At 61.5% G+C, this 56,398-nt stretch carries 52 protein-coding genes (2 of these 52 running past the window's edge); 32 read left to right on the forward strand and 20 right to left on the reverse strand.

Annotated features, from left to right (window positions below):
• Both garD and LHAB_RS08215 read left to right on the forward strand, forming a co-directional pair.
• Window positions 1-1,055: the 3' portion of a galactarate dehydratase gene (garD, locus tag LHAB_RS08210; RefSeq protein ID WP_090045299.1), read on the forward strand. Its footprint begins 520 nt before the window's first position; 1,055 of the gene's 1,575 nt are visible here — the last part of the coding sequence; the start codon falls outside the window, past its left edge; its stop codon occupies window positions 1,053-1,055.
• Window positions 1,056-1,083: 28 nt separating this feature from the next.
• On the forward strand, window positions 1,084-2,079 hold the full coding sequence (locus tag LHAB_RS08215; protein WP_090045301.1) for a Bug family tripartite tricarboxylate transporter substrate binding protein: 996 nt from the start codon (window positions 1,084-1,086) through the stop codon (window positions 2,077-2,079).
• Window positions 2,080-2,134: 55 nt separating this feature from the next.
• Here LHAB_RS08215 and LHAB_RS08220 read toward each other — a convergent pair whose 3' ends face one another.
• Together LHAB_RS08220 and LHAB_RS08225 are read right to left on the reverse strand one after the other, a co-directional pair.
• Window positions 2,135-2,635, reverse strand: a complete 501-nt coding sequence (locus LHAB_RS08220) for a bacteriohemerythrin (protein ID WP_090045302.1) — start codon at window positions 2,633-2,635, stop codon at window positions 2,135-2,137.
• Window positions 2,636-2,733: 98 nt separating this feature from the next.
• Window positions 2,734-3,576: a class I SAM-dependent methyltransferase gene (locus tag LHAB_RS08225; protein ID WP_090045304.1), complete on the reverse strand. Its 843-nt coding sequence runs from the start codon at window positions 3,574-3,576 to the stop codon at window positions 2,734-2,736.
• Window positions 3,577-3,772: 196 nt separating this feature from the next.
• Between LHAB_RS08225 and LHAB_RS08230 the strand changes: the two genes are divergently transcribed.
• Window positions 3,773-4,795, forward strand: coding sequence for a metal-dependent hydrolase (locus LHAB_RS08230; protein WP_090047810.1), 1,023 nt, complete (start codon window positions 3,773-3,775; stop codon window positions 4,793-4,795).
• A 27-nt stretch (window positions 4,796-4,822) separates the two neighbouring features.
• Here the strand turns inward: LHAB_RS08230 and argH are convergent, their stop codons facing one another.
• Window positions 4,823-6,271: an argininosuccinate lyase gene (argH, locus tag LHAB_RS08235; RefSeq protein WP_090045305.1), complete on the reverse strand. Its 1,449-nt coding sequence runs from the start codon at window positions 6,269-6,271 to the stop codon at window positions 4,823-4,825.
• Window positions 6,272-6,318: 47 nt separating this feature from the next.
• The gene (gene ppc, locus LHAB_RS08240) at window positions 6,319-9,126 is read right to left on the reverse strand and encodes a phosphoenolpyruvate carboxylase (RefSeq protein WP_090047812.1); all 2,808 of its coding nucleotides are present in this window, start codon (window positions 9,124-9,126) and stop codon (window positions 6,319-6,321) included.
• A gap of 180 nt (window positions 9,127-9,306) precedes the next feature.
• Here ppc and hemC point away from each other — a divergent pair, with 180 nt between their 5' ends.
• The 4 genes from hemC to LHAB_RS08260 are packed head-to-tail and all read left to right on the forward strand — an operon-like array spanning window position 9,307 to window position 13,387.
• Window positions 9,307-10,224, forward strand: a complete 918-nt coding sequence (gene hemC, locus LHAB_RS08245) for a hydroxymethylbilane synthase (RefSeq protein WP_090045307.1) — start codon at window positions 9,307-9,309, stop codon at window positions 10,222-10,224.
• Window positions 10,225-10,238: 14 nt separating this feature from the next.
• Window positions 10,239-11,063: a uroporphyrinogen-III synthase gene (locus LHAB_RS08250; RefSeq protein ID WP_090045308.1), complete on the forward strand. Its 825-nt coding sequence runs from the start codon at window positions 10,239-10,241 to the stop codon at window positions 11,061-11,063.
• Window positions 11,060-12,085, forward strand: coding sequence for a uroporphyrinogen-III C-methyltransferase (locus LHAB_RS08255; RefSeq protein ID WP_194943131.1), 1,026 nt, complete (start codon window positions 11,060-11,062; stop codon window positions 12,083-12,085). The genes LHAB_RS08250 and LHAB_RS08255 overlap by 4 nt, the downstream gene beginning before the upstream one ends.
• A 6-nt stretch (window positions 12,086-12,091) precedes the next feature.
• On the forward strand, window positions 12,092-13,387 hold the full coding sequence (locus LHAB_RS08260) for a heme biosynthesis protein HemY (RefSeq protein WP_090045310.1): 1,296 nt from the start codon (window positions 12,092-12,094) through the stop codon (window positions 13,385-13,387).
• Between the two features lie 238 nt (window positions 13,388-13,625).
• On the opposite strand, the gene LHAB_RS08265 is transcribed toward LHAB_RS08260, so the two are convergent.
• Window positions 13,626-16,601, reverse strand: coding sequence for an Rne/Rng family ribonuclease (locus tag LHAB_RS08265; protein WP_090045312.1), 2,976 nt, complete (start codon window positions 16,599-16,601; stop codon window positions 13,626-13,628).
• Between the two features lie 593 nt (window positions 16,602-17,194).
• On the opposite strand from LHAB_RS08265, the gene LHAB_RS08270 reads away from it, so the two are divergent.
• From LHAB_RS08270 to LHAB_RS08285, 4 genes are read left to right on the forward strand one after another with little or no spacing between them, the layout of a single operon-like run.
• Window positions 17,195-18,211: an RluA family pseudouridine synthase gene (locus tag LHAB_RS08270; protein WP_194943132.1), complete on the forward strand. Its 1,017-nt coding sequence runs from the start codon at window positions 17,195-17,197 to the stop codon at window positions 18,209-18,211.
• Complete coding sequence (locus LHAB_RS08275) at window positions 18,183-18,851, forward strand: HAD family hydrolase (RefSeq protein ID WP_090045313.1); 669 nt, start codon at window positions 18,183-18,185, stop codon at window positions 18,849-18,851. Before LHAB_RS08270 ends, LHAB_RS08275 begins: the two co-directional genes overlap by 29 nt.
• Window positions 18,852-18,865: 14 nt before the next feature.
• The gene (locus LHAB_RS08280) at window positions 18,866-19,231 is read left to right on the forward strand and encodes a Rieske (2Fe-2S) protein (RefSeq protein WP_090045315.1); all 366 of its coding nucleotides are present in this window, start codon (window positions 18,866-18,868) and stop codon (window positions 19,229-19,231) included.
• A gap of 2 nt (window positions 19,232-19,233) precedes the next feature.
• Window positions 19,234-20,229, forward strand: coding sequence for a S49 family peptidase (locus LHAB_RS08285; RefSeq protein ID WP_090045316.1), 996 nt, complete (start codon window positions 19,234-19,236; stop codon window positions 20,227-20,229).
• Window positions 20,230-20,249: 20 nt separating this feature from the next.
• Here the strand turns inward: LHAB_RS08285 and LHAB_RS08290 are convergent, their stop codons facing one another.
• Together LHAB_RS08290 and LHAB_RS08295 are read right to left on the reverse strand one after the other, a co-directional pair.
• Window positions 20,250-21,023, reverse strand: a complete 774-nt coding sequence (locus tag LHAB_RS08290; RefSeq protein ID WP_090045318.1) for an SAM-dependent methyltransferase — start codon at window positions 21,021-21,023, stop codon at window positions 20,250-20,252.
• Window positions 21,020-21,631, reverse strand: a complete 612-nt coding sequence (locus LHAB_RS08295) for a Maf family nucleotide pyrophosphatase (protein ID WP_255349691.1) — start codon at window positions 21,629-21,631, stop codon at window positions 21,020-21,022. The genes LHAB_RS08290 and LHAB_RS08295 overlap by 4 nt, the downstream gene beginning before the upstream one ends.
• A 49-nt stretch (window positions 21,632-21,680) precedes the next feature.
• On the opposite strand from LHAB_RS08295, the gene LHAB_RS08300 reads away from it, so the two are divergent.
• The 18 genes from LHAB_RS08300 to LHAB_RS08390 all read left to right on the forward strand — a co-directional run bounded on the left by LHAB_RS08300 (window position 21,681) and on the right by LHAB_RS08390 (window position 38,504).
• The gene (locus LHAB_RS08300; RefSeq protein WP_090045319.1) at window positions 21,681-22,229 is read left to right on the forward strand and encodes a YceD family protein; all 549 of its coding nucleotides are present in this window, start codon (window positions 21,681-21,683) and stop codon (window positions 22,227-22,229) included.
• 136 nt (window positions 22,230-22,365) lie between these two features.
• On the forward strand, window positions 22,366-22,548 hold the full coding sequence (rpmF, locus tag LHAB_RS08305; RefSeq protein ID WP_005794249.1) for a 50S ribosomal protein L32: 183 nt from the start codon (window positions 22,366-22,368) through the stop codon (window positions 22,546-22,548).
• Between the two features lie 108 nt (window positions 22,549-22,656).
• Complete coding sequence (gene plsX, locus LHAB_RS08310) at window positions 22,657-23,721, forward strand: phosphate acyltransferase PlsX (RefSeq protein ID WP_090045321.1); 1,065 nt, start codon at window positions 22,657-22,659, stop codon at window positions 23,719-23,721.
• Window positions 23,718-24,695, forward strand: a complete 978-nt coding sequence (locus LHAB_RS08315; protein ID WP_090045322.1) for a beta-ketoacyl-ACP synthase III — start codon at window positions 23,718-23,720, stop codon at window positions 24,693-24,695. The genes plsX and LHAB_RS08315 overlap by 4 nt, the downstream gene beginning before the upstream one ends.
• Window positions 24,696-24,774: 79 nt before the next feature.
• The gene (gene fabD / locus LHAB_RS08320; RefSeq protein WP_090045324.1) at window positions 24,775-25,725 is read left to right on the forward strand and encodes an ACP S-malonyltransferase; all 951 of its coding nucleotides are present in this window, start codon (window positions 24,775-24,777) and stop codon (window positions 25,723-25,725) included.
• A complete protein-coding gene (gene fabG / locus LHAB_RS08325; RefSeq protein ID WP_090045326.1) occupies window positions 25,722-26,465 on the forward strand; it encodes a 3-oxoacyl-ACP reductase FabG in 744 nt (247 codons plus the stop codon). Before fabD ends, fabG begins: the two co-directional genes overlap by 4 nt.
• A gap of 62 nt (window positions 26,466-26,527) precedes the next feature.
• Window positions 26,528-26,764 (forward strand): acyl carrier protein, encoded by a 237-nt coding sequence (acpP, locus tag LHAB_RS08330; protein ID WP_019427049.1) that lies wholly within the window; start codon window positions 26,528-26,530, stop codon window positions 26,762-26,764.
• A gap of 6 nt (window positions 26,765-26,770) precedes the next feature.
• Window positions 26,771-28,015, forward strand: a complete 1,245-nt coding sequence (fabF, locus tag LHAB_RS08335; RefSeq protein WP_090045327.1) for a beta-ketoacyl-ACP synthase II — start codon at window positions 26,771-26,773, stop codon at window positions 28,013-28,015.
• A 614-nt stretch (window positions 28,016-28,629) separates the two neighbouring features.
• A complete protein-coding gene (locus LHAB_RS08345; RefSeq protein WP_090047816.1) occupies window positions 28,630-30,054 on the forward strand; it encodes a DegQ family serine endoprotease in 1,425 nt (474 codons plus the stop codon).
• A 499-nt stretch (window positions 30,055-30,553) separates the two neighbouring features.
• A complete protein-coding gene (lepA, locus tag LHAB_RS08350; RefSeq protein WP_090045330.1) occupies window positions 30,554-32,362 on the forward strand; it encodes a translation elongation factor 4 in 1,809 nt (602 codons plus the stop codon).
• Window positions 32,362-33,327 (forward strand): signal peptidase I, encoded by a 966-nt coding sequence (gene lepB / locus LHAB_RS08355; protein ID WP_090045331.1) that lies wholly within the window; start codon window positions 32,362-32,364, stop codon window positions 33,325-33,327. The genes lepA and lepB overlap by 1 nt, the downstream gene beginning before the upstream one ends.
• A 7-nt stretch (window positions 33,328-33,334) precedes the next feature.
• The gene (gene rnc / locus LHAB_RS08360; RefSeq protein WP_369814108.1) at window positions 33,335-34,027 is read left to right on the forward strand and encodes a ribonuclease III; all 693 of its coding nucleotides are present in this window, start codon (window positions 33,335-33,337) and stop codon (window positions 34,025-34,027) included.
• Window positions 34,024-35,079, forward strand: coding sequence for a GTPase Era (gene era, locus LHAB_RS08365; RefSeq protein WP_194943133.1), 1,056 nt, complete (start codon window positions 34,024-34,026; stop codon window positions 35,077-35,079). Before rnc ends, era begins: the two co-directional genes overlap by 4 nt.
• An 11-nt stretch (window positions 35,080-35,090) precedes the next feature.
• Window positions 35,091-35,840 carry a DNA repair protein RecO gene (recO, locus tag LHAB_RS08370; protein WP_090045333.1) on the forward strand — a complete coding sequence of 250 codons (750 nt, stop codon included), beginning with the start codon at window positions 35,091-35,093 and terminating at the stop codon, window positions 35,838-35,840.
• The gene (locus LHAB_RS08375; protein ID WP_090045335.1) at window positions 35,837-36,586 is read left to right on the forward strand and encodes a pyridoxine 5'-phosphate synthase; all 750 of its coding nucleotides are present in this window, start codon (window positions 35,837-35,839) and stop codon (window positions 36,584-36,586) included. Before recO ends, LHAB_RS08375 begins: the two co-directional genes overlap by 4 nt.
• The gene (gene acpS, locus LHAB_RS08380) at window positions 36,583-37,026 is read left to right on the forward strand and encodes a holo-ACP synthase (RefSeq protein WP_090045337.1); all 444 of its coding nucleotides are present in this window, start codon (window positions 36,583-36,585) and stop codon (window positions 37,024-37,026) included. Before LHAB_RS08375 ends, acpS begins: the two co-directional genes overlap by 4 nt.
• 47 nt (window positions 37,027-37,073) lie before the next feature.
• Window positions 37,074-38,159 carry a beta-N-acetylhexosaminidase gene (gene nagZ, locus LHAB_RS08385; protein ID WP_090045338.1) on the forward strand — a complete coding sequence of 362 codons (1,086 nt, stop codon included), beginning with the start codon at window positions 37,074-37,076 and terminating at the stop codon, window positions 38,157-38,159.
• An 18-nt stretch (window positions 38,160-38,177) separates the two neighbouring features.
• Window positions 38,178-38,504 carry a hypothetical protein gene (locus LHAB_RS08390; protein ID WP_090045339.1) on the forward strand — a complete coding sequence of 109 codons (327 nt, stop codon included), beginning with the start codon at window positions 38,178-38,180 and terminating at the stop codon, window positions 38,502-38,504.
• 61 nt (window positions 38,505-38,565) lie between these two features.
• Here LHAB_RS08390 and lysS read toward each other — a convergent pair whose 3' ends face one another.
• Both lysS and LHAB_RS08400 read right to left on the reverse strand, forming a co-directional pair.
• Window positions 38,566-40,128, reverse strand: a complete 1,563-nt coding sequence (gene lysS / locus LHAB_RS08395; RefSeq protein ID WP_090045340.1) for a lysine--tRNA ligase — start codon at window positions 40,126-40,128, stop codon at window positions 38,566-38,568.
• A gap of 83 nt (window positions 40,129-40,211) precedes the next feature.
• Complete coding sequence (locus LHAB_RS08400; protein WP_090045341.1) at window positions 40,212-40,889, reverse strand: LON peptidase substrate-binding domain-containing protein; 678 nt, start codon at window positions 40,887-40,889, stop codon at window positions 40,212-40,214.
• A 32-nt stretch (window positions 40,890-40,921) separates the two neighbouring features.
• Between LHAB_RS08400 and LHAB_RS08405 the strand changes: the two genes are divergently transcribed.
• Window positions 40,922-41,470, forward strand: a complete 549-nt coding sequence (locus tag LHAB_RS08405) for a YggT family protein (protein ID WP_090045343.1) — start codon at window positions 40,922-40,924, stop codon at window positions 41,468-41,470.
• A 70-nt stretch (window positions 41,471-41,540) separates the two neighbouring features.
• Here LHAB_RS08405 and accD read toward each other — a convergent pair whose 3' ends face one another.
• From accD to asd, 7 genes are all read right to left on the reverse strand, one after another.
• Window positions 41,541-42,413 carry an acetyl-CoA carboxylase, carboxyltransferase subunit beta gene (gene accD / locus LHAB_RS08410; RefSeq protein WP_090045344.1) on the reverse strand — a complete coding sequence of 291 codons (873 nt, stop codon included), beginning with the start codon at window positions 42,411-42,413 and terminating at the stop codon, window positions 41,541-41,543.
• A gap of 51 nt (window positions 42,414-42,464) precedes the next feature.
• Entirely contained in the window at window positions 42,465-43,274 is an 810-nt protein-coding gene (gene trpA, locus LHAB_RS08415; RefSeq protein WP_090045346.1) for a tryptophan synthase subunit alpha, read from the reverse strand.
• A gap of 10 nt (window positions 43,275-43,284) precedes the next feature.
• Window positions 43,285-44,568, reverse strand: a complete 1,284-nt coding sequence (gene trpB, locus LHAB_RS08420; protein ID WP_090045347.1) for a tryptophan synthase subunit beta — start codon at window positions 44,566-44,568, stop codon at window positions 43,285-43,287.
• A gap of 85 nt (window positions 44,569-44,653) precedes the next feature.
• The gene (locus LHAB_RS08425; RefSeq protein ID WP_090045349.1) at window positions 44,654-45,361 is read right to left on the reverse strand and encodes a phosphoribosylanthranilate isomerase; all 708 of its coding nucleotides are present in this window, start codon (window positions 45,359-45,361) and stop codon (window positions 44,654-44,656) included.
• Window positions 45,358-46,143 (reverse strand): tRNA pseudouridine(38-40) synthase TruA, encoded by a 786-nt coding sequence (gene truA, locus LHAB_RS08430; RefSeq protein WP_090045350.1) that lies wholly within the window; start codon window positions 46,141-46,143, stop codon window positions 45,358-45,360. Before truA ends, LHAB_RS08425 begins: the two co-directional genes overlap by 4 nt.
• Entirely contained in the window at window positions 46,140-47,579 is a 1,440-nt protein-coding gene (locus LHAB_RS08435; protein WP_090045352.1) for a type IV pilus assembly protein FimV, read from the reverse strand. The genes truA and LHAB_RS08435 overlap by 4 nt, the downstream gene beginning before the upstream one ends.
• Window positions 47,580-47,609: 30 nt before the next feature.
• The gene (gene asd, locus LHAB_RS08440) at window positions 47,610-48,767 is read right to left on the reverse strand and encodes an aspartate-semialdehyde dehydrogenase (protein ID WP_090045353.1); all 1,158 of its coding nucleotides are present in this window, start codon (window positions 48,765-48,767) and stop codon (window positions 47,610-47,612) included.
• A 311-nt stretch (window positions 48,768-49,078) separates the two neighbouring features.
• On the opposite strand from asd, the gene LHAB_RS08445 reads away from it, so the two are divergent.
• On the forward strand, window positions 49,079-49,942 hold the full coding sequence (locus tag LHAB_RS08445) for a bile acid:sodium symporter family protein (protein ID WP_090045355.1): 864 nt from the start codon (window positions 49,079-49,081) through the stop codon (window positions 49,940-49,942).
• Complete coding sequence (locus tag LHAB_RS08450) at window positions 49,935-51,701, forward strand: N-acyl-D-amino-acid deacylase family protein (RefSeq protein ID WP_090045356.1); 1,767 nt, start codon at window positions 49,935-49,937, stop codon at window positions 51,699-51,701. The genes LHAB_RS08445 and LHAB_RS08450 overlap by 8 nt, the downstream gene beginning before the upstream one ends.
• A 75-nt stretch (window positions 51,702-51,776) precedes the next feature.
• Here LHAB_RS08450 and leuB read toward each other — a convergent pair whose 3' ends face one another.
• From leuB to gltA, 4 genes are all read right to left on the reverse strand, one after another.
• Window positions 51,777-52,862, reverse strand: a complete 1,086-nt coding sequence (leuB, locus tag LHAB_RS08455; protein WP_090045358.1) for a 3-isopropylmalate dehydrogenase — start codon at window positions 52,860-52,862, stop codon at window positions 51,777-51,779.
• A gap of 18 nt (window positions 52,863-52,880) precedes the next feature.
• Window positions 52,881-53,534, reverse strand: a complete 654-nt coding sequence (leuD, locus tag LHAB_RS08460; RefSeq protein WP_090045360.1) for a 3-isopropylmalate dehydratase small subunit — start codon at window positions 53,532-53,534, stop codon at window positions 52,881-52,883.
• Between the two features lie 20 nt (window positions 53,535-53,554).
• On the reverse strand, window positions 53,555-55,006 hold the full coding sequence (gene leuC, locus LHAB_RS08465; RefSeq protein WP_090045362.1) for a 3-isopropylmalate dehydratase large subunit: 1,452 nt from the start codon (window positions 55,004-55,006) through the stop codon (window positions 53,555-53,557).
• A gap of 326 nt (window positions 55,007-55,332) precedes the next feature.
• A protein-coding gene (gene gltA / locus LHAB_RS08470; protein WP_090045364.1) for a citrate synthase crosses the window boundary here: on the reverse strand, window positions 55,333-56,398 show its 3' portion. It continues 233 nt past the right edge of the window; the window shows 1,066 of its 1,299 coding nt (coding positions 234-1,299); its start codon lies off the right edge, out of view; it ends in the stop codon at window positions 55,333-55,335.

Consider the following 56,398-nt stretch of genomic DNA (forward strand, 5'->3'; position numbering starts at 1 on the left):
ACGGTTGCGGCGTGGCCATCGACGCGCCTGGCGCAGAGATCCCGATTCGGACCTTGCGCCACATCAGCCTGAACCCCAACTTTGGCGGCGAGGTCATGGTGGTGAGTCTGGGCTGCGAAAAGCTGCAGCCTGAACGCTTGCTGCCACCGGGCAGTTTCCCAATCCAGGATGTCCGCGATGCCGGGCAGGGGCCCGATCTGGTTTGCTTGCAAGACGATGCGCATGTGGGCTTCATGTCCATGGTCGATCACATCGTGCAAAGCGCACGGCCGCACCTAGAGCGCCTCAACGCCCGGCGACGTCAAACGGTGCCGGCCAGTGCCTTGGTGGTGGGCGTGCAGTGCGGCGGCAGCGATGCCTTCTCGGGTGTGACGGCCAACCCGGCGGTGGGCCACATGGCCGACCTGATTGTGCGTGCCGGTGGCACTGTGATGTTTTCCGAGAACACCGAAGTGCGCGATGCGGTGGAGCAACTCACCAGCCGCGCCGCCACGCACCAAGTGGCCGAGGAGATCGTGCGCGAACTCGGCTGGTATGACCAGTACCTCGACCGCGGCCGTGTGGACCGCACCGCCAACACCACGCCCGGCAACAAAGCTGGCGGCTTGTCCAACATCGCCGAAAAAGCCATGGGCTCCATCATCAAGAGCGGCAGCTCGGCGATTGCGAGTGTGCTGGCCCCGGGCGACAAACTCCAGCCCGACCAAAAGGGCTTGGTCTTTGCCGCCACGCCCGCCAGCGATTTCATTTGCGGCACCTTGCAGCTGGCCGCCGGCATGAATGTGCATGTGTTCACCACCGGACGCGGCACACCCTATGGCCTGCAGGCTTGCCCCGTGGTCAAAGTGGCCACACGCAGCGATCTGGCACGCCGCTGGCATGACCTGATGGACATGAACGCTGGGCGCATCGCCGATGGTGAGATCACCATTGAGCAAGCCGGTTGGGAGCTCTTTCGCCTGCTGCTGGACGTGGCCAGTGGCCGCAAAACTTGGGCCGAGCACTGGAAACTGCACAATGCGCTGGTCCTGTTCAACCCCGCACCGATCACCTGACAACTTCAACCTCAAAAGGAGACATTCCATGACACAGCGCCGACTTTTCATTCAATCAGCCGTGGCCAGTGCCGCTGCTGTGCTGGCCCCGACAGCCTTCAGCCAGGCAGCCCCTTGGCCTGCCAAACCGATCAATTACCTGGTGGCTTTCCCACCAGGCGGCACCACCGATATCCTGGCCCGCGTGATCTCGCAAAAGTTGGGTGCCGCACTGGGCGCCACCTTGGTGATTGAAAACAAAGGTGGCGCGGGGGGCAGCGTGGGCTCTGAGATCGCGGCCCGAGCGCCAGCCGATGGCTACAACCTGCTGGGCGGCACCATCAGCTCGCACGCCATCAACGTGAGCCTGTACCCCAAGTTGGGCTATGACCCGGTCAAATCGTTCACGCCGGTTTACCTGTACGGCACCAACCCGGTGGTGCTGGTGGTGGCGGCCAACAGCCCCCACAAAACGCTCAAAGACCTGCTGACCGCGGCGAAAGCCAACCCCGGCAAGTTGTCGGGCGCGTCGGCAGGCAACGGCACATCGCAGCACTTGGCGCAAGAGTTGCTGGCCTTCAAGGCGGGCGTCAAATTCACCCATGTGCCCTACAAGGGCAGCGCACCCGCCATTCAAGACGTGATGAGCGGACAGGTGGATTTCATGTTCGACACCACGGTGGTGGCCGGTGCCCACATCCAAAGTGGCAAATTGCGCGCGCTGGCGGTCACCTCGTCCAAGCGCTTGACCGACGCCTTGACCGATGTGCCCACCGTGGCTGAATCGGGCTGGCCGGGCACCGCTGGTTTTGAAGTGGTGTCCTGGCAAGCCCTGTTTGCGCCCGCAGGCACACCCAAGCCCATCGTGGACAAATTGCATGCCGAGATTTTGAAAATCATCCAGACGCCCGAGATGCAAGAGCGCATCAAGGGCCTGGGCATGCAGCCCTCGACCCTGACGCCAGAGCAGGTGCAGGCTTTTCAGAAAGCCGAAATTGAGAAGTGGGCCCAGGTCATCAAGGCGGCCAATATCAAACTCGAGTGAAGCCCCAGCGGACACACCCAAGGCCCCCCAGGTTGGAGGGGCCAATGAACAGGGCTTAGCTGCAGCTGACGCTGCCGCAACCGGACATGGTCACATTCTTGATGGCCAAAGGGTCGGCCAGGGTTTCGGTCACGCTGTCAAAACCCACCGATTTCAGGTGGGCAGCCAAGCCTGCGTCCATGCTGTTGGCGTGGCCGGGAAACCACTCTGCCAGCGCTTCGGCCATGCGGGTGATGATGGTGGTGTCGCTGTCCAGGTAGTGGGCTTCGACCACGCGCATGGTCTCCAATATCGTGGCGTGGTGTTCCGCGTGGCAGTTGTCGGCTGAAAACCCTGTGGCCAGCATCCAGCGCTCTTCTTGCGCGAAGTGCTCGACCGTGTGGTCCAAAAACGCCTTGTAGACCGGGAGCTGCTGGTCTTCTGGGGTGGCCAGAATCTGGTTGATCATGTCCACAAATTCTTGGTGTGTTTCGTCCATGCGGGTGTCCCCCGTGTGGAGCGCGTCGGTCCAAGGCATCAGGGTGGGCGCGGTGGCCATTGTGGCGGTGGTGGTCATGGCGTTGGGCTGAACAAGGTGGCAAAAAATAAGGCCCAATTATCACGCCAAGCCTGCGACCTGCCGCACGGGGGGCGATTCAGGACGATGGCCTGGTTTCAGGGCTCGGTGATTTGCAAGTGGGCCAGGCCGTACAGCGGCCCGCCTGTCCAAGGGCTCAGGCACATCTCGGCCAAGCAGCCCGCGGGGCCATAGGCTTCGGCCACCGTGTGCTGCGCCAGCAACTCCAGGCGAGGGTGCTGCCGAGCCAATTCCAGACCGTTGTGGGCACCCCATAAAAACTGGGCCCCTGTGCCCGACACGCTGGGGGCCAAGCGGGCCTGGCCAATGCCCAAGGGCGTCATGAAGTCACACACCAGCTGCGAGCTTTCGTGCGCGTTGTCGCCAATCTCTTGCAGCACGGCCTTGACCTGGGTGGGTGAGAGGTACATCAGCACCCCTTCGCAGACCAGCAGCAGTGGCGCGTTCGCCTCGCGCACATGTCGGGGTAAGCGCTGCCACCAGCCCGGTTGGCTCAGGTCGATGTGGCCGTTGTGCGCCGTGTCCGAGTTCGGGCTCAGCAGCGCATGCCGCAGGGTCACCACGGGCTCCAGATCGACATCGAGCCAGTGGTTGTGTCCGTTGTTCAGCCACTGGAAATAATCGGACAAACCTGCGCCCAGGTTGATGCCCACAGACTGCGGGTGTTGCCGGAAGAACGCATCGCCAATTTGCTTGATCAAGCGGGTGCGCCACAACACGTTGAGCACCGAGGCACGGTCTTGCAGCAAAGGATCCACCGCCGGGTGGCTGTTTTGCAGCACTTGCTGCGCCCGTGCATCGTGCGGGTCCAGCCACGGAAAAATCGAGGCCCCACGCGCCCTGGCCACCAGGGGCACCAGCAAGGTGCTGGGAACCGCGTCCAGCGTCGGCATGCTGTGGGTCGGGCGCGCTTGTCTCATGGCCTGTCTCCTTGTACTGTGAACCTTTCCTTTTAAAAGTGGGCAGCACCCGCGTGTCTGATGCAGGTCAAAGACTTGGCCATCTGGCGCAGGTGTAGATCGTTTTGGCCATGGGCCAACGGCCCAATGCCTTTGGGGGCATGCAAAAGCCGTTATGGTGTTGACCTTCGTCAAGTCAATCGACTCAAAACTCACCATGGATTCCGTCACACAAGTACTTTTGGGCGCCTCGGTCGGTGTGGCCGTGATGGGGCGGCGCACCGCGCTGTGGAAGTCCGTCTTGTGGGGCGGCGTGGCCGGCCTGCTGCCCGATCTGGATGTGCTGCTCGACCACGGCGACCCGATCCTGAACATGATCCGGCACCGAGCAGAATCCCATGCCTTGCTTTTGCTCACGCTCTTGGCGTTCCCGATGGCCTGGGGGGTGAGTCGTCTGCACCGTCAGCCTCAGCTGTATGGCCGTTGGTGGTGGGCGCTCATGCTGGCGCTGGTCACGCACCCCTTGCTGGACTTGATGACGATTTATGGCACCCAGGTGTTCCAGCCCTTCACCGACGAAGCCTATGGCCTCGGCAGCATGTTCATCGTCGACCCGGTGTATTCGCTGCCCTTGCTGGCGGGTGTGGTGGCGGCGCTGCGCGTCAAAACAGTGGGTCGGGCCTTGACGATCAACGGCTGGGCACTGGCTTTCAGCACCGCTTATCTGGCCTGGAGCGCCTTGGGTCAGGCTTGGGTCACGCAACACGCTCGCCAGTCCTTGCAATCACAAGGCCTGCCCAGCCAGCACTTGATGGTCACCCCCGCGCCTTTGAGCACGCTGGTGTGGCGTGTGGTGGCGCTCGATGGTGAGCGCTTTCACGAAGGCTTTTACGCGCTCATGGATGGCGGCCGGCCCATGGGCTTTGTGGCCCACGAGCGAGGTGGGGCGCTGGCTGCGCAACACGCCGCCCACCCGCAGCTGCAGCGCTTGGCGCGGTTTACGGACGGGTTTTTCAAGATGGAGCGCCAAGGCGAGAACCTGGTCGTGACCGATCTGCGCATGGGGCAAGAGCCGGACTATGTGTTTTCTTTCGACATCGGTGCGCCCTTGTCACCGGGCCAGGCCCACCCTGTGGCCGAGCAACGCAGCCGCCGCATGAACGTGAGCGAGGGTCTGCGATGGTTGGGGCAGCGCATGCTGGGGCGCGATGTGCCGCCCCCGGGCTCGGCAGGCGCTTGATGCACGTTGAGTGCAGCAGCTGGCCGTTCAGGCCCAGCGCGCGCGGTGACGTGCGATCTGCAAACGCACTTGCGCGGGTGCTGTGCCGCCCAAAGTGTTGCGGGCGTTCAGCGAGCCTTGCAGGCTGAGCGGGCCGAACACATCGGCTTCGATGCGGCTGTCGAACTTTTGCAGGGTCTCCAGTGGCAGCTCAGACAAATCCACACCCAGGCCTTGGGCGGTTTTGACGGCGTGGGCCACGACTTCGTGCGCGTCGCGGAAGGGCAGGCCCTTTTTGACCAAATAGTCGGCCAAGTCGGTGGCCGTGGCGTAGCCTTTTTTCACGGCCGCTTCCATGGCCGCCGCGTTGACGGTGATGCCGCCTTCTTTTTGACCGGTGGCGGGGTTGACTTGGCCGCCCACCATTTCGCTGAAGATGCGCAGGGTGTCTTTGAGCGTGTCCACCGTGTCGAACAGCGGCTCTTTGTCTTCCTGGTTGTCCTTGTTGTAGGCCAGGGGCTGGCCCTTCATCAGGGTGATCAGGCCCATCAGGTGGCCGACCACACGGCCGGTTTTGCCGCGAGCCAGCTCGGGCACGTCGGGGTTTTTCTTCTGCGGCATGATGCTCGAGCCGGTGGTGAAGCGGTCTGCAATGCGCACAAAGCCGAAGTTCTGGCTCATCCACAAAATCAACTCTTCCGAGAAGCGGCTGATGTGCACCATGCACAGGCTGGCCGCAGCGGTGAATTCGATGGCAAAGTCGCGGTCGCTCACGCCGTCCAGGCTGTTTTGGCAGACCTGCGGGTGGCCCGCTTCATCGACCATGCCCAAGGTGAGGGCCACGCGTTCGCGGTCCAGCGGGTAGGTGGTGCCGGCCAATGCAGCGCTGCCCAGCGGCAGGCGGTTGGTGCGGCGGCGCACATCGCCCATGCGCTCGGCGTCCCGACTGAACATTTCCACATAGGCCAGCAAGTGGTGCGCAAAGCTCACCGGTTGGGCCACTTGCAGGTGGGTGAAGCCGGGCAGGATGATTTCGACGTTTTGCTCGGCCACATCGACCAGTGACTTTTGCAGGTCGACCAGCAGGTCGATGATCAGGTCCATCTCGCTGCGCAGCCACAGGCGCACATCGGTGGCCACTTGGTCGTTGCGGCTTCGGCCGGTGTGCAGGCGCTTGCCCGCGTCGCCCACCAGCTGGGTCAGGCGCGCTTCGATGTTCAGGTGCACGTCTTCCAGGTCGAGCTTCCACTCAAAGGCGCCGGACGCGATCTCTTGGGTGATTTGCGCCATGCCGCGCTGGATGTCGGCCAGGTCTTGTGCGCCAATGATTTTTTGCGCCGCCAGCATCTCGGCGTGGGCCAGCGAGCCCTGGATGTCGGCTTGCCACAGGCGTTTGTCAAAGAACACACTGGCGGTGTAGCGCTTGACCAACTCGCTCATGGGTTCAGAAAAGAGCGCCGACCAGGCTTGGGATTTTTTGTCGAGTTGGTTTGTCATAGGTGGGGGATTTTATCGGGCGGCAAGCCGCCGCCCGAAATCAGGGCTCAACCCGTATTCCGCAGCCCCGCTGCGATCCCGTTGATCGAGATGTGGATGCCGCGCTGCACGCGCTCGTCGGCCAGGCCAGCGCGGTATCGACGGATCAGCTCGACTTGCAGGTGGTGCAGTGGGTCGATGTAGGGGAAGCGGTGGCGGATCGACCGGTCAAGCGCCGGGTTGCTGGCCAGGCGGTTCTTTTCACCCGTGATGTGCGTGAGCGCGTCGGCCGTGCGGTGCCATTCGGCTTCGATGGCGGTGAAGATTTTTTTGCGCAGGCGGGCATCGCCCACCAGTTCGGCGTATCTGGAGGCCAGGGCCAAGTCGCTCTTGGCCAGCACCATGTCCATGTTGGACAGCAGGGTGCGGAAGAATGGCCACTGGCGGTACATCTTTTGCAGCAAGGCCAGTGCAGCTTTGCGTTCGGTGGCATCGGGCTTGTCCAGGAAAGCGGCCACGGCCGAACCAAAGCCGAGCCAGCCTGGCAAAGTCAGGCGGCACTGTCCCCAACTGAAGCCCCAGGGAATGGCCCGAAGGTCTTCGATCTTGTCCAGCGCCTTGCGCGAGGCGGGGCGCGAGCCGATGTTCAGTTGGGTCAGCTCCTTGAGCGGGGTGGCCCCAAACAAATAGTCTGTGAAGCCAGGGGTATCGTAGACCAGCGCGCGGTAAGCGCCCATACTGGCCTCTGACAACTCGGCCGCTGCGTCCAGAAAGGCCCGGGTAGCGGGTTTGGTGGGCTGCAGCAGCGTGGCTTCCAGCGTGGCGGCCACCAAGGTTTCGAGGTTGCGGCGACCGATCTCGGGGTTGGCGTATTTGGAGCCAATCACCTCGCCTTGCTCGGTCAGGCGGATCTGTCCGCGCACGGTGCCCGGGGGTTGGGCCAAGATGGCCTGGTAGCTCGGGCCGCCGCCCCGGCCCACGGTGCCGCCTCGTCCATGGAACATGCGCAAGGTGATGCCGTGGCTGCTTTTGAGCTGGTCAAACAATTCCACCAAGGCGATTTCGGCGCGGTACAGCTCCCAGTTGCTGGTGAAGATGCCGCCGTCTTTGTTGCTGTCGGAGTAGCCCAGCATGATGTCTTGCTCGCCACCCGAGCGCTGGATCAGCGCAGCCACGCCGGGCAGGGCATACAAGTCGCGCATGATGGGCGCGGCGTTGCGCAGGTCTTCGATGGTTTCGAACAGGGGCACCACGATCAGGTCGTTGTGCGCTTTCGCGTCCAGTGTGCCACGCAGCAGACCTGCTTCTTTTTGCAGCAGCAGCACTTCCAGCAAGTCGCTCACGCTTTCGGTGTGGCTGATGATGTAGTGGCGAATGGCCTGCCGACCAAAGCTCGAGAGCATGCGTTGAGCGGTCTCGAAAATCGCCATTTCGGACACGGTGTGGGCGCTGTATTCGGCGCCGGGCACCCGCAGCGGGCGGGCATCGTTCAAAAGGTTCAGCAGCAGGGCTTGCTTGGCGTGCTCGTCAAGTTGGCGGTAGTTTTTCTCCAAGCGTGCGGTGGTCAGCAATTCGCTCACCACGGTTTCGTGTTGGTCCGAGCTTTGGCGCAGGTCCACCGTGGCCAGGTGAAAGCCAAACACCTCCACCGCGCGGATCAGCGGGTGCAGGCGTTGGGCGGCCAGGGCCTCGGCATGGTGGCTGCACAAAGACGCTTCGATCACCCGCAGATCGGACAAAAACGCCTCGGCGCTGGCGTAGGGGTTTTGCGGGGCCACGGCGTGGCGGGCGGCGTCACCGCCTGTGAGTTTTTTCAGGGTGGCGGCCAGGCGGGCGTACATGCCGGTGAGGGCCCGGCGGTAAGGCTCGTCCTGGCGGTGTTCGTTGGCGTCGGGTGAGCGCTCGGCCAGGGCCAGCATCTCGGGGCCGAAGGGCACCAGCATGGCCGACAGCGACAACTCGCTGCCCAAAAAATGCACCTCGGTCAGGTAATGGCGCAGGGCCACATCGCATTGGCGGGTCAGGGCGTGTTCCAGCGTGGGGGCCGTCACGTTGGGGTTGCCGTCTCGGTCGCCGCCAATCCATTGGCCCATGCGCAAGAAGCTGGCAATCGGTTGGCCGGGCAGGGCCTGTTCGAGCTCGGCATAGAGCTTGGGGATTTCGCGCAAAAACGTGGCTTCGTAATAACTCAGCGCGTTTTCGATCTCGTCGGCCACGGTGAGTTTGGTCAAGCGGAGCAGTCGGGTTTGCCACAGCTGCATCACCCGGGCGCGCATGTGCAGCTCGTTGGCGGCCAGCTCTTTGGGGCTGAGCGCGTCTTTGGCGGCGTTCACGGCGGCGGCGCGGGCCTTGATGGCATCGCGCTCGGTCAGCAAGTGAGCGATGTCGCGCTCGGCGTCCAGAATGCTTTGGCGTTGAACCTCGGTGGGGTGGGCTGTGAGCACGGGCGCAACGTAGCTGGTGGCCAGCATGTCCGAGATGGTGCGCGGTGTGATGCCCGCCCAGCGCAGGCGCTGCAGGGCCACGTCGATGCTGCCTTCTTGGGTGTGGCCAGCCCGCTCGTGGAGGGCGCGGCGGCGGATGTGGTGCCGGTCTTCGGCCAGGTTGGCCAAGTGGCTGAAATAAGTGAAGGCGCGGATCACGCTCACGGCGCGGTCACCCGGCAGGCTTTTGAGCAGTTTTTTCAGGGCCTTGTCGGCTTCGTGATCCGCGTCGCGCCGGAAAGCGACAGAGAGTTTGCGGATTTGTTCGACCAGCTCGTAAGCCTCGGGGCCTTCTTGCACCCGGATCACATCGCCCAATATGCGGCCCAGCAAGCGGATGTCCTCGACCAGGGGGCGCTCACTGTCGCGTTTTTCGCGCGTTGTGCTGCGCATTGGGGCGGGGTCGGGCAAGGCGGTGACTGGGGCAGCCTGTTTCATCGTGTGCTCGGGGATATGGATTGGGGTATTGCAGGGTGTCAATTTCCCTTGACATCATGCTAGCATCGCCTGAGGAGACAAATGACCCATTGATTTCATTTTGATGGGATCAAAATTTTTTTCAGGAACCCCGCCGTGACCGAGTCCAACCAACCCGCCATCGTCATCGCCACCCGTGAGAGCCGTTTGGCTTTGTGGCAAGCTGAACATGTCAAATCCTTGTTGGAGGGACTCGGCTGCTCGGTCAAGTTGCTGGGCATGACAACCCAGGGCGACCAGATCCTCGACCGCAGCCTGTCCAAGGTTGGCGGCAAGGGCTTGTTCGTCAAGGAGCTGGAGGTGGCGCTGCAAGAGGGCCACGCCGACATCGCGGTGCACTCGCTCAAGGACGTGCCCATGGACATGCCCGATGGCTTTGAGTTGGCCTGCGTGATGGAGCGTGAAGACCCCCGCGACGCTTGGGTTTCGTCACAGTACGCCCGCTTGGAAGATTTGCCGCAAGGCGCTGTGGTGGGCACATCCAGCCTGCGCCGCACCGTGTTGTTGCGGGCTCTGCGCCCCGATTTGAAGATCGAGCCTCTGCGTGGCAACCTGGACACGCGCCTGCGCAAACTCGATGAAGGCCAGTATGCGGGCATTGTGCTGGCGGCGGCGGGCCTCAAGCGTCTGGGTCTGTCCGAGCGGATTCGCCATATTTTCGAAACCGATCAAATGCTGCCCGCCGCAGGGCAGGGCGCTTTGGGCATTGAAATTCGCAGCGACCGGGCCGATTTGCGCGCCTTGCTGGCGCAGCTGGCCGATGCGCCTTCTTGGCGGCGCGTGGCGGCCGAGCGGGCGGTGAGCCGGGCCATGGGCGGCAGCTGCTCCATGCCTTTGGCCGCGCACGCGACCATCGAGGGGGGGGTGCTCAAGCTGCAAGCGGCTTGGGGCGACCCGGACGGCGCTGCCACCTTGGTCACGGCCGATGCGCAAGCCAGCACCGATGGCCTGCAAGCCGCCGAGGTGCTGGGCCTGAGCGTGGCGCAAGCTTTGCGCGACGGCGGAGCGCATTGAGGTCTGGCGCTGACATGGCGCTGGCGTCTGCAAGTTCTTTGGCCCCAGCCCCTTGGCGGGTGATCGTGACCCGACCCGGGCGCGAGGCCGTGGTCTGGGCCGAGGCCTTGCAGGCGCGCGGTGTCCCTTGCGAGACCTTGCCCCTGATCGAAATCGCTGCCTTGCCCGAGCCCGAGGCTTTGGCGCAAGACTGGCAAGCGGTGCCCGGCCATTTGGCGGTCATGTTTGTCAGCGCCAACGCGGTGCGTTTTTTCATGGCAGCCCGCCCTGCGGGCCTGCCAATGCCCAGCTGCCGTGCTTGGTCGACTGGCCCTGGCACCCGTGCTGCCTTGTTGGCGGCGGGCTGGCCTGAGGGCCTGATCGATTCACCCGATGAGCACGCGCCCCAGTTCGATTCGGAAGCCCTGTGGGCCTTGGTCGCACAGCGGGTGCAGGCGGCCGTGGCCGGTGGCCCATCCCAGCCTTCGGTGCTGATCGTGCGCGGTGCCGATCCCCGGGGTCAGTTGGCCGGGCGCGACTGGCTGTCACTTCAGCTGGAAAGTGCGGGCCTGAAGGTGTTGCAAGCTGTGGCCTATGTGCGCCAGGCGCCCGCGTTGACGCCCGCGCAGCAAATTCTGGTACGGCAGGCCGTGGTTGATGGCAGCGCTTGGCTGTTCAGCAGTTCCGAGGCGGCGCAACACCTCTTGCAGGCCTGCCCCGATCTGCCTTTGGCACAGGCATGGGCGCTGGCCACGCACCCGCGCATTGCGTTGCGGCTGCAGCAGTCGGGCTGGGGGCGGGTGGATCTGGTGCCTGCGGGCTTGGCTGCCCAAGCCGAGTCTATAAAATCACTGGCATGACTTCCACTCCCGATACCCACGCCACTTCCGCCAAACTCAGGTCGGTACAGCTCGCATGGGTCCGTTGGTTGCCCATCGCACTGGCCGCTCTGGCGATGCTGGCGTCTGTTTTGCTGTGGCAAAAACTGTCACGCATCCAAGAGCAACTGGCGCGTCAAAGCGCCGACGCGGGGCAACAATCCCTGGAGGCCAAAGCCTGGGCCAAGCAAGCGCAAGAAACGGTCAAAGACAGTGCAGCCCGCTTGGCCTTGGTGGAGGCCCGTCTGGGTGAGGTGGCCTTACAGCGGGGGCAGCTGGAAGAATTGATGCAAAGCCTGTCGCGGTCGCGCGATGAAAACCTGGTGGTGGACATTGAAGCGGCGCTGCGCATGGCGCAGCAGCAGGCCCAACTCACGGGCAGTGCTGAGCCTTTGGTGGCTGCGCTCAAATCGGCCCAGACACGTGTTCAGCGGGCCGCACAACCTCGCCTGGCACCTGTGCTGCGAGCGCTTGAAAAAGACCTGGAGCGCCTGAGCACGGTACAAATTTTTGATTTGCCGGGTTTGTTGATCAAGCTGGACGAAGGCGTGGCTTTGGTCGACGGTTTGGCCCTGGCCAACCAGGAGTTGCCAGCGGCCGCCATGAACCGTTCTTTGGCGCCAGGGCAGACCCCTGCCCCGCCTTGGTGGATGGCAGGCCTGAACCAGTTTGCGGATCAGCTCAAGGGCTTGGTGCGTGTGAGCCGCATTGAATCACCCGAGGCGGCTCTGTTGACCCCAGAGCAGGGTTTTTTCCTGCGCGAAAACCTCAAACTCAAATTGCTCAACGCCCGTCTGGGTTTGCTGGCGCGGCAAAAAGATGCAGCGCGTGCCGATCTGGCTTCAGCGGCTGTGATCGTGCGACGTTATGCCGATGCATCGTCTCGCAAGACCACCCAGATGCTTCAGTTGCTGGATCAATCTGCTGTGCAGCTCAAGGCCAGTGAAACGCCACGCCTGGACGGGTCCTTGACGGCCCTGGCCACCGCTGCCGCTGGAAGGTAAGCCCCTATGCGCGCAGCTCTTTGGCTCATCAGCTTGTTCGCTTTGGCGGCGGCGGCTGCATGGCTGGCAGGCAACAACCAGGGCACCGTGACCTTGTTCTTGGCGCCCTACCGGATTGACTTGTCGCTCAACCTGGTCTTGCTGGTTGTGGGCCTGGTGGTGTTGGTGGTGGTCTTGGCTCAGCAGGCCTTGTCGGCCTTGTTGTCCTTGCCGCAGCAAGCCAGACGTTGGCGTTTGCAGCAAAAAGAACGGGCCGCCCATGCCGCGATGCTCGAGTCCATCGGTCAATTCATGGCGGGTCGTTTTTTGAGGGCCCGCAAGGCCGCGCAAATGGCGCTCGAAAAAGAAGCGCTGCTGCGTGATGCGGGACTGGAGTTGGACCATGCGGTGTCTTTGCGCACCTTGGCGCACATCATGGTGGCCGAGTCGGCACATGCCTTGCAAGACCGCGATCTGCGGCGGCACCATGGGCAGTCTGCCCTTGAAGCGGCGCAGGGCGGAACATCTTCAGAGCGTCAGACTTTGACCGAAGGCACCCAGTTGCGTTCTGCACGTTGGTCGCTGGATGACCGCGATGCGGCCGGGAGTCTGGAAATTTTGCAGTCATTGCCGCCTGCAACAGCCCGACGCATGGTGGCCATGCGGTTGCAACTCAAGGCAGCCCGCTTGGCGGGACAGCCTGCGCAGGCGCTGGACACGGCACTTTTGCTGGGCAAACACCGCGCCTTTTCGCCAGCCACCGCCAACAGTCTGGTCCGCAGCTTGATTCTGGAGTGGTTGTCGCATACGCACGATGCGGATGGCGTTCAGCGTCTGTGGACGGGCTTGAGCGCAGCCCAGCGTGAGATGCCCGATCTGGCCGCGGAGGCGGCGCTGCGCCTGCTGGTGGTTGGCGGATCAGCCGCCACGGCGCGGCAGTGGTTACAACCTGTGTGGGGGCCTTTGCAGTCGCTTTCATCCCACTGGACAACCGACCAGTTGGTGCGGATGGTGCAGGCCCTGGAGGCCGCTTTGGCAGACGTGCAAACCAGCGATGCGCGCCAATGGTTGGCCCGGGTTGAGGCCGCTCAGCAAGCCCATCCCCAGGACGCGCGTTGGCAGTATCTCGCTGGCATGCTGTGCTTGCGGCATCAGTTGTGGGGCAAGGCGCAAGGTCTGTTGTCGCAAGCCGTCAAGGGCTTGCAAGCGCCTGCACTCCAGCGCAAAGCTTGGTGCGCTTTGGCCGAATTGGCTGAGCAGCGGCAGGATCCCGCAGTCGCCACGGCCGCTTGGAAACAGGCCGCACGGGTCACGCAGTCCTGAGAGACCATTCTTGGACGGGTCTGGTTTGATCTGAAGGGGTGTTTGTGCTCAGTCCAAGCGTGAGCGGGGATTCACTGACGACGCAAGCGCGAACCCCCGGTTCATACCCGTACTGGCGCCGCAGTCCAAATTTGGATGCGCCGCGTGCCAAGCCATGGAGGTCCGACCCTGCCTTGGGGCAGGCGAAAAAAAACCGGGCGAGTCGCCCGGTTTTCTGACAAGCCATAGGGCTTGTCGATCAGAAAGGCAGGTTCATGTCTTTCAGGTCTTTGCGTGTTTCCACCAGAACCAACGGACCTTCATCCAGCACCATCGCCGGCGGGCGCTCGCGGGGCACGCGAACTGGCTGGGGTTCGGCTGCAATGGCGGCCTGAACGGCTGCCACTTTGGCGGCATCGGAGTTCACCCAAACCAGCCCCGAGCTTTGGGCCACTTGGTGCAGGCTGTCGATTTCCAGGTTGTAGTTCGCCACAGAAGGCAGGCCTGGGCGTGTTGCGGTGGTGGACGCTGCAACCGCTGGCGCAGGTGGTGTCACAGCCACAGGTGTGGCTGCGGGGGCTTCGACGGGTGCAGCAACAACCGGGACATCCACCACAGGGGCTTGAGGCGCTTCATGGCTGGTGGCCGTGGGTTCAACGGCAGCAGCAACGGGTGCGGCTGCGGCTTGCTGTGCACGTTCAAAGTAGGAACGTGGGGCAGGGCGGTCTTCACCCGTGGCCTCTGCGGCTGGCGCAGTGGCTGTGTCGGTGTTCAGGCTGCCTTGCGCTTCTTCGTCTGCGCTGTCTTGCCGGGGTTCACCTGCACGTTCGCGGCGGTCACGGCCGTAGCGGTCGCGTGAGCGGCGTTCGCGCCGTTCGCTGTTGTTTTCAGGGGGCGCACCCTCTTGGATCGCGTTGGCTTCTTGCCCTTGTGCGGAGATCGTGTCTGCTTCATGGACGTTGGCTTCGCCAGTCATCGCCTCTGAGGGGCGTTGACCACCACGCTCGCCACGCTCACGGCGGCCATCACCACCGCGTTCACCGCGTTCACGTCGGCCTTCGCCGCGAGGTGCACGCTCGTTGCGCACTTCGGTGCCATCGGCGCTCAACTCTGGCGGTGCATCGCTGCGGCCTTCGTTGCGGTTCTCGCCACGACCCTCGCGGCGGCCTTCACGAGGAGGACGCTCGCCCGCAGGGCGCTCTGCACGCTCTGGGCGTGCGGGGCGAGCTTCGCCTTCGCGCAATTCGTTGCGGCCTTCAGCACGTCCTTCGCCGCGGCCTTCACCACGACGACCACCTTCACGGGGTGCCCGGATTTCGCCTGTCGCCGCTTCGCTGCGCTCGCCACGGCGTCCGCCACGGCGGCCATCACGTCGTTCGCCATCGCGACCGCCTTCGCGGGTCTCACTGCGGCGCTCGCCGTTGCGTCCTTGGCGGGCTTTCTCGTCCATCTTGCCCACGGTTGTGGGGGCTGTTTCGGCAGTACCGCCACCGAACAGGTTCTTGAGCCAGCCAAAAAAGCCGCCGCTGGCGGCTGGCGCTGCCGCAGTGGCCACAGGCGCTGCCGGGGCCTTGCGGCCAGGCTTGGCGGCAGCCACGGGCGCTTCGGGCTTGACCGGTGCAATCGGTGCGGGGGCATCGGGCAGAACGCCTTTGATGACGGGCGTTTGCTTGTTGGTCGGCTCTTGCGAACGGCGCGTCACGGTGGTCGCGTCTTCGATCTCTTCGGCCATTTTGTAGCTGGCTTCAATGCGGTCCAGGCGTGGGTCGTCATGCTTCAAGCGCTCGAGCTTGTAGTGCGGGGTTTCCAGCGACTTGTTGGGCACCAGCAGCACGTTGATGCGTTGCTGCAGCTCGATCTTGGCGATTTCAGAACGCTTTTCATTGAGCAGGAAAGACGCGACCTCGACCGGCACTTGGGCGTGCACAGCGGCGCTGTTGTCCTTCATGGACTCTTCCTGGATGATGCGCAGGATCTGCAGCGCCGAGCTCTCGGTGTCGCGGATGTGGCCCGCACCGCCGCAGCGTGGGCAGGGGATGGACGCACCTTCGGACAGGGCAGGTTTCAAGCGCTGGCGGCTCATTTCCATCAGGCCAAATTTGCTGATGGTGCCGAACTGCACGCGGGCGCGGTCTTGGCGCAGCGCGTCGCGCAAGCGGTTTTCCACTTCGCGGCGGTTCTTGGCCTCTTCCATGTCGATGAAGTCGATCACGATCAGGCCGCCCAGGTCGCGCAAGCGCATCTGGCGCGCCACTTCGTCGGCGGCTTCAAGGTTGGTGCGGGTCGCGGTTTCCTCGATGTCGCCGCCTTTGATGGCGCGGGCCGAGTTCACGTCCACCGACACCAAGGCTTCGGTGTGGTCGATCACGATGGCGCCACCCGAGGGCAGTTGGACCGTGCGGGCATAGGCCGATTCGATCTGGTGTTCGATCTGGAAGCGGCTGAACAGGGGGGCGTCGTCGCGATAGCGCTTCACGCGGGCAGCGAACTCGGGCATCACGTGGCTCATGAACTGCTGAGCCTGGTCGTAGATGTCGTCGGTGTCGATCAGGATGTCGCCGATGTCGTTGTTGAAATAGTCACGAATCGCGCGGATGACCAGCGACGATTCTTGGTAAATCAGGAAGGCGCCTTTGCCGCCTTTGGAGGCGCCATCGATGGCGGTCCAGAGTTTGAGCAGGTAGTTCAGGTCCCACTGCAGTTCGGGCGCGGAGCGGCCGATGCCTGCGGTGCGGGCAATGATGGACATGCCCTTGGGGTATTCCAACTGGTCCATGGCCTCTTTGAGCTCGGCCCGGTCATCCCCCTCGATGCGGCGGCTGACGCCACCCCCGCGTGGGTTGTTGGGCATGAGCACCACGTAGCGGCCAGCCAGGCTGACAAATGTGGTGAGGGCAGCGCCCTTGTTTCCGCGCTCTTCTTTTTCGACCTGCACCAACAAGGACTGGCCTTCTTTGATGACGTCTTGGATGCGGGCTTGGCTGACGGACACACCTTCAGCAAAGTATTGGCGCGAAATTTCCTTGAACGGCAAAAAGCCGTGGCGGTCTTCGCCGTAGTCCACAAAACAGGCTTCGAGAGAGGGCTCGACACGGGTCACCACCGCTTGGTAGATGTTGCCCTTGCGTTGCTCGCGGCCTTCGATTTCGATTTCGTAGTCGAGGAGTTTTTGTCCATCGACGATGGCCAAGCGGCGCTCTTCAGCTTGCGTGGCGTTGATCAGCATCCGTTTCATGATGCGTTCCTTTATGAATCAGCTTGGCCCAGCGCAGAAACAGGTCTGCGGGCTGGAACCCGTTTACACAACCGGCTTTGGGTTCATGAGAACCGCAAAGCCCACGTTGCCGGAGCTGACGCCTGAAACGAAGGGAATTGCCGAAGGTGATCGACCACTCAGCTGCGCGTGAGCACAGGAATGGGGATCGTGGCGCGTGGATGGGGCGAGGCAAAAGGCATGCAAAGATTCGTCCACTGCCGGGGGTTTCCCCCGGTGTCCAAGACAAACTGCCGGGCACAAGGCATGACTCTGGAGCATGGCTTCGTGAGCCACTCCAAGTACATCAGCAAAGTTCCGAACAACACAACCATCTCGCTTTGATCCGTCCAACAGCCATTGAGTGGCTGCTGAACTTGGGGTATTCCGTATCTGGGTTTCTGGGCGTCGGCCCAACCTCCGGGGCGTTTTGCCACTGTCGGCACTGGCCTTCAGTCTGCAAAATCGTGCCGAGGGTGGCATCGACCATCTGGTTTGGCGCGGTGGTGGTGGACTAAACTCCTGCTGTCAGGAATTCATTTCCATTTGAATCAACCACTTACAGCCAATTGCCAGTGAATCACATTATAGGGGCCAAGTCTGCTGCCGCGGCGCCCGCCGTCAAATGGTTGTTGGTGGACGAAGAGTCCGCCGGTCAGCGTTTGGACAATTTTTTGCTGCGGCACCTCAAAGGGGTCCCCAAAACCCATGTGTATCGGATCATCCGCAGCGGTGAGGTGCGCGTCAACAAGGGGCGTGCATCGGCCGAAACCCGTGTGGAGATCGGCGACGAGGTGCGCTTGCCCCCGGTGCGCATTTCAGAAAAAGTAGCCGAAAAGGCAGCACATCCCGCGCCAAGTCGTGAGTTTCCGCTGTTGCTGGAGGATGACAGCTTGATGGCGATCGACAAACCCGCAGGGGTGGCCGTGCATGGCGGCTCAGGGGTGAGCTTTGGTGTGATCGAGCAACTGCGCCAGGCGCGTCCGCAGGCCAAGCTGCTGGAATTGGTGCACCGTCTGGACCGCGACACCAGTGGCATCTTGTTGGTGGCCAAAAAACGCAGTGCCCTGAAGCATCTGCAAGACCAGTTCCGCGAGCGTGAGACCGGCAAGACCTACTTGGCGCTGGTCAAAGGCGACTGGCCCGCCAAACTGAAAGTGATTGACCAACCGTTGCACAAATTTTTGTTGCCGGGCAAGGACGGTGTGGAAGGCGAGCGCCGCGTCAAAGTGACCACGCCCGAAGACCCGGACGGCATGCGTTCGATCACCTTGGTCAAAGTGGCGCAGCGTTTGCCCGGAGCCACCTTGTTGGAGGTGACCATCAAGACCGGACGCACGCACCAAATTCGGGTGCATTTGTCTGCGCAAGGGCACCCGATCGCGGGCGATGACAAATACGGTGACTTCGACTGGAATCGGCAGTTGCAAAAGTTCGGCGCCAGTCCTGGCCTCAAACGCATGTTTTTGCACGCTTGGCGCTTGCAGTTCAACCATCCGGTGACCGCCGAGCGCGTGGCGCTCCAAGCCGATTTACCTCCCGAATTGAAAGCGTATGTAGACCATGCCCAACTCAAGACCCCGCCAGTTTGACCTGATCGCCTTCGATTGGGATGGCACGCTGTTTGACTCGACGGCCATCATCACCCGCTGTATTCAGCGGGCGGTGGTGGATGTGGGGGGGCGCGAGCCGAGCCGTGAGGCCGCCTCCTATGTGATTGGCATGGCGCTGATGCCCGCATTGGCCCATGCTGCACCCGATGTGCCCACAGACAAGTACCCGGCCTTGGGGGAGCGCTACCGCCACCATTACATCCAGCACCAAAACGACATCAGCCTGTTTGAGGGCGTGTTGGATTTGCTGGACGCTTTGAAAGCCCGTCACCATTGGCTCACCGTGGCAACCGGCAAAAGCCGCCAGGGCTTGAACGAGGCCTTGCAGGCTGTGGAGCTGCGACACCGGTTCGATGGTTCACGCACGGCCGATGAGACGGCGGGCAAACCCAACCCCTTGATGCTGCACGAGTTGATGCGCGAATTTGGCGCAGAGCCCGAGCGCACCTTGATGATCGGCGACACCACGCATGACCTGCAAATGGCCCTGAATGCCGGGTGCGCCAGCGTGGGCGTCAGTTATGGGGCCCACGAGCCCGATGCCTTTCATGTGCTCCAGCCGCGCCATGTGGCGCACAGTGTGCGAGATTTGCACGATTGGTTGCTGCAACACGCTTGAAAGAAGGATGCTTCATGGAGCCCAAGGTCCCTTTGTGCAACAGCGCCGATCTGGTCAATGGTGGGCGGGCTGTGCCATTTGACATCGTGTACGCCGGTCAGACTTGCCGGGCATTTGCCATCCGTTACCAAGGCCAGGTGCACGCTTACCTGAACCGCTGCACCCACGTGGCCATGGAGATGGATTACCAGCCCGACCGGTTTTATGACGACACGGGTCGATGGTTGATGTGCGCCACGCACGGCGCCACTTACCAGCCGGATACCGGTGCCTGCTCGGGTGGCCCCTGCCGCGGTGGCCTGGTCAAAATTGACCTTTCAGAACGTGACGGCGTGGTTCACTGGCATACTGCCTACAACTTAAAACCGCTTGAATTTTGAACATGCAAGACCCCCAGGACCTCGCGTCCGCACCGGCCTCTCAAGAACCCGCCAAAACAGCCCCGACCGCCGAAGCGGGTTGGGAGCGTCAGACCTTGGAGCGATTGGCTTTTGCCAATTTGGATGAACAAAAAACAGCCCGTCGCTGGAAAGTGGGCTTGCGCGTGGCTTGGCTGGTCTTGTTGGCCGTGGTGTTTTGGCAGGCGTTCAGTTTGAATTCAACCGCCAGCAACCCCAGCTTGCCGCACACGGCCATGGTGTCCATCGTGGGTGAAATTGGTTCAGAGACCGAAGCCAGCGCTGAAAACGTCATGTCGTCCATGCGTTTGGCTTTGGAAGACTCGGGTTCAAAGGCTTTGGTCTTGCTGATCAATTCGCCCGGCGGCAGCCCGGTGCAGGCGGGCCTCATCAACGACGAGATCGTGCGTTTGCGGGCCTTGCACAACAAACCCATATATGCCGTGGTGGAAGAGTCTTGCGCATCGGCCGCCTATTACATTGCGGCCGCAGCCGACCGTATTTATGTCGACAAGGCCAGCATTGTGGGCAGCATCGGCGTGCTGATGGACGGCTTCGGGTTCACTGAGCTGATGAACAAGCTGGGCGTGGAGCGTCGCTTGATGACGGCCGGGACCAACAAGGGTTTTCTGGACCCGTTCAGCCCGCAAACTGAGCCTCAGCGCAAGCATGCCCAGGCCATGCTGGACCAAATTCACACGCAGTTCATTGAGGTGGTGAAAAAAGGCCGTGGCGATCGCCTGAAAGAAACCCCTGAGATGTTCAGCGGCCTGTTTTGGAGTGGCCAGCAGGCGGTGGACTTGGGGTTGGCCGACAGCTTGGGCAGTTTGGATGGCGTGGCCCGCGAGGTGGTCAAAGCCCCGGATGTGATCGATTACACGCAGCGTGAAAACGTGGCCGAGCGCTTGGTCAAACGCTTTGGCGCGGCGGTGGGCGAAGGTACTGTCCGCGCCTTGCGCACCAGCACAGGTCTGCGCTAAGACGCAAGGCCCATGAAACCTCAAGGCCCGATGGCGTAAACCGCGGGCGTGTGACCATCAGGGCCTTGTCTGCCCTTTTTCCATTGCGACACGGCGTGGCTCTGGATGCTGGCCGAGGCCAGCGTCAAACCGCTGGCGATGGCCAGGCGCGTGTTGGGGCTCAGGCTTTGCAGCAGGCTGCTCAACATGGCGGCGTTGCGGTAAGGGGTTTCGATCCACAACTGGGTCTGGCCGGTTTTGAGGGCCAGAGATTCCAGTTGCTTCAGTCGGGCAGCGCGTTCGCTGGCTTCTTGCGGTAGGTAACCCACAAAGGCGAAGTTTTGGCCGTTGAGGCCGCTGGCGGCCAAAGCCAGCAACAACGATACAGGACCAACCAGTGGGACCACGGCGATGCCCTGATCGTGCGCGGCCCGAACCACCGAGCTGCCGGGGTCGGCGACGGCAGGCATGCCGGCTTCACTGATCAGGCCCACATCCTGCCCTTGGAGCGCTGCAGCCAGCATAGGTTTGCCATCAAAACCCGATTGGTGGTCGCCTTTTTTGTGCACATGCCGCGGCAGTTCGGTGATGGTTTGTTCGGCCAAGGGGGCGATCAAGGGGTGGGTTTCACCCACGCGCTTCAAAAAGGCGCGGGTGCTTTTGGCGTTTTCGCAGACCCAATGCTGGATGCGGGCAGCCGTGGCCAGGGTGCTGGTCGGCAGCACATCGGTGATGGGGGCTTGTTCGGTGCAGCCAAAGTCCAGGGGTGTAGGGACCAAAAACAAGCGACCTTTGCGGGGTTGGGAGGCGTTCACAGCAATTTCACTCCAGCCTGGCGCAGCAAACGTGCGGTGCGGATCAGCGGCAGCCCAATCAGGGCGGTCGGGTCGTCGTTGTCGATCGATTCGAGCAGGGCGATGCCCAAACCTTCGCTTTTGGCGCTGCCGGCACAGTCATAGGGCTTTTCGGCTAGCAAATAGGCCTCGATGTCTTCGTCGCTCAAATCGCGAAAAACCACGCGCACCTGGGCCAAATCCACCTGTTCAAAGCCCGTGGCCAGGCAAACCACGGCCAAGGCGGTCTGAAAAATCACCGTTTGGCCACGCATTTGGCGCAGTTGGGTCACGGCGCGTCCATGCTCGCCGGGTTTGCCCAGCGGTTGGCCCGCCAAATCGGCCACTTGGTCTGAACCAATCACGACCGCTTCGGGGTGCAGGGTGGCCACAGCCTTGGCCTTGGCCAAAGCCAGTCGCAGGGCCAAAGCTTTTGGCGCTTCGCCAGGCCAAGGCGTTTCGTCCACATGGGGTGCCGCGACCGTGAAGGGCACACGCAGGCGTTCCATCAATTCCCGGCGGTAGCGCGAGGTGGAGCCCAATACGACGGAGCGTGGTGGGGCGGTCGAGGCATCTGCTGTCGGTGTCAAAGTGCAATTCCCAGTCAATTCAGATGGGTGATTCTCTTACACTGCAGCCATGGAAAAAAAATCAGACCCCCAACATCTGGATGTGCTGGCTTTCGCCCGCGACGCCGGTCATCTGCAAGGCGAGGGCGCATTGGCCGATTGGCCCCGTTTGGCCGAGGAACAGCACGGCGACACCCTGGCAGCCGGTGCCGTGCTTTGGCAATTGACCGGTCGAACGCTGACGCCATCCGGCGGTGCAGACCAAATTTGGTTGGATCTGCGTGCCTCGGTGCGGTTGCCCATGCAGTGCCAGCGCTGTTTGACGCCAGTGCTGGACACGGTAGAGGCCGAGCGCTCGTTTCGGTTTGTGGCCGACGAGGCCACCGCCGCGGCACTGGACGATGAGACCGAAGAGGACATTCTGGTCATCAGCCGAGACTTCGACGCTTTGGCGCTGGTGGAGGATGAATTGATTTTGTCATTGCCCCTGGTGCCTTTGCACGAAGTGTGCCCACAGGCCGTGCCCATGTCTGCCGTGGACCCGGCATTTGAAGAGGCGGCAGAGCGGCCGAACCCGTTCGGGGTTTTGGCGGGCCTGAAAACCGGCAAGCCCGGCTGAAAGAGAGTTGGTCCTTTCCCGCATGGTTTGTCTTAGGCTATAATCAACGGCTTCGCTCAGCTCAGCTGGGTGACATTCTCATTAACCAGACGCTGCGTCTTCATTTGCGCGGCCTCCAAGCTTCCAAGGAGCCATCATGGCTGTTCAGCAAAACAAAAAGTCGCCCTCCAAGCGCGGTATGCACCGCTCGCACAATGCTTTGAATGTGCCCGGCATCGCTGTCGAGCCCACCACAGGCGAAACCCACCTGCGTCACCACATCAGCCCCAACGGCTTTTACCGTGGCCGTCAGGTGTTGAAAAACAAATCCGAAGCCTGATCGGCGTCAGCCCCAAGCCTCAAGAGGCCCGGCGCTACTTTGCCAGTAGCCTCGGGCTTTTGTTTTTATGGCTTTGGATATATCAACGGTTTTGAGCTCTAGGATTCCATGACCTCGCCCATCCCGATCACCCTGGCAGTCGATTGCATGGGGGGTGACCACGGCCCTCGCGTCACGCTGGCGGCTTGTCGCCATTTTCTGGCCAGTCACCCCGACGCGCGCTTGTTGCTGGTCGGGCGTGCCGAAGCGCTGGCGGCATTTGCCGACCCTCGGGCTGAAGTGGTGGCAGCCACTGAAGTGGTCGAAATGGACGACCCGCTGGAAGTGGCTTTGCGCAAGAAAAAAGACTCTTCCATGCGCGTGGCCATCGAGCAGGTGCGCGATGGCAAGGCCGCCGCGGCTGTGTCGGCGGGCAACACGGGTGCATTGATGGCGATTGCCCGGTATGTGCTCAAAACCATGGACGGCATTGACCGGCCGGCCATCGCAGGACAGATGCCCAATTTCAAGGGCGGCGGCACCACCATGCTCGATTTGGGGGCCAATGTCGATTGCACGCCCGAGCATTTGCTGCAATTTGCGGTCATGGGTTCGGCCTTGGTCTCGGTCCTGCAGAACAAGGATCATCCTTCGGTGGGCTTGCTCAACATCGGTGAAGAGGCCATCAAAGGCAATGAAATCATCAAAAAAACAGGTGAATTGCTGCGATCTGCTGCGAATTCCGGTGATTTGAATTTTCACGGCAACGTCGAAGGCAATGATATTTTCAAAGGCACCGTGGACATTGTGGTGTGCGATGGCTTTGTCGGTAATGTGGCGCTGAAGGCCAGTGAAGGCCTGGCCACCATGGTGGGTGGTTTTTTGAAGGCTGAGTTTTCTCGCAATATCTTCACGAAAACCGCCGCCTTATTGGCTTATCCGGTGTTAACTGCGTTTAAAAATCGCGTAGATCACCGTCGTTACAACGGCGCGGCCCTGTTGGGCTTGCGTGGCCTTGTCTTCAAAAGCCACGGCTCGGCCGACGAGTTGGCTTTTGAGAATGCCTTGATCCGGGCTTATGATGCAGCCCGAAACCAATTGCTGGACCGCGTTCGGGACCGCATTGCCCACGCCGCTCCTTTGTTGATGGGGGCTCAGGCTGAGCGATCTGAGCCCGCGGTCACGTCTGTATGAAAATTTATTCACGCATTTTGGGCACCGGCAGCTATCTGCCTGCCAGACGCCTGAGCAACGCCGAGCTCGCTGCCGAATTGGCGCAGCAAGGGGTTGAAACCTCGGACGACTGGATCGTGGAGCGCACAGGCATCCGTGCCCGACACTTCGCTGCCGATAACCAAGGTTGCAGCGATCTGGCCACCGAGGCCGCCCGCCAAGCGCTGTCTGCGTCGGGCCTGGCTGCGGCAGACATTGACTTGATCATTGTGGCCACATCCACCCCCGATATGGTGTTTCCGTCGGTGGCGACCATGGTCCAGCACAAACTGGGCGCATCGGGTTGTCCGGCATTTGACGTCCAGGCCGTGTGCAGCGGTTTCATCTATGCCATGACCATTGCCGACGCGATGATCCAGTCTGGCTCGGCCAAGCGCGCGCTGGTGATTGGCTCTGAGATTTTCAGCCGCATCCTCGACTTCAAGGACCGCACGACCTGTGTGTTGTTTGGCGACGGCGCAGGTGCGGTGGTGCTCGAAGCTTCGGATCAGCCCGGCATCTTGGCCACAGACTTGCATGCCGATGGCAAGTACAAGGACATTTTGTGCGTACCTGGCCACGTCAACCGCGGCGGCATTCTGGGGGATCCCGTGCTCAAGATGGATGGCCAGGCCGTCTTCAAACTGGCGGTGGGCGTTCTTGAAGAGACCGCTCGCGCCAGCCTGGCCAAGGCCAATTTGACCGATGCCGACATCGACTGGTTGATCCCGCATCAGGCCAACATCCGCATCATGCAAAGCACCGCCAGAAAGCTCAAGCTGGGCGCTGACAAGGTGGTGGTGACGGTGGACCAGCATGGCAACACATCGGCCGCTTCGATCCCTCTGGCGCTGGACACGGCTGTGCGCGATGGGCGCATTCAGCGTGGTCAGACCCTCATGCTCGAAGGCGTGGGCGGCGGCTTCACATGGGGCTCCGTACTTTTGCGTTATTGACCGGCTCTTGATTTGACAGGCCCGGGTCAGCCAAGCTCAGCAAGCTCTCCCGGATTCTTCCCAGATACAGAATTTGCACATGACCACATTTGCTTTTGTTTTTCCCGGCCAGGGCTCCCAATCGGTGGGCATGCTGGATGCCTGGGGCGACCACCCGGTGGTGCTTGAAACCCTCCAAGAAGCCTCTGATGCCTTGGGCGAAAACGTGGCCCAACTGATCCACGAAGGCCCCAAGGAAGCGCTGGCCATGACCACCAACACCCAGCCCGTGATGCTGGTGTCTGCCGTGGCCGCCTACCGCGCCTGGTTGGCTGAAGGCGGCGCCAAGCCGTCGGTCGTGGCCGGTCACTCATTGGGCGAATACAGCGCTTTGGTGGCTTCGGGTGTGTTGAGCTTGGCGCAAGCCGCGCCGCTGGTGCGCTTGCGGGCCGCCGCCATGCAGGAAGCTGTGCCTGTGGGCATCGGGGCCATGGCGGCCATTTTGGGTTTGCCTTCGGACAAAGTCATGGCGGGTTGCCAAGAGGCGCAAGCCACATTCCCTGCTGGCAGCGTCGAAGTGGTGGAGGCGGTGAACTTCAACGATGCCGCGCAGACCGTGATCGCGGGCAGCAAAGCGGCGGTGGACAAGGCTTGCGAAGTGCTCAAGGGCATGGGCGCCAAGCGTGCGCTGCTCTTGCCCGTGTCGGCCCCGTTCCACTCAAGCCTGATGAAGCCTGCGGCTGAAAAACTGCGCGAGAAGTTGGCCACCCTGACCTTGGGCGCACCGCAAATTCCGGTGCTCAACAACATCGATGTGGCCATCGAAACCGATGCCGATCGCATCCGCGACGCGCTCTACCGTCAGGCCTTCGGCCCAGTACGCTGGGTCGAGTGTGTGCAGGCCATCAAGGCCCGCGGCGTGACGACCGTGGTCGAGTGCGGCCCTGGCAAGGTGCTGGCCGGTATGACCAAACGGATTGACCCCGAAATGAACGGCGTGGCGTTGTACGACCCCGCTACCCTGGCCGAAGTGAAAGGATTGCTGGCATGAGCGACACCCCACAACAAGTGGCCCTGGTCACAGGCGCCTCACGCGGCATTGGCGCTGCCATTGCTTGGCATTTGGCCCAGGCCGGTTACGTGGTCATTGGCACCGCCACCAGCGACGATGGTGCAGCCAAAATTAGCCAAGCGCTGTCGGCTTACCCCGGCTGCCGGGGTGCCAACCTGAACGTCAACGATGTGGCTGCAGGCGAAGCCCTGATCGACGCCATTGTCAAAGAACATGGTGGCCTGCAGGTGCTGGTCAACAACGCGGGCATCACCCGCGACACGCTGGCCATGCGCATGAAGGATGACGATTGGGACGCGGTGCTGGACACCAACCTCAAGGCGGTGTTTCGCATGAGCCGCGCCGTGATCCGCCCCATGATGAAGCAGCGCTACGGCCGCATCATCAGCATCACCAGCGTGGTGGGTGCGTCGGGTAACCCCGGGCAGGCCAATTACGCCGCCGCCAAGGCGGGCGTGGCGGGCATGACCCGTGCACTCGCTCGCGAACTGGGCAGCCGAAACATCACGGTCAACTGCGTGGCCCCCGGGTTCATCGCCACCGACATGACCGCCAGTCTGCCCGAAGAGCAACACAAAGCCTTGTTGGGCCAGATTCCTCTGGGGCATCTGGGCCAACCCGAAGACATTGCCCACGCGGTCGCCTACCTGGCCGGACCGCAGGCGGGATATGTCACTGGACAAGAATTGCATGTCAATGGTGGCATGTTCATGGCCTGATTTCCGGAAACCCCTTTCGGACAGGTAAAATCTTCATTTTTCACAACCCTCAGAGGGACCCCATGAGCGATATCGAAGCACGTGTCAAAAAAATCATTGCCGAACAACTTGGCGTTGAAGAGTCACAAGTCACCAACGAAAAAGCCTTTGTGGCCGATTTGGGTGCGGACTCCCTGGACACGGTGGAATTGGTGATGGCACTCGAAGACGAGTTCGGCATCGAGATTCCTGACGAAGATGCAGAAAAAATCACCACGGTGCAAGCTGCGATCGACTACGCCCAAAGCAAGAAGGCCTGATCGACGATGACCCGGCGCCGCGTTGTTGTCACGGGTTTGGGATGCGTCAGTCCCGTGGGCAACACGGTCGCCGATGCATGGTCCAACCTGCTTGCCGGCCAGTCCGGCATTGGTCCCATCACCCGTTTTGACGCCTCGGCGATGTCTTGCCGGATCGTGGGTGAAGTCAAGAATTTTGACCTCGAGTCCTACATCAGCGCCAAAGAAGCGCGGACCATGGACCGTTTCATCCATTACGGCATTGCCGCGGCCTCGCAGGCCATTCAGGATTCAGGGCTGGCCACTGGTGATGCACTGGATGAAGAAGAGGCTTGCCGCATCGGTGTGGTGATCGGTTCTGGTATTGGCGGCTTGCCGCTGATCGAAGAAACCCACATTGAATACACCGCACGCGGTGCACGCCGAATTTCCCCGTTTTTCGTCCCAGCTTCGATCATCAACATGATCTCAGGCCATGTGTCGATGCGCAGCGGCTTCAAGGGCCCCAACCTGGCCGTTGTGACCGCTTGCACCACAGGCTTGCACAGCATTGGCGAAGCTGGGCGCCTGATCGAATATGGCGACGCCGACGTGATGATCGCCGGTGGTTCTGAAGGCACCGTGTCGCCGTTGGGCGTGGGTGGCTTTGCCGCGATGCGAGCTTTGTCGACCCGCAACGACGACCCTTCAGCCGCTTCCCGCCCTTGGGACAAGGACCGCGACGGTTTTGTGCTGGGAGAAGGCGCGGGCGTCATGGTGCTCGAAGAGTACGAACATGCCAAAGCCCGTGGCGCGAAAATTTATGCCGAGCTCGGTGGTTACGGCATGAGTGCCGACGCCGGGCACATGACTGCGCCCAGCATGGACGGCCCTCGCCGCGCCATGCTCAACGCCATGCGCAATGCCGGTGTCAACGCCGACCAGATCGATTACCTGAACGCCCATGGCACCTCCACACCGCTGGGTGACATCAACGAAACCAATGCCATCAAAGCGGCTTTGGGCGAACACGCGTACAAAACCGTGGTCAGTTCCACCAAGTCCATGACCGGCCATTTGCTGGGTGGCGCGGGTGGCATCGAGAGCGTGTTCACTGTGCTGGCGCTGCACCATCAAAAAGTGCCGCCCACGATCAACTTGGTCAACCCCGACCCTGAGTGCGATCTGGACTACTGCGCCAACACGGCACGGGACATGAAAATCGATGTGGCCCTGAAAAACAACTTTGGTTTCGGTGGCACCAACGGCTCTCTGGTGTTCAAACGCATCTGATCCGAGTCGGCATCATGCACAACGCCCCACCTGTGGCTTTCCCGGTGGGGCGTTTTGTTTGGGGCCGTGCCATTGGGCTGGGGATGGCCTTGTCCTCAGCCATGGGCTTGTTCATTTGGCAGATGCTGACTCAGGCATCGAGCGCATGGGTATTTCAGGCGTGGGTTTTTTGGGTCCTCTGTGTGGGCGGGGCTGCGGCCCTGTCGCCTCGGCAAGTGCTGTCAGGCGGGCGCTTGTTCTGGAGCGGCGAAGCCTGGTTCTGGCAAACAGAGTCTGACCCAGACCAGGGTCTTGAGTTGTCTGTAGCCTTGGACATGGGAAGCGGGTTGTTGCTTTGGGTTCGCTTGCTGGATGAACAAGGTCGATGCCATCGGACACTGGCCTGTGCATGGCTTGGCGAGTCTGCGATGCCCTCAAAGTGGCACGGATTTAGATGCGCTGTATATTCGCGGCCGAAGGCAGCACGTGCCGCCGAGACGCCTTTGACTTAGCATGATCGGCGTGGCTTGAATTGGCCATTTTTGGCCGCATCTTACAGTCTGTCCGGCATCAGGATTGAGCACCTCAAGGAGACATTTGTGCTGAAGCAATATTGGATCAAATCGGCTGCATCGATGGCACTGGCCAGTGGCTTGGCGGTGGGACTGGCATGGCTGCCCGCATCACCCGTCATGGCCCAAACCCCGAGCGCGAGGGGTTTGCCAGACTTCACCGATCTGGTGGAGCAGGTCGGACCCTCTGTGGTCAATATCCGCACGCTCGAAAAAGTCCGTCCCAGCGCTGCAGGGGCTGGGACACCCGACGAGGAAATGCAGGAACTCTTCAGGCGCTTTTTTGGCGTGCCCATGCCCAATGGGCCCCGGCAGGCCCCACGTCAACAAAGACCCCAGGAGGAGGCCCAGCCTAGGGGAGTGGGTTCTGGTTTCATCCTCAGCTCAGATGGTTTCATCATGACCAATGCCCATGTGGTGGAAGGCGCCGATGAGGTGATGGTCACCCTGACGGACAAGCGTGAATTCAAGGCCCGCATAGTGGGCGCTGACAAGCGCACGGATGTGGCAGTGGTCAAAATTCAAGCCACGGGATTGCCCGCCGTGAAGGTGGGGGATGTCAGCCGCTTGCGCGTTGGTGAATGGGTCATGGCGATTGGCTCCCCCTTTGGCTTGGAAAACACGGTCACGGCAGGCATCGTGAGCGCCAAGCAGCGCGACACGGGCGATTACTTGTCATTCATCCAGACCGATGTGGCCATCAACCCGGGTAACTCTGGCGGCCCCCTCATCAACATGCGCGGTGAAGTGGTGGGCATCAACAGCCAGATCTATTCGCGCTCCGGCGGCTTCATGGGCATTTCGTTCGCGATTCCGATGGACGAGGCGATGCGTGTGAGCGAACAGCTGCGCAGCAGCGGTCGTGTGAGTCGGGGGCGCATTGGCGTTCAGATTGCGCCGGTCACCAAGGAAGTGGCCGAATCGATTGGCTTGGGCAAGGCGCAGGGCGTGTTGGTGCGGGGGGTTGAAGAAGCCTCGCCTGCTGAAAAAGCAGGCCTCGAGGCGGGAGACATCATCACGCGCTTTGATGGCAAACCCATCGACAAGCCCGCAGATTTGCCACGTGCTGTGGGCAATACCAAGCCCGGCAGCAATGTGGGCATCACCGTGTTCCGCCGAGGGGGCCTCAGGGACTTGAGCATCACGGTGGCCGAGGTCGAAGCTGAGAAAGTGGCTTCTGCGACCCCGGAAAAGAAAGCACCGGTGGCCAGTGCACAGCATTGGGGCCTGACGCTCAGTGACTTGACCGAGGGACAGAAGCGCGAGCTGCGAGTGCGCGCTGGCGTGCGTGTTGACGCCGTGGCCGATGCCGCCTCGAGGGCCGGTATTCGTGAAGGCGATGTGATCTTGGCGATCGCGAACACGGAAGTCACGTCCCTCAAGGAGTTTGAGTTGATCATGTCCCGCGTGGACAAGACGCGTCCCGTCAGTGTCTTGATTCGACGCGGTGATGGCGCCCAATATGTGCTGATTCGACCCGCGCAATGAGGCCTTGGACTTGTCAAGAGTCCTCTGTGATCGGCAGGGTTTTGGGGGCAATGGCCAAGTCGAAGCAGGGTTTTTTTGAAAATTTCGTGGGCTATGAAAAAGATTTTTAAAGTTTGTGCCAACTAACTTTATTCTTCTCTCATAACGAATTTGGCTAAAATATCGGGTCTTGACCCATGATTGATGGCATATAGCGCAGGGCTGAGTTCACGATGCGAGATTCTTTGAAGGAGTCCACCGGTGATCCACAGATGGCCCACAAGTTGTTCAGCAAGATGTTAGGTGGATTGTGAATAACCTGTGGATAAATTCCATGTTGCATGGCAGCAACGTCCTGTTCAACGTGTTTTTGGGGCTGTGCGCGTGGGCCAATTTGCCTACAATGAAGTCCCAACTATCGCAGTTGCCAATGATTGTTGGTTCAGGGCGCGTCAACACCAGACGCGCCCTTTTTTCTTTTACGGATCCTTGATCCACAAATACTTGCAGACGTTGTTTGATGAATCACATCAGAAATTTTTCGATCATTGCCCACATTGACCATGGCAAATCCACGCTGGCCGATCGCTTGATTCAACGCTGCGGCGGCTTGGAAGCCCGAGACATGGAAGCGCAGGTTTTGGACTCGATGGACATCGAGAAAGAACGTGGCATCACCATCAAAGCGCAAACGGCTGCACTGCAATACAAGGCCAAGGACGGACAGGTTTACAACCTCAACCTGATCGACACGCCTGGCCATGTGGACTTCTCCTACGAAGTCTCGCGTTCGCTGTCAGCTTGTGAAGGGGCCTTGTTGGTGGTCGATGCCAGTCAAGGTGTTGAAGCGCAAACCGTGGCCAACTGTTACACCGCCCTCGACCTGGGCGTGGAGGTGGTGCCGGTACTCAACAAGATGGACCTGCCCAATGCTGATCCTGACAACGCGCGTGCCGAAGTCGAAGACGTGATCGGCATTGACGCGACCGATGCAATTCCTTGCTCGGCCAAAACCGGGATGGGCATTGAAGAAATTTTGGAAGCTGTGGTGGCCCGTATTCCGCCACCCAAGGGCAACCCCGATGCGCCACTGCGCGCCATGATCATCGACAGCTGGTTCGACAGCTATGTGGGTGTGGTCATGCTGGTGCGCGTGGTGGATGGCCAGCTCCTCAAAAACGAGCGCATCCGCATGATGGCCAGCAATGCCGTGTACGAAGCGGGCAGTCTGGGTGTGTTCACCCCCGCCAACCAGCCGCGTGAATCGCTCAAGGCGGGTGAGGTGGGTTACATCATTGCAGGCATCAAGGAACTTCAAGCGGCCAAGGTGGGCGACACCGTCACGCTGGAGAAAAAGCTCCCCAACAACCTCGGGCCAGCCACCGAGGCCTTGCCCGGTTTCAAAGAAATCCAGCCCCAAGTGTTCGCCGGTTTGTACCCGACCGAGGCCAACCAATACGATGGCCTGCGCGACGCCTTGGAAAAACTCAAGCTCAACGATGCGTCCTTGCATTACGAGCCCGAAGTCTCGCAAGCGCTGGGTTTTGGCTTCCGCTGCGGCTTTTTGGGCTTGTTGCACATGGAAATCGTGCAGGAGCGCCTAGAACGAGAATTTGACCAAGACCTGATCACCACCGCGCCGAGCGTGGTCTACCAAGTGGTCCAGCCGGGTGGCGAAGTCGTCATGGTCGAAAATCCCTCCAAAATGCCCGACCAAGGCAAGCTGCAAGAAATCCGCGAACCCATCGTCACCGTGCACCTTTACATGCCACAAGACTATGTGGGCCCCGTGATGACGCTGGCCAACCAAAAGCGCGGCGTGCAGATGAACATGGCCTACCATGGTCGCCAGGTCATGCTCACCTATGAGATGCCGCTGGGTGAGATCGTGTTGGACTTCTTTGACAAGTTGAAATCGGTCAGCCGAGGTTATGCCTCCATGGATTACGAGTTCAAGGAATTCCGGGCGTCAGATGTGGTGAAGGTCGATATCTTGCTCAACGGTGAGAAGGTCGATGCCTTGTCCATCATCGTGCACCGTTCACAGTCACAGTACCGTGGTCGTGCGGTGGTGGCCAAGATGCGCGAAATCATCAGCCGCCAGATGTTTGATGTGGCGATTCAGGCGGCCATTGGTGCCAATATCATTGCCCGTGAAAGCATCAAGGCTTTGCGCAAAAACGTGCTGGCCAAGTGCTACGGTGGCGATATTTCCCGCAAACGCAAGCTGCTGGAAAAGCAAAAAGCGGGTAAAAAGCGCATGAAACAGATTGGTTCGGTCGAGGTGCCTCAAGAGGCGTTCTTGGCGATTTTGCAGGTGGAAGATTGATGCAGTTTTTTACGTCTTTGGTGTTGGCCGCTTTTGTCGGGTATGCCGGTGGGTGGTACTTGGGTTTCATCGAGGGCAACTTTGCGCTGCTGCTGCTTTTGGCCACCGTGGTCACCGGCATTTATTGGCTGGCTGAGCGCTTCGTGTTCTTGCCGCAGCGCCAAAAATCGGTGGCGCAGCTCGAAGCCGAAACCGCCCAGCGCCGTGCCGAGTTGACCAAAATGGGCATCGACAAGGTCGACACCGATATCCGCGAAAGCCGCGAAAAGCTGCTCATGCAGCCTTGGTGGCTGGACTGGACCGCCGGGCTGTTTCCGGTCATCGTCGTGGTGTTTGTGCTGCGCTCTTTCTTGTTCGAGCCCTTCAAGATCCCATCGGGCTCCATGATCCCGACGCTGCACATTGGCGACCTGATCTTGGTGAACAAATTTCATTACGGTATCCGCCTGCCGGTGGCCAACACCAAGATGACCGAAGGCACGCCCGTGCAGCGCGGTGATGTGATGGTGTTCCGTTACCCGCCCAAGCCCAGCGTGGACTACATCAAGCGCGTGGTCGGTTTGCCCGGTGATGAGGTGGCTTACTTGAACAAAAGCCTGACCATCAACGGCCAAGCCGTGCCCACCGAGGTGCTGCCCGACTTTTTTGACGAGTCCAGCATGCGTTACCACAAGCACCGCCGCGAAACCTTGGGTGCCAAGGCGCACCAAACGCTGCAGGACGATGACCGTCCGGCCTTTGTGCCCGGCGCAGACCAGTTTGCCGGGCGCGAGAATTGCAACTACACCGTTGAAGGTGTGACTTGCAAGGTGCCCGCAGGCCACTACTTCATGATGGGCGACAACCGCGACAACTCGCTGGACTCGCGTTTCTTTGGTTTCGTGCCGGATGCCAACATCGTGGGCAAAGCCTTCTTCGTGTGGATGAATTTCGGCAACCTCAAGCGCATCGGCGCTTTCGATTGAGGTGACTGTGGCTGCTTCTCCTGTTTTGTCTGAGCTGCAAATCCGGCTGGGTTACGCCTTTCGCCAGAACGCTTTGCTGCAGCAAGCGGTCACGCACCGCAGCTTCAGCGCCGACCACAACGAACGCCTGGAGTTCTTGGGCGACTCGGTGCTCAACCTGTCGGTGGCCCACCTGCTGTTCACGCAACTGGCCAATTTGCCCGAGGGCGATTTGTCGCGCGTGCGGGCCAACTTGGTCAAGCAAGACACGCTGCACCAACTGGCCAAAACCCTGGATTTGCCGGCTGTGATGCGTCTGGGCGAAGGCGAGATGCGCTCGGGCGGTCAAAACCGCCCCTCCATCCTGGCCGATGCACTCGAAGCCATCATCGGTGCTGTGTACCTTGACGGCGGCTACAAGGACGCACAAGCCTTGGTCGAGCGCCTGTTTGCCCAGGTCGACATCAAACCCGACATGCAGGCCGTGGGCAAAGACCCTAAGACCGAATTGCAAGAGTGGTTGCAAGGGCGCAAGTTGGCCTTGCCCAAATACACGGTGGTGGGCACCTCCGGGGCGGCACACCGCCAGCAGTTCGAGGTCTCTTGCGAAGTGACCGAGTTGCGCCAAACCCAACAGGGCTCGGGCGCATCGCGTCGCGCCGCCGAACAAGCAGCGGCCGCCGCCATGCTGCTCACCTTGAAATCCGAAAGCGCCGCATGAGCACCGACAAAAAAACGCCCGAAACTGAACGCACGCCGCAGGAGCAAACCATGCGACGGCCCGTTCAAATCGCTGGCGTGACCATCCAGCCGCGTGACGCGTCTGAAGACGCGGCTTTGCCTCCTGCCGTCGCTGCGCTTGCGCCCGCACCAGTGGCCGGTCAGCGCTGTGGCCTGGTGGCCATTGTGGGCAAGCCCAACGTGGGCAAGTCCACCTTGCTCAACGCTTTGGTGGGTCAAAAGATCAGCATCACCTCGCGCAAAGCCCAAACCACGCGCCACCGCATCACCGGCATCCGCACCCAGGGCGCGGCGCAGTATGTGTTTGTGGACACCCCGGGTTTTCAGACCATCCATGGCACCGCCCTCAACAAGTCCCTCAACAAAACCGTGGTGGGTGCCGTGAGCGATGTGGACTTGGTGTTGTTCGTGGTTGAGGCGGGCAGCTTCACCACGGCCGATGCCAAGGTGTTGGCGCTGCTCAAGCCCGGCATTCCGGTCTTGTTGGTGGCCAACAAACTCGACAACGTGCACCGCCGTGGGGACATCGCGCCTTGGCTGCAAAGCATGCAAGAGCGCCATGCCTTCACCGAGTTTGTGCCCATGTCGGCCAAGCAGCCCAAGGACATCGAGCGCCTGCTGGGCATTTGCGAAAAATACCTGCCCGAGCAAGCCTGGTGGCATGCCGAGGACGAGCTGACCGACCGCAGCGAAAAGTTCCTGGCCAGCGAAATGGTGCGAGAAAAACTCTTTCGCCTGACTGGGGACGAGTTGCCCTACACCTCCACTGTGGTGATTGACAAGTTCGAAGAAGAAGCGGGTCGCACGGCCAAACGCATGCTGCGCATTGCGGCGACCATCGTGGTCGAGCGCGAGGGGCACAAGGCCATGGTGATCGGTGACAAGGGCGAAAAGCTCAAGCGCATCGGCACCGAGACCCGCGTCGAGCTGGAAAAGCTGCTGGACGCCAAGGTGTTCATCGAGCTGTGGGTCAAGGTGCGTTCGGGCTGGGCCGATGACGAAGCCCGCGTGCGCAGCTTTGGCTACGAATAATCCCACCCTCAATGGCCACCAAGCGGATCGCAGACGAGCCAGCCTATGTGCTGCACCGCTACGACTGGAGTGAAACCAGCCTGATCCTGGAGGTCTTCACCCGCCACCACGGCCGGGTGGCGCTGGTGGCCAAAGGGGCGAAACGGCCCACCTCCAGCTTTCGCCCGGTGCTTTTGCCCTTGCAGCCTTTGTCGCTGTCTTTCGGGGGGGACGGCGACATCCGCACGCTCAAATCGGCCGAATGGGTGGGCGGGCACGTCATGCCCACGGGCGAAGCGTTGTTGTCTGGTTATTACCTCAATGAATTGCTGATGCGGCTGACCGCACGAGACGACCCCCATCCCCTGTTGTTTGAGGTCTATGCCGCCGCTGTGCGTTTGCTCGCCAGCGGCGACCCCGATGCCTTGCAATGGGCGTTGCGCGGCTTTGAGTTGCTGCTGCTGCGGGAAATGGGCCTGTTGCCTGCCCTGAACCTGCAAACCCTGACCCTCAAGCCTTTGTCGCCCACGGACAGCTACGCGCTGGTGCCCGAGGCGGGGCTGCAGTGGGTGGGCGATGACCCGCGTCACGCCTTGCGCGGCGAAGAGTGGCTGGCGCTGCACGCGGCGCTGGCGTCCCCCAGCCCCTTGGCGGCTTTGCTGCGTGAGTGCGCCGACCTGCTGGTGCAGCTGCAGCGCCCTTTGCGCCTCTTGCTCAACTACCATTGCGGTGTGGGCGCTTTGCGCACCCGCCAAATGATGCTGGACCTGCAAACCCTATGACCCACTCCAACTCACGCGTGGCCCTGTCGGTCAACGTCAACAAAGTCGCTTTGCTGCGCAACTCGCGCCACCTGGGCATACCCAGCGTCACGCGCGCCGCCGAGCTGTGCCTGCAAGCGGGTGCGAACGGCATCACCATCCACCCGCGTCCGGATGAGCGCCACATCCGCGCCAGCGACGTGCCTGAGTTGCAGGCCCTCATGCAGGCTTGGCCAGACCGAGAATTCAACATCGAGGGCAACCCCTTCCACAACCTCATGGACCATGTGCGCGCTGTGCGACCGCACCAGGTGACCTTTGTGCCCGACAGCGAAGGCCAATTCACCAGCGACCACGGATGGACTTTTCCGCAGGACGCGGATCGACTGAAACCCTTGATCGACGAATGCAAGGCCTTGGGTGTGCGCGTGAGCCTGTTCATGGACCCCGAGCCCGGACAAATGGCCGGGGCCCGCGCCGTGGGCGCTGACCGGGTGGAGCTGTACACCGAGCCCTACGCTGCCGCCTTTGGAACGCCGGAGCAAGGCAAGCAGCTGCAGCGTTACGCCGATGCCGCCGTGGCTGCCACGCAAGCAGGCTTGGGCCTGAATGCCGGCCATGACCTGAACCGTGACAACCTGCCCGCGTTTGTGGCCGCAGTGAATGGCCTGCAAGAGGTCTCGATCGGCCACGCCTTCATGGCCGATGCCTTGGAGATGGGCTACACCGCCACGGTGCAAGCCTATTGGGTCTGCCTGAACAAATGATCTACGGCATCGGCACCGACATCTGCGACATCCGCCGCATCCGGGCCAGCCTGGAGCGGCACGGCGAGCGTTTCGCCGCCAAGGTGCTGTCGGACGCCGAAATGGCCACCTGGAAAGCCCGCAGTGCCCGTTGGCCCGAGCGGGGTGTACGGTACCTCGCCACCCGGTTTTCGGCCAAAGAGGCGTTCAGCAAGGCCATTGGCCTGGGCATGCGCATGCCCATGACTTGGCGGCTGTGTGAGGTGGGCAAGCTGCCCAGCGGCCAGCCAGTCATCGTGTTGCACGGGGGGCTGAAAGAATGGTTTGAGGCCAAAAACCTCAGCGCTCACATCACCGTGACCGACGAGTCCGAATACGCGGCCAGTTTCTGTGTGGTCGAGACCCGACAGACCTCAGCTGAACTTGAACCGAACCTCTCAGCGAACTCCCGCGCCCCTTGATTTGTGGTGCTTCGCCCCGAACTGCCTTTTCACGCACAAAGACACGCATGAGCATCCACGCCCCCCTGATCATCGACATTGCTGGCACCACTTTGACCGACGTGGATCGCCTTCGCTTGGCCCATCCGCTGGTCGGCGGCATGATTTTGTTTGGCCGCAATTGGCACAGCCGCGCGCAGCTGACCGAGCTGTGCCAAGCGGTCAAAAACATTCGCCCTGACCTGTTGATCGCGGTGGACCATGAAGGTGGGCGCGTGCAGCGCTTTCGCACCGACGGCTTCACCCATTTGCCACCCATGCGTGCCTTGGGCGAGCTTTGGGAGCATGACGACAAGGGCCAACCCGGCTCGGGCGTGCTCAAGGCCTGCGAGGTCGCCACCTCGGCGGGCTTTGTGCTGGCCAGCGAGTTGCGCGCCTGCGGCGTGGACTTGAGCTTCACCCCGGTGCTCGATTTGGACCACGGGGAGAGTGGCGTCATTGGCGACCGCGCATTTGCCCGCGACCCACGGGTGGTGAGCTTGCTGGCCCGCAGCCTGATGCAAGGACTGCTGCAAGCGGGTATGGGCAACTGCGGCAAGCATTTTCCTGGGCACGGCGCCGTCAAGGCCGACTCGCATGTGGCCCTGCCGGTGGACAAGCGAGGCCTCAAAACCATCCTGGCCGATGACGCACAGCCTTACCGCTGGCTCACCAGCGTGCTCACGGCCGTGATGCCTGCGCATGTGATCTACAGCAAGGTCGACAGCCGCCCGGCGGGTTTTTCGCCGCGCTGGCTGCAAGACATCTTGCGCGGGCAGCTGGGTTTTCAGGGCGTGGTCTGCACCGATGATTTGTCGATGGCGGCCGCTCGACAATTGGATGGGCGCACGCTCAGCTACACCGAAGCCGTCATCATGGCGCTGCAGGCGGGCTGCGACCTGGCCTTGTTGTGCAACCGCTCGGCGGTGAACGGTGGTGCTGAGCTCGACGAGGTGTTGGCAGCCCTGACCGAAGCCGCCGTCAAAGGCCACTGGACGCCCAACGACATCAGCGAAGAGCGGCGTTTGAACCTCTTGCCCCGATCCTCCGCACGTCCTTGGGACGAGTTGGTGCGCTCTGCCGACTACATGCAGGCGCTGGACCGCCTGCCTTGACCTGAACAGGACCCTTAGATGAACTGGATCGCCAAAATTTTCATGGCCCTGCTCGGGCTGGCTTTTCTGGTGGCCTTGCTCTTTGGCGTGGCCTGCTACACGGTTTATGCCACGGTGCGTTGGCTGTTGACGGGTCGCAAGCCCCAGGTGGTGCTGGTCTGGCAACAGTTCAGCGCCATGCGCCAGAACTTCAAACAAGGCGGCTTTCGCGCTGACTCTGCTGCAGGTTTTCAGGACCCCAGAGAGCGCGGTGCCACATTCGCGCGGGATGACCAGGTGGTGGATGTGGAGGTGCGCGAGGTGGTGGAAGACGCCCCCCGCTTGCCGTCTGACCGACGCCCGTAAATGCGCCGAACCATGAAAAAACCCGGCCAAGGCCGGGTTTTTTCATGACCTTGATGCGACCTTATTCCTGCACGTGCCGCAAGGCTGGGAACAGGATCACATCCCGGATGCTGGCGCTGTCGGTCAGCAGCATCATCAGGCGGTCGATGCCGATGCCACAGCCGCCCGCTGGCGGCATGCCGTATTCGAGCGCACGCACAAAGTCGTGGTCGTAGTACATGGCTTCGTCGTCGCCATCGTCCTTGGCGGCAACCTGGGCATGAAAACGTGCGGCCTGGTCTTCGGCGTCGTTCAATTCGCTGAAACCGTTGCCAAACTCGCGCCCAGTGATGTACAGCTCAAAGCGCTCGGTCACTTCGGGGCGGCTGTCGTTGGCGCGTGCCAGCGGGCTGATCTCGGTGGGATGCTCCATGATGAAGGTGGGCTCCCAGAGCTTGTCTTCCACGGTCTCCTCAAAGTAAAACACCTGCAGGCTGGCGAGACTCCGGGTGGACAGCTTGTCCTTGGCTTCGCTCATGCCCAGCTTTTTCAGGGCGTTGATCAGCCATTCGGCGTTGTCGACGTTCTCGCCGGCTTCGGTGTGTTTCACGATGGCTTCCCGGATCGTCATGCGGGCGAACGGTTTGTTCAGGTCCACCGGCTTGCCGTTGTAGGTCAAGTCCAAGGTGCCTGCAGCGGTCATGGCCGCGTCGCGGATCAGGCTTTCGGTAAAACCCATCAGGTCCTGGTAGTTCCAGTAGGCCGCATAGAACTCCATCATGGTGAACTCGGGGTTGTGGCGCACCGAGATGCCTTCGTTGCGGAAGTTGCGGTTGATCTCGAACACGCGCTCAAAACCACCCACCAGCAAGCGCTTGAGGTACAGCTCGGGCGCGATGCGCAAGAACATCTCTTGGTCCAGCGCGTTGTGGTGTGTCACAAACGGCTTGGCATTGGCGCCACCGGGAATGGGGTGCAGCATGGGCGTTTCGACTTCCAAAAAGCCGTGCTGGACCATGAACTCGCGGATGCCGCTGACGGCCTTGCTGCGGACCACAAAGCGCTTGCGGGCGACTTCGTCGGTCATCAGGTCCACGTAACGCTGGCGGTACTTCACTTCCTGGTCGGCAATGCCATGGAACTTGTCTGGCATGGGCCGCAGGCTCTTGGTGAGCATGCGGATGCGGGTGGCGTGGATCGACAGCTCGCCCGTGCGGGTCTTGAACAAATGGCCTTCAACCCCCACGATGTCGCCCAGATCCCAGTGCTTGAACAGGGCGTAGAGGTCTTCGCCCACGTCGTCGCGGGTCACATAGACCTGGATGCGGCCGGTGGCGTCTTGCAGCGTGGCAAAGCTGGCCTTGCCCATGACGCGCTTGAGCATCATGCGGCCAGCCACTTTGGCGGTGGTTTTGGCGACGCCTTCGCCATTGAGTTCTTCGGCAGCTTTTTCACCGTGTGCTTGGTGCAGGTTGGCCGCGTGGTGCTCGGGCTTGAAGTCGTTGGGGAAGGCCACGCCTTTGCCGTCGGCCTGCGCCTGGCGCATCGCCTTGAGTTTTTCACGGCGCTCGGCGATCAGCTGGTTTTCATCCTGTGCAGGCGCTGCGGGAGTGACGGGAGCGGGGTGGGCAGTCGTGTCAGACATGGCGAGGTGCTGTTGGGACCGTGGCGCGTGGAAGCGGCCCGATCCGGGGTTGGTGGGTGCGCAAGGGCGCAAAGCCCTCTATTTTAAGAGTTTGCGGACGGCTTCTTGCCGGGCTGTGGATCGGTTGCGCCGGCAGGGGCCACCATGTCGCCCACCAGCTCGAGCCGCATCAGGGGTTCTTGCAGGGCAAACAGCCGGTATTTCATCTGAAGCGGCAAGGGCAGCAACTCGCCCCAGCGGTGGGATAGCCAGCTGCAGTCCTGCAGCCGCCAGGCCTCGGCCCAGTGGGGCACCACGCTGGCTTGTTCGCTCAGCTGGGTCAGGGCCTGGTGCATTTGCGCCGACAAGTGCTGCAGGTCTTCGGGCACCTGCACCGCGGGTTCCGGCGGCAGGGGCAGTACCTGGCCCAGCCACAAGCCGTCGCTGCGCTGCTGCGCGGCTTCGATGCGAAACTTCTCCACACCCCGGCACCAGACCCTCACCAAGCCCGCCTGGGGTCGTTCGACGCGCTCAATCTGCACCCGGGTGCCCATGGCTTCAAACTGTTCAGCGGCTACGCCAGGCCGATGCACTTCGCGGCCTTGGGTGAGCGTCACCACGCCAAAGCCAGTGCCTTGTCGCTCGCATTCGCCAATCATCTGCAAGTAGCGCAGTTCAAACAGCTGCAGCGGCAGCAATGCGCCGGGAAACAGCACGGTGCCCAAGGGGAACAAGGGCAATTCCGTCAGGGCTTCGGGGGATGGGGCATCGCGTTCAGGCATCTGGGTATCATCGCACGACCAGGAGAAAAAAGATGTGGTTCCAAATGGTGAGCTTGGTGTTGGATGTGGTGGCGGGCCTGATTGCAGGCACCTGTTTGCTGCGCTTTTTGATGCAGTGGCAGCGCATTTCTTTCCACCAGCCTTTGGGCCAATTTGTGTTTGCAGTGACCGACTGGTTGCTGCTGCCGCTGCGCCGGGTGATTCCGCCGTGGTCGGCTTGGGATTTGTCGAGTCTGGTGGGGGCCTTCCTCATCAAGCTGGTGCAGTACATGCTGCTGTGGCTGGTCGCGGGCGGGCAGGGCAATTTGGGGTGGCTGCCACTGGTCAGTCTGGTGGGCATGGCCCAGCTGGTGGTCTCGGCCCTGAGTGCGCTGGTGTTGGTGTTGGCCGTGATGTCTTGGGTGAACCCTGGCTCACCCATGTACAGCCTGGTGGCGCGCTTGAGCCAGCCCTTTTTGAGACCTTTCCAGCGGGTGGTGCCCCTGATCGGTGGTGTGGATTTGTCGCCCATCGCCTTGCTGGTGGTCTTGCAGCTGATCGGCATGGTGTTGGCATCGCTGCAAATGGGCTGGTGGCAATGAGTCGTTGAAAGCTGCGCTGAACAACAAAGGCCCTCCGAAGAGGGCCTTTGTTTTGGGGGCGCAGGGCCGATCAGCTCACCGCATCGGCCGGCTGGCGCTGCAGCATGGCCAAGGTGCTGGCGATGGTCTTGCGCAGTTCGCGGCGGTCGCAGATGAAGTCCACCGCCCCCTTGGTTTGCAAAAACTCGGCGCGCTGGAAGCCTTCGGGCAAGGTCACGCGCACCGTGCTTTCAATCACGCGAGGACCGGCAAAGCCGATCAGGGCTTTAGGCTCGGCAATGACCACGTCGCCCAAAAAGGCAAAGCCTGCCGACACGCCACCCATGGTCGGGTCGGTCAGCACGCTGATGTAGGGCAGGCCTTTTTTGGCCAGACGGGTCAAGGCCGCATTGGTTTTTGCCATTTGCATGAGCGAGAGCAGGCCTTCTTGCATGCGGGCACCACCGGTGGCGGTGAAGCAGACAAAAGGTACTTTTTGCGCAATGGCGGTTTCCACGCCGCGGACAAAGCGTTCACCAACGACAGAGCCCATGGAGCCGCCCATGAAATCGAACTCAAAACAGGCCACCACCATTTCGATGTTGTGGACCGAGCCACCCATGACCACCAGGGCGTCGGTTTCGCCTGTGTTGTTCATGGCTTCTTTCAGGCGTTCGGGGTATTTGCGGCTGTCCTTGAACTTCAAGGCGTCGACAGGGACGACTTCCTGGCCGATTTCGTAACGGCCTTCGCCGTCCAGAAAGGCATTCAGGCGGGCGCGAGCGCCAATGCGCAGGTGGTGCGAGCAGCCGGGGCAAACATTCTGATTTTCTTCCAAGTCGGTTTTGTACAGCACTGTCTCGCAGCTGGGGCACTTGACCCACAAGCCTTCAGGCACTGAGCGGCGGTCGGCCGGGTCGGTGTGCTGGATCTTGGGGGGGAGCAGTTTTTCGAGCCAACTCATGAGGGGTTCTCCTTGTGCGGCAAATTATCGTTGAAACGTCTGCAGGCTTGTTCAGGCGTCCAAGGCTTGGCGGATGCCGCGCAAAAAGTCCGAGGCCACGGTGTTGATTTGGGCTTCTGGGGCCGCATCGATCAGCTGGATCAGGCGCGAGCCAATCACCACCGCGTCGGCCACGCGGCCAATGGCTTTGGCGGTTTCAGCGTCACGAATGCCAAAGCCCACGCCCACCGGCACGCTGACGTGCTGGCGGATGCGTGGCAGCATGGCCTCGACCGCGTCGGTGTCCAGCGTGCCCGAGCCGGTCACGCCTTTGAGCGACACGTAATACACATAACCGCTGGCCACTTGCGCCACTTGCTGCATGCGCTCGTCGGTGCTGGTGGGGGCCAGCAAGAAGATCAGGTCCATGCTGTGGGCACGCAGCTTGGCGGCAAACTCCACGCATTCTTCGGGCGGGTAGTCCACGATCAGCACGCCGTCCACACCGGCAGCTGAAGCGTCGCGGATGAAGCTGTCAGCGCCGTGTTTTTGGTCGTAGCGCTCCACCGGGTTGGCGTAGCCCATCAGGACCACGGGGGTGGTGTTGTTGGTCTGGCGGAACTCGCGCACCATGGCCAGCACCTGCACGGTGCCAATGCCCAGAGCCAGGGCTTTGTCGCCCGCTTTCTGGATGACCGGGCCGTCAGCCGATGGATCCGAAAACGGCACCCCCAGCTCGATGATGTCGGCCCCGGCGCCTGCCATGGCGTGCATCAGGGGCACGGTGGTGTTTTTTTGGGGGAAACCTGCCGTCACATAAGGGATCAGGGCTTTGCGGCCTTGGGCTTTCAGGGCATGGAGGGTGGCGTCGATGCGGCTCATGTTCTGTCCCTCACTTCACAAAATTCACAGCTTGCTCACCACCCTTGACCGATTGGCCCTGGCAGCTGGGACGGCAAAAGAAGTCGGCGTTGGACAAATCGGCCACGGTGCCGATGTCCTTGTCGCCGCGACCCGACAGGTTGACCAGAATGCTCTGGTCAGGGCGCATGGTTTTGGCCAGTTGCATGGCGTAGGCCACGGCGTGGCTGGATTCCAAGGCCGGGATGATGCCTTCGGTGCGGCACAGGTAGTGGAAGGCTTCGAGTGCTTCTTTGTCGGTGATGCCCACGTATTCGGCGCGGCCAATGTCCTTCAAGAAAGCATGTTCTGGGCCGACCCCGGGGTAGTCGAGGCCTGCGCTGACGCTGTGTGTCTCGGTGATTTGACCGTTCTCGTCTTGCAGGATGTAGGTGCGGTTGCCATGCAGCACGCCCGGGCTGCCCATCTGCAGTGAGCAGGAGTGTTTGCCTGACTCCATGCCCTCGCCAGCGGCTTCCACGCCGATCAGGCGGGTTTTGTCGTGTTGGATGTAGGGGTAGAAGATGCCCATGGCGTTGCTGCCGCCGCCCACGCAGGCGATGACCGCATCGGGCTGCTGCTCTGCCATTTGCAGGCTCTTGAACATCTCGGGCATTTGCCTGAGGCACTCCTCGCCGATGACGCTTTGGAAGTCGCGCACCATCATGGGGTAAGGGTGTGGACCCGCCACGGTGCCGATGATGTAGAAGGTGTTGTCCACGTTGGCCACCCAGTCGCGCATGGCTTCGTTCAGGGCGTCCTTGAGGGTTTTGCTGCCCGATTCGACCGGCACCACCGTCGCGCCCAGAAGTTTCATCCGGTAGACGTTGGGGCTTTGGCGCTTGACGTCTTCGCTGCCCATGTAAACCACGCATTCCAGGCCGTAGCGGGCGCAGATGGTGGCGGTGGCCACGCCGTGCTGGCCTGCACCGGTCTCGGCAATGATGCGCGGCTTGCCCATGCGCTTGGCGAGCATGGCTTGGCCAATGGTGTTGTTGATCTTGTGTGCGCCGGTGTGGTTCAGGTCTTCGCGTTTCAGAAAAATCTGTGCACCGCCCATTTCACGGCTCATGCGGGCGGCGTGGTAAATGGGGGAGGGGCGGCCCACAAAGTGCGCCAACTCGGACTTGAATTCGGCGATGAATTGCGGGTCGTGCTGGTATCGGGCGTAAGCGTCTTTGAGCTCGTTGATGGCGTGGGTCAGGGTTTCGCTGACGAAACTGCCGCCATAGATGCCGAAATGGCCTTTGACATCGGGTTGTTGGTAATCGAACATGGTGTTGGCCTTGGTTGGGGCGGGGCCGCTCGGTGCTTGCAGGGGTGGATGCTGCTAAGGGGGCCGAGGAAAGCCCATGGAATGCTTATAAAGGGAGACCGTTGTCTGCGGTGCGCACCGCCTGGACAAACTGCCGCATTTTGTCGGCATCTTTGAGGCCCTTGCCTGCCTCGATGCCGGAGCTCACGTCAACGGCCAGGGACAGGCCATGCGTGCGCAGCGCCCGTATGCCATCGCCCACGTTTGCAGGTGTGAGTCCACCAGACAAAACGAGGTGAGCATTGACGTTTGGTGGCAGGAGTGACCAATGGAATGTTTTTCCGCCGCCGCCGTATCCGTCGACATGGGCGTCGAGCAGGAGGGCTTGAGCTGCGTGATGGAGGACCGCAAATTCTAGCAAGTCGAAGTCGTGGACCTCAGACAGGGGGATTCGGGCGGCTTTGAGGTGGGGGCGGCCCGTGCGCAGCGACACGGCCGCGCAAAATTCGGCCGATTCGTCACCATGAAACTGGAGCAATGCACCCGGTACGGCCTTGCAAGCCGCCTCGATGCGCTCGGGCGTTTCGTTGACGAAGAGCAGCACGGGGCTCACAAAAGCGGGCAGCAGGCGGGCCAACTCAGCCGCGCGCTCGATGCTCACGCAGCGCGGACTGGGTGGGTAGAGCACAAAACCGATGGCGTCGGCCCCGACGGCGCAGGCCGACAGCACATCGGCTTCGCGGGTGAAACCACACATCTTGATGCGGGTGCGTTGCTGCGCAGGGGGGCGGGTTGGCGAGTGACTTGGGCTCATGGCAACCAATCAAAAGCAGGGGTGGTGTCGGGCAGGCCCCATTCGGGGTTGTAGATGGGGCCCGCAAAGTACAGGCCATCGGGTGAAAACGTGGGCGCTGCCGCATCGCGGCTTTGGGCCAGCAGCACTTCGCGCATCCAGTCGGGGGACTGGTTGCCTTGCCCAATGGTCACCAAGCAACCCATGATGTTGCGGATCATGTGGTGCAAAAAGGCGTTGCCCTCAAACTCGAAACGCCAATAAACGCCGTGCCGGGTGATGCGGATGTGCCGCAGCGTTTTGACAGGCGAAAGCGCCTGGCAACTGCTGGCCCGAAACGATGAAAAATCGTGCTCACCCAAGAGGTGCTGGCTGGCTTCGCGCATGCTTGCTTCGGCCAGTGGGCGGTACACCCAACCCACGCGTCCCGCTTCCAGGCTGGGGCGAACGCTCGAATCAAGCACCACGTAGATGTAGCGCCTGCCTGTGGCGCTGGCGCGGCAATGGAAAGTCTCGGGCACGACCTTGGCCCATTGCACCGCGATGTCGGAGGGTAAATACCGGTTGGTACCGCGCACCCAGGCGTGCGTGTCACGGTCCAAGTGGGTGTCAAAGTGCACCACCTGCATCAGGCCATGAACGCCCGCATCGGTTCGGCCCGCGCACAAGGTGCTGACGCGGGGGACGTCGCCAAACTGTGCCAGGGCTTTTTCCAGCTTGTCCTGAATCGTCAGGCCTGTGGCCTGGCTTTGCCAGCCTTGGTAGCGCGTGCCCGAATAGCAAATACCCAGCGCGAGTCTCACGTCTTGGGGCCCTGTGTGGACGGCGCTGGAGGGTTGGCTTGGGCATCTGGTGCAGGGGTCAGGTTCAAGTCCAGATTGGCAAATTGAGGGGGCAAGCCGGAGGGCAGAGGGGCCATGGGCATGCCCTTTTCATCCTGCTGTGTCCACGCCGAAGTTGGGGCCAGGGTTGGCTGGGTACCAAATAAATTTGCTTCGCGGCTGGGGCGGCGTCTGGCCCACCACACCCAAGCCGCCATGGCGGCCAAAAGGGATGCGGCCCACAACCCCATGGAGGGGCTGTGGCGGATCCGATCCAACCAGGAGGTGGCGGGCAGCTCGGCGACCGCCACAGGCAAACTGGGCTTCAAGGCGGGGCTGTCTGTGGGGCTTGCCGCTGTGGCAGCGTTTGTGGCAGACAAGGACTTGAGGGTTTCCAAGTTCTTTTTCAGGGCAGCCAATTGATTGGTTTTGTCCTGAATTTCGCGCTCAACAGCCAGTTGGGCTTCTGAACTGCGGACGGTCACTTCGCGTTGGCTCAGGATCAGTTGATCGCGTTCAGGCAGAGGGGTTGCTGTGGGTGGCAGCGCTGGGACGAGCTGGCCGGTCATTTCGCGGCTGGGGCCGTCCTGGGCTTTCAGGGCGGATAGGGCCAAACGCCGTGCATAGGCCGCAAAGTCCACAGTCTGTGCAATCACGGTATGCCGAGCTTCTTCGGCCGACACTTGGGCAGCTTCGTGGCCAAGGGGCATGCGCACTTTGGCCCCTTCGCGCAACAAGTTCACATTGCCTTCGATGAATGCCTCCGGATTGGCCCGCACCATGGCCAACAGCATCTGGTCCAGCGACACCCCTTGGGGCATGCGAGGTAAAGCCAATTTTGAGGCCGTGTCACCTGATAGCACCGTGATGACTTCTGCCGAAGCGCTGCTGTCAACCAACGGTGGCACCTTGGCGGTCAAGGCTTGGGGGGATACCACCGGGGCAGTGATGGACGCATCACTGCGGAGATTTGCGGGGCTGGTCTTGCCGGCCCCAGCTGGGGATACCAGCAGCGTGTAGTTCATGGCCAGACGGCCAGAGGGCCATTGGGCCTCCACGATGACATCGATGAAGTGCTCGTTGACGGGCGTTTGCCCCGACAAGGCGATGAAGGGTTTGCCGTCACCACGGAACTCCAGTCGGGTCTGCAGGCCGCTCAGGGACGGATGAAAGGTCATCCCCGCTTGTGCAAAACTGGCAGGGTCTGCCAGTTGCACCTTGAGCTTGCGCAGGTCTTCAACTTTGTATTGGGTGATTTCAACGGCTGCCCGAAGGGGCTGGCCCAGGTCCGATTCCACGTAAACCTGACCCAGACTCAGAGCCTTTGCAGACAAACTGGCGCAGGCCAGCACCGAGGCCATGGCCCAAGACCTGGCCAGTGCAGGGTGACGGGGCTTGGCGTGGCGTGTGCTGGGCATGACGTCAGAGGGCCGTGGTTCGGTCAAGCATCAAGCGTCGAGCAAGATGCGCAGCATGCGGCGCAGCGGTTCGGCCGCGCCCCACAGCAGTTGGTCACCGATGGTGAAGGCGCCCACATACTCAGGGCCCATGGCCAGCTTGCGCACACGGCCCACCGGAATGGTCATGGTGCCGGTCACCGCCACGGGGGTCAGGTCGCGGATGGTGGCTTCGCGGGTGTTGGGCACCACTTTGACCCATTCGTTGTCGGCGGCGATCATGGCTTCGATGTCGGCCACAGGCACGTCTTTTTTCAGCTTGAAAGTCAAGGCCTGGCTGTGGCAACGCATGGCGCCCACACGCACACAGAAACCGTCGACCGGAATGGCGGCGGAGTTAAAGCCTTCGCCGAGCCCCAAAATTTTGTTGGTCTCGGCCATCCCTTTCCACTCTTCTTTGGACGTGCCCCAACCGGCTTCATCCCGGTTTTTTCCGATACCCAAATCTTTGTCGATCCAAGGGATCAGCGAACCACCCAGTGGCACACCAAAGTTGGCGGTCTCAGCCGACGTGAGGGCGCGTTGCTTGGCAATCACCTTGCGGTCGATTTCCAGAATGGCGCTCTTGGGGTCGTCCAGCAGGGCTTTGACTTCGGCGTTCAGGCTGCCGTATTGGGTCAAGAGTTCGCGCATGTGTTGTGCGCCGCCGCCCGAAGCCGCTTGGTAGGTCTGGGTGCTCATCCACTCCACCAAACCGGCCTTGTACAGAGCGCCCACGCCCATCAACATGCACGAGACGGTGCAGTTGCCGCCCACCCAGTTCTTGCCACCGTGCGCCAAGGCGTTTTTGATCACGGGCATGTTGACCGGATCCAGGATGATCACCGCGTCTTTTTCCATGCGCAGGGTCGACGCTGCGTCAATCCAGTGGCCGCTCCAGCCGGCAGCGCGCAGCTTGGGGAAGACTTCGGAGGTGTAGTCGCCGCCTTGGGCGGTGATGATGATGTCGCAGCGCTTGAGGGCGTCGATGTTGTGGGCGTCTTGCAGCGTGGTTTCGTTCTTGGCCATCGCAGGGGCTTTTCCGCCCGCGTTCGAGGTGGAAAAGAAGACCGGCTCGATCAGGTCAAAGTCTTTTTCCTGAACCATGCGGTCCATCAGAACCGAGCCGACCATGCCGCGCCAGCCGACCAAACCTACTAACTTGCTCATTTCAACGCCCTTTCAGTTTTTAAAACAGTGTTTGACCTGACTGTTTGCCCGGCTCGTCTGGCCGGGAGGGGCGCACGACGAACCAGGCCGGATCAGCCCTTCGTGGTCGTGGTTTTGGTGGTGATCACGCGCGCGCCAACCACTGCCGCGGCGGCAGAAGCAAAGTACAGGGGGAACTTGCGGGCGTGAAACATGGGTTCTGATTGTACCGGATTGGCTTGTGCGAGCCTGACAGCCTAGCCCGGGCTTGCGCGTAAACCCTTTGCCCGCAGGGGGCAGCCCTTGTCTATACTTTTTGAAAGGAAGACGGAATGAGTACACAACAATTGATTTTGAGTCTGGTGCTGGCGACCATGGTGTTTTCGGTGTCGCTGGAGCTGAGGATGGCGGATTTCAGGCGTGTCGCGCAAACCCCGTTCGCTGTGCTGTGTGGCCTGATTCCCCAGTTCATCTTGCTGCCCGTGGGCACCTGGTTGGCGACCCTGGCGCTGGACTTGCCCGCCAACATCGAGGCGGCCATGATCTTGGTGGCGGCCTGCCCGGGCGGCAGCCTGAGCAACGTGATCACCCACATGGGGCGCGGCAATACGGCGCTGTCGGTCAGCATTTCGGCCGTGGCCAGCGTGATCGCGCTTTTTGCCACGCCTTTCAATTTCAGCTGGATGATCGCGGCCAACCCCGAAACCGCTTCTTGGCTGCGCCAGTTGTCGATTGACCCCTCGGGCATTTGGCTCAGTTTGGTGGCCCTTTTGGGCATTCCGCTGGCGCTGGGTTTGCTGTTTTCACACCGACTGCCTGCGCTCACGCAACGCATTCGCAAGCCGCTGGGGCACTTTGCCGTTGGGGCCTTGATCCTGTTCATTGTCGCGGGCCTGATCAAAGAGCGGCAATTGCTCACGCTGGGCCTGTTGCCCACTTTGCTGATCGTGGTGCTGCACAACGCCAGCGGCTTGCTGTTGGGTTGGGCCACAGCCAAGGCCATGCGCGTGAGCGAGCGCGACCGGCGGGCGGTCATGATCGAAGGTGGCATGCAGAACTCGGGCTTGGCGCTGGGCATCATCGCGGTGCAGTTTGGCAGCGATCTGGGCATGGTGACCTTGGCCAGTCTGTGGGGCATCTGGCACATCGTCAGCGGCATGGGCCTGGCCCTGTATTGGAGAAGACAAGATGCTTGATTGGTTGATTAAAAACGGCACCGTCGTCGACGGCACCGGTGCTCCGGCACGCGTGGCCGATGTGGGCGTAAAGGCGGGTCGGATTGTGGCGGTGGGTCAGGTGGATGCGCCTGCCTACCAAACCATGGACGCGACGGGCCTGTGGATCACCCCTGGATTTGTAGACATCCACACCCATTACGACGGACAAGTCACCTGGGACGAGTGCTTCACACCCAGCATTTACCACGGCGTGACCACCTTGGTCATGGGCAACTGCGGCGTCGGCTTTGCGCCCAAACGCCCGGGCCATGAGGACGATCTGATCAAGTTGATGGAGGGCGTGGAAGACATTCCCGGGGCCGCGCTGCACGAGGGCATTCGATGGAATTGGGAAACCTTTCCCCAGTACATGGACGCGTTGGCGGCCACACCGCGCAGCTTGGACTACCTGGTGCAGGTGCCGCACGACCCCTTGCGCATGTACGTGATGGGCGAGCGGGCCTTGGCGCATGAAAAGGCCACGGCGCAAGACATCGAGGGCATGCGCTCGCTTTTGCGCGAGGCTTTGGAGGCCGGAGCGGCTGGCTTCAGCACCGGGCGCAGCGACAACCACCGCACCTCGGAAGGCAAAGACACACCTGCCGCCAATGCGGGCCAGGACGAGCTGACGGGCCTGGCCCACGCCTTTGAAGGGCTGGACCACGGTGTGCTGCAGATCGTGAGCGATTTCAACCTGCTGAATGGCCCGGAGCAGTTGGATGCCGAGTTCGATTGCGTGGAAGCGCTCGCCAGCGCCAGCGGCAAGCCGGTGTCAATGACTTGGCTGCAGCGCGACCCCGGAGGTGAGCAATACCTGAAGATCCAGCAGCGGGTCGAGGCGGCTGTGCAGGCCGGACTGCCTTTGTTTTTGCAGACGGCCGTTCGCGGCATCGGGGTGCTCAATGGCTTGGACGCGAGCTTTCACCCCTTCATGGGTTTCCCGTCCTACAAGGCGGTGGCGCACCTGCCGCTCGCGCAGCGGGCCGAGGCTTTGCGCGAGCCGGCCCGCAAGGCCCGCATCTTGTCTGAAAAGTCAGAACGCTTGGCTGGAGACGGCAGCGCCATTCCACCCCTGGTGGACATCTTGTTGGCCAAAATCGACCTGATCAGCGGGCGCATGTTTGCACTGGAGGACACGCTCAACTACGAGCCCTCGGTGATGCAGAGCTTTTTGGTGCGCGCCAAGCAAGCAGGGGTCTCGCCGCTCGAGGCCATTTACGACCATTTGAGTGCGGGCGGTGGCGACGGCCTGATTTATTTCCCGATCTTCAATTACAACGAGGGCTCACTGGACACCGTGCGCCGCATGCTGGCACACCCCCGTGCCCTCAGCAGCCTGAGCGATGCGGGTGCCCATGTGGGCACGGTGTGCGATGCCAGTTTCCCGACTTTCATGCTCTCGCATTGGGTGCAGGGCCATGCGGGTGATCGGGGGCGTGACCCCATCGCTTTGGAGGCGGCGGTGGAAATGCTCACCCGTCGGAATGCGCAATACCTGGGCTTGTCAGACCGGGGTGTGATCGCACCTGGCATGCGTGCCGATCTCAATGCGATCGACCCGACGCGCCTGAGCGTGGGTTTGCCCCGTTTGGTGCGCGACTTGCCTGCAGGCGGAAAACGCTTTGTGCAAAAGGCCGAGGGCTATGTGGCCACTTGGGTGGCGGGTGAGGCGGTGCAGCGCGAGGGCGCCATCACCGATGCCCGCCCTGGGCGTTTGGTGCGCATGGGACAGGCCTGACGCACTGAACGGGTTGACCATGAAAAAAGCCCGACCACCTGTGCCGGTGCCGGGCTTTTTGGGGGGACAGCTGGATCAGCCGAGGGCCTTGACCACCGCATCACCCATTTGCGCTGTACCCACTTTGGTGGTGCCTTCACTCCAAATGTCGCCTGTGCGCAGGCCTTGGGCCAGCACTTGTTGCACAGCCGCTTCGATGCGCTCTGCGGCTTCACCTTGGTTCAGGGAGAAACGCAACATCATGGCCGCACTCAGGATGGTCGCCAGCGGGTTGGCCACGCCTTTGCCTGCGATGTCGGGGGCGCTGCCGTGGCTCGGCTCGTACAGACCTTGGTTTTTCGTGTTCAGGCTGGCCGAGGGCAGCATGCCAATCGAGCCCGTCAGCATGGACGCTTCGTCAGACAAGATGTCGCCAAACATGTTGCCAGTGACCACCACGTCAAAACGCTTGGGTTCTTTGACCAGTTGCATGGCGGCGTTGTCCACGTACATGTGGTCGAGCGCAATGTCTGGATATTCTTTGCCGACTTCGGTGACCACGTCCTTCCAGAACTGGAAGGTTTCCAGCACGTTGGCCTTGTCCACGCTGGTCACACGACCTTCTTTGCCTGCTGCTTTGCGCTTGCGGGCGGCCTGGAAGGCGACATGGGCGATGCGCTCGATTTCGGGCTTGGAATAGCGCATGGTGTCAAACGCCTCTTCGGCACCGGGGAAGTGGCCATCGGTGGCCACACGGCGGCCGCGGGGCTGGCCGAAATAAATATCACCGGTCAGCTCGCGGATGATCAGAATGTCCAGGCCCGCGATCAGCTCGGGCTTGAGGCTGGACGCGCCTACCAGTTGCTCGTAGCAAATGGCTGGGCGGAAGTTGGCGAACAGGCCCATGTTTTTGCGCAGGCCCAAAATCGCTTGTTCGGGGCGCAGGGGGCGGTCGAGCTTGTCGTATTTCCAGTCGCCCACCGCGCCAAAGAGCACGGCGTCCGAGTCCATCGCCAGCTTGAGTGTGGCTTCGGGCAGGGGGTGACCATGGGCGTCGTAGGCGGCGCCGCCGACCAGAGCGGTTTCCATCTCGAACTTCAGGCCGAGCACATTCAGGACTTTGACGGCTTCGGCGACGATTTCGGTGCCGATGCCATCACCGGGGAGGACTGCGATTTTCATGGGGATTCCAGATTTCTTTTATGCGTTGACGGCGGTGTGGGCCAGCCAAGGCTTGGTGGCCAGGCGCTCGGCTTCAAAAGCCTTGATCTTGTCGGCATGGCGCAAGGTCAGGCCGATGTCGTCCAGGCCATTGAGCAGACAGTATTTGCGGAAGGCCTGCACCTCGAACGGGATTTCTTCGCCTTGGGGGCGCACGACGACTTGGCGCTCCAAGTCCACCGTGAGTTCGTAGCCGGGAAAGGCCGCCACTTCGTTGAACAGCAGGTCCACGGCGGCCTCGGGCAACACGATGGGCAAGAGGCCATTCTTGAAGCAGTTGTTGAAGAAGATGTCGGCAAAGCTGGGCGCGATCACGCAGCGAAAGCCGTATTGGTCGATGGCCCAAGGCGCGTGTTCACGTGAAGACCCGCAACCAAAGTTCTTGCGCGCCAGCAGGACTTTGGCGCCTTTGTAGCGCGGCTGATTCAGCACGAAGTCGGGGTTGGGCTTGCGGTCGGACTCGGGCACGCCGGGTTGGCCGACATCCAGATAGCGCCATTCGTCGAACAAGTTGGGGCCAAAGCCCGTCTTGCGGATCGATTTGAGGAACTGCTTGGGGATGATGGCGTCGGTGTCCACGTTGGCGCGGTCCATGGGGGCCACGATGCCTTGGAGGAGGGTGAATTTCTGCATGGTGTGGTTCCTCGTTCGCTTCAGGCGAATTTGCGGATGTCGACAAAGTGGCCGTGGATGGCCGCCGCAGCCGCCATGGCCGGGCTGACCAAGTGGGTGCGGCCCCCCGCGCCCTGACGGCCTTCGAAGTTGCGGTTGGACGTCGATGCGCAGCGCTCGCCGGGCTCCAAGCGGTCGGCGTTCATGGCCAGGCACATGGAGCAGCCCGGCTCGCGCCATTCAAAGCCTGCGGCCTTGAAGATCTCGTGCAGGCCTTCTTGTTCGGCTTGCACTTTGACCAGACCCGAACCGGGCACGACCATGGCCAGCTTGACGTTCTTGGCGACTTTTTGGCCGAGTTTTTTGACCACTGCAGCGGCTTCGCGCATGTCTTCGATGCGGCTGTTGGTGCACGAGCCGATGAAGACTTTGTCGATGGTGATGTCGGCCAGGGCTTTGCCCGGCTGCAAGCCCATGTAGGTCAGCGCGCGCTCAATGGCGTCGCGTTTGACGTCGTCTTTTTCTTTGTCCGGATCGGGCGTCTGGCCGTCGATGCCCAGCACCATTTCGGGCGAGGTGCCCCATGTGACTTGCGGCACGATGGCGCTGGCGTCGAGTTCGACCACGGCGTCAAAGTGCGCACCGGGGTCGGACTGCAGGGTCTTCCAGTAGGCCACGGCGTGGTCCCACTCGGCACCACCGACAAACTGGCCAGTTTTTGGATCTGTTCCTGGCGAGAGCAAACGGCCCTTGACGTACTCGATGGTCTTGTCGTCCACCGCCACCAGGCCTGCGCGCGCGCCGCCTTCGATGGCCATGTTGCAGACCGTCATGCGGCCTTCCATGGAGAGGCTGCGAATGGCAGAGCCCGCGAATTCAATGGTGTAGCCGGTGCCGCCAGCGGTGCCGATCTTGCCGATGATGGCCAGCACGATGTCTTTGCCGGTGATGCCTTTGGCCAGGTTGCCCTCGACCTTGATGAGCATGTTTTTGGCTTTTTTGGCCAGCAAGGTCTGCGTGGCCATGACGTGCTCGACTTCGGAGGTGCCGATGCCGTGAGCCAGTGCGCCAAACGCGCCGTGGGTGGAGGTGTGCGAGTCGCCGCAGACCACGGTCATGCCGGGCAGGGTGGCGCCATTTTCAGGGCCAATGACGTGCACGATGCCCTGGCGCTTGGACAGGAAGGGGAAGAAGGCGGCAGAGCCGCTTTCCTTCATGTTGGCATCCAACGTGGTGATTTGTTCTTTGCTGATCGGGTCGGTGATGCCGTCGTAACCCAGTTCCCAGCCGGTGGTGGGTGTGTTGTGGTCGGCGGTGGCGACGATGGAGCTGACGCGCCAGACCTTGCGGCCCGCTTGGCGCAGGCCTTCGAACGCTTGCGGGCTGGTGACTTCGTGCACCAGATGGCGGTCGATGTACAGGACGGAGGTGCCGTCTTCTTCGGTGTGGACGACATGTTCGTCCCAGATCTTGTCGTAGAGCGTGCGTGCCATGGTGCTTCCTTGCTGTGCAACTTGCCATTTTATGCGGATAGAGGGCCGTATCCAGGCCATTCATTGAGGGTCTGAGGTCTCTGTGGGGACTTGCGTGAACACGATCCTGCCCTCGCAGGGACTTGCGCGGCTGTGCCCCGGGGCTGCCAGGCCTCATCAGTCGCTGCGCGCCAGCAAATCGGCCTGTCAGCCCCGGGCCACAGCCGCTCCAGTTGTGGTCCTTAAAACATCGGTGCCCTCAATCCGGCTTGCCGACTGGGTGCATTGCCTTGCCCAAGAAAAAAGCCCGCACAAGGCGGGCTTTCGGAGTTTGAGTGTGATCCCGATCAACGCATCACATCACGGCGTGGAGAGCCGGTGAACAGCTGACGTGGGCGGCCGATTTTGTACTCGGGGTCGCTGATCATTTCGTTCAGTTGGGCAATCCAGCCCACAGTGCGGGCCAAAGCGAAGACGCCGGTGAACAGGTTCACGGGAATGCCGATGGCGCGTTGCACGATGCCGGAGTAAAAGTCCACGTTGGGGTAGAGCTTGCGGCTGACGAAGTAGTCGTCTTCCAGGGCAATCTTTTCCAAGGCTTTGGCCAGTTTGAACAATGGATCGTTTTCCAAGCCCAGTTCTTTCAGTACTTCGTCGCAAGTTTCTTGCATCAACTTGGCGCGTGGGTCGTAGTTTTTGTAAACACGGTGACCGAAGCCCATCAGCTTGACGCCGGAGTTCTTGTCCTTGACTTTCTCCATGAACTCGCCCACTTTGCTGATGCCACCCATTTTCTGGATGTCTTCGAGCATGTTCAGGCAGGCCTCGTTGGCACCGCCGTGCGCAGGGCCCCAGAGACAAGCAACGCCCGCTGCAATGGCGGCGAAGGGGTTGGTGCCGGACGAGCCGCACAGACGCACGGTGGAGGTGGATGCGTTTTGTTCGTGGTCTGCGTGCAAGGTGAAGATGCGGTCCATGGCGCGCTCGAGCACAGGGTTGACCTTGTAGTCTTCGCAAGGGGTGCCAAACATCATGCGCAGGAAGTTGCCGGCGTAGGACAGTTCGTTGCGAGGGTACATGTAAGGTTGACCCACGCCATATTTGTAAGCCATGGCCACCAGGGTCGGCATCTTGGCGATCAATCGGATCGCTGCAATGTGGCGGTGTTCTGGATTGTTGATGTCGGTGCTGTCGTGGTAGAAGGCCGACAAGGCGCCGATCAGGCCAGTCAGAACGGCCATGGGGTGCGCATCACGGCGGAAGCCACGCAGGAAAAACTGCATCTGCTCGTTGACCATGGTGTGCTGGTTGACCAGTTTGTGGAAGTCCTTGCTTTGCTGGCCGACAGGCAGTTCGCCATTGAGCAGCAGGTAGCAGGTATCGAGGTAATCGGCCTTGTTGGCCAGTTGCTCA

Origin of the sequence: Limnohabitans sp. 2KL-27 (genome assembly GCF_001269345.1) — a bacterium.
Taxonomy (GTDB): domain Bacteria; phylum Pseudomonadota; class Gammaproteobacteria; order Burkholderiales; family Burkholderiaceae_C; genus Limnohabitans_A.

Bases quoted from the DNA above. Each gene is read 5' to 3' on its own strand.
- LHAB_RS08220 (WP_090045302.1), bottom strand. From the start codon at position 2,635: ATGACCACCACCGCCACAATGGCCACCGCGCCCACCCTGATGCCTTGG.
- rpmF (WP_005794249.1), top strand. From the start codon at position 22,366: ATGGCTGTTCAGCAAAACAAAAAGTCGCCCTCCAAGCGCGGTATGCAC.
- LHAB_RS08260 (WP_090045310.1), top strand. From the start codon at position 12,092: ATGCGCGCAGCTCTTTGGCTCATCAGCTTGTTCGCTTTGGCGGCGGCG.
- LHAB_RS08390 (WP_090045339.1), top strand. From the start codon at position 38,178: ATGAACTGGATCGCCAAAATTTTCATGGCCCTGCTCGGGCTGGCTTTT.
- LHAB_RS08400 (WP_090045341.1), bottom strand. From the start codon at position 40,889: ATGCCTGAACGCGATGCCCCATCCCCCGAAGCCCTGACGGAATTGCCC.
- LHAB_RS08425 (WP_090045349.1), bottom strand. From the start codon at position 45,361: ATGAGCCCAAGTCACTCGCCAACCCGCCCCCCTGCGCAGCAACGCACC.
- LHAB_RS08405 (WP_090045343.1), top strand. From the start codon at position 40,922: ATGTGGTTCCAAATGGTGAGCTTGGTGTTGGATGTGGTGGCGGGCCTG.
- lepA (WP_090045330.1), top strand. From the start codon at position 30,554: ATGAATCACATCAGAAATTTTTCGATCATTGCCCACATTGACCATGGC.
- fabF (WP_090045327.1), top strand. From the start codon at position 26,771: ATGACCCGGCGCCGCGTTGTTGTCACGGGTTTGGGATGCGTCAGTCCC.
- LHAB_RS08255 (WP_194943131.1), top strand. From the start codon at position 11,060: ATGACTTCCACTCCCGATACCCACGCCACTTCCGCCAAACTCAGGTCG.
- fabD (WP_090045324.1), top strand. From the start codon at position 24,775: ATGACCACATTTGCTTTTGTTTTTCCCGGCCAGGGCTCCCAATCGGTG.
- ppc (WP_090047812.1), bottom strand. From the start codon at position 9,126: ATGCGCAGCACAACGCGCGAAAAACGCGACAGTGAGCGCCCCCTGGTC.
- asd (WP_090045353.1), bottom strand. From the start codon at position 48,767: ATGAGCAAGTTAGTAGGTTTGGTCGGCTGGCGCGGCATGGTCGGCTCG.
- leuB (WP_090045358.1), bottom strand. From the start codon at position 52,862: ATGAAAATCGCAGTCCTCCCCGGTGATGGCATCGGCACCGAAATCGTC.
- trpB (WP_090045347.1), bottom strand. From the start codon at position 44,568: ATGTTCGATTACCAACAACCCGATGTCAAAGGCCATTTCGGCATCTAT.
- LHAB_RS08225 (WP_090045304.1), bottom strand. From the start codon at position 3,576: ATGAGACAAGCGCGCCCGACCCACAGCATGCCGACGCTGGACGCGGTT.
- argH (WP_090045305.1), bottom strand. From the start codon at position 6,271: ATGACAAACCAACTCGACAAAAAATCCCAAGCCTGGTCGGCGCTCTTT.
- trpA (WP_090045346.1), bottom strand. From the start codon at position 43,274: ATGAGCCGCATCGACGCCACCCTCCATGCCCTGAAAGCCCAAGGCCGC.
- LHAB_RS08375 (WP_090045335.1), top strand. From the start codon at position 35,837: ATGACCCACTCCAACTCACGCGTGGCCCTGTCGGTCAACGTCAACAAA.
- LHAB_RS08345 (WP_090047816.1), top strand. From the start codon at position 28,630: ATGGCACTGGCCAGTGGCTTGGCGGTGGGACTGGCATGGCTGCCCGCA.
- LHAB_RS08280 (WP_090045315.1), top strand. From the start codon at position 18,866: ATGGAGCCCAAGGTCCCTTTGTGCAACAGCGCCGATCTGGTCAATGGT.
- lysS (WP_090045340.1), bottom strand. From the start codon at position 40,128: ATGTCTGACACGACTGCCCACCCCGCTCCCGTCACTCCCGCAGCGCCT.
- plsX (WP_090045321.1), top strand. From the start codon at position 22,657: ATGACCTCGCCCATCCCGATCACCCTGGCAGTCGATTGCATGGGGGGT.
- LHAB_RS08285 (WP_090045316.1), top strand. From the start codon at position 19,234: ATGCAAGACCCCCAGGACCTCGCGTCCGCACCGGCCTCTCAAGAACCC.
- acpS (WP_090045337.1), top strand. From the start codon at position 36,583: ATGATCTACGGCATCGGCACCGACATCTGCGACATCCGCCGCATCCGG.
- LHAB_RS08445 (WP_090045355.1), top strand. From the start codon at position 49,079: ATGAGTACACAACAATTGATTTTGAGTCTGGTGCTGGCGACCATGGTG.
- LHAB_RS08435 (WP_090045352.1), bottom strand. From the start codon at position 47,579: ATGCCCAGCACACGCCACGCCAAGCCCCGTCACCCTGCACTGGCCAGG.
- LHAB_RS08265 (WP_090045312.1), bottom strand. From the start codon at position 16,601: ATGAAACGGATGCTGATCAACGCCACGCAAGCTGAAGAGCGCCGCTTG.
- LHAB_RS08230 (WP_090047810.1), top strand. From the start codon at position 3,773: ATGGATTCCGTCACACAAGTACTTTTGGGCGCCTCGGTCGGTGTGGCC.
- accD (WP_090045344.1), bottom strand. From the start codon at position 42,413: ATGAGTTGGCTCGAAAAACTGCTCCCCCCCAAGATCCAGCACACCGAC.
- nagZ (WP_090045338.1), top strand. From the start codon at position 37,074: ATGAGCATCCACGCCCCCCTGATCATCGACATTGCTGGCACCACTTTG.
- LHAB_RS08215 (WP_090045301.1), top strand. From the start codon at position 1,084: ATGACACAGCGCCGACTTTTCATTCAATCAGCCGTGGCCAGTGCCGCT.
- lepB (WP_090045331.1), top strand. From the start codon at position 32,362: ATGCAGTTTTTTACGTCTTTGGTGTTGGCCGCTTTTGTCGGGTATGCC.
- acpP (WP_019427049.1), top strand. From the start codon at position 26,528: ATGAGCGATATCGAAGCACGTGTCAAAAAAATCATTGCCGAACAACTT.
- LHAB_RS08275 (WP_090045313.1), top strand. From the start codon at position 18,183: ATGCCCAACTCAAGACCCCGCCAGTTTGACCTGATCGCCTTCGATTGG.
- fabG (WP_090045326.1), top strand. From the start codon at position 25,722: ATGAGCGACACCCCACAACAAGTGGCCCTGGTCACAGGCGCCTCACGC.
- LHAB_RS08315 (WP_090045322.1), top strand. From the start codon at position 23,718: ATGAAAATTTATTCACGCATTTTGGGCACCGGCAGCTATCTGCCTGCC.
- recO (WP_090045333.1), top strand. From the start codon at position 35,091: ATGGCCACCAAGCGGATCGCAGACGAGCCAGCCTATGTGCTGCACCGC.
- era (WP_194943133.1), top strand. From the start codon at position 34,024: ATGAGCACCGACAAAAAAACGCCCGAAACTGAACGCACGCCGCAGGAG.
- LHAB_RS08450 (WP_090045356.1), top strand. From the start codon at position 49,935: ATGCTTGATTGGTTGATTAAAAACGGCACCGTCGTCGACGGCACCGGT.
- LHAB_RS08300 (WP_090045319.1), top strand. From the start codon at position 21,681: ATGGAAAAAAAATCAGACCCCCAACATCTGGATGTGCTGGCTTTCGCC.
- LHAB_RS08250 (WP_090045308.1), top strand. From the start codon at position 10,239: ATGGCGCTGGCGTCTGCAAGTTCTTTGGCCCCAGCCCCTTGGCGGGTG.
- leuD (WP_090045360.1), bottom strand. From the start codon at position 53,534: ATGCAGAAATTCACCCTCCTCCAAGGCATCGTGGCCCCCATGGACCGC.
- leuC (WP_090045362.1), bottom strand. From the start codon at position 55,006: ATGGCACGCACGCTCTACGACAAGATCTGGGACGAACATGTCGTCCAC.